35 protein-coding genes and 2 pseudogenes are annotated in these 41,650 nt (G+C 34.9%); 18 read left to right on the forward strand and 19 right to left on the reverse strand.

Annotated elements, in window-relative coordinates:
- Positions 1 to 38 precede the first annotated feature (38 nt).
- Both CN288_RS00720 and CN288_RS00725 read right to left on the reverse strand, forming a co-directional pair.
- The gene (locus CN288_RS00720) at positions 39 to 1,916 is read right to left on the reverse strand and encodes an ABC transporter ATP-binding protein (protein WP_098301687.1); all 1,878 of its coding nucleotides are present in this window, start codon (positions 1,914 to 1,916) and stop codon (positions 39 to 41) included.
- The gene (locus CN288_RS00725) at positions 1,913 to 4,159 is read right to left on the reverse strand and encodes an ABC transporter ATP-binding protein (RefSeq protein WP_098301688.1); all 2,247 of its coding nucleotides are present in this window, start codon (positions 4,157 to 4,159) and stop codon (positions 1,913 to 1,915) included. The genes CN288_RS00720 and CN288_RS00725 overlap by 4 nt, the downstream gene beginning before the upstream one ends.
- A 494-nt stretch (positions 4,160 to 4,653) precedes the next feature.
- On the opposite strand from CN288_RS00725, the gene CN288_RS00730 reads away from it, so the two are divergent.
- Both CN288_RS00730 and dnaB read left to right on the forward strand, forming a co-directional pair.
- Entirely contained in the window at positions 4,654 to 5,514 is an 861-nt protein-coding gene (locus CN288_RS00730) for a DnaD domain-containing protein (RefSeq protein WP_098301689.1), read from the forward strand.
- On the forward strand, positions 5,511 to 6,800 hold the full coding sequence (gene dnaB / locus CN288_RS00735; RefSeq protein WP_141527913.1) for a replicative DNA helicase: 1,290 nt from the start codon (positions 5,511 to 5,513) through the stop codon (positions 6,798 to 6,800). The genes CN288_RS00730 and dnaB overlap by 4 nt, the downstream gene beginning before the upstream one ends.
- A gap of 241 nt (positions 6,801 to 7,041) precedes the next feature.
- Here the strand turns inward: dnaB and CN288_RS29350 are convergent, their stop codons facing one another.
- Positions 7,042 to 7,164, reverse strand: coding sequence for a hypothetical protein (locus CN288_RS29350; RefSeq protein ID WP_255259939.1), 123 nt, complete (start codon positions 7,162 to 7,164; stop codon positions 7,042 to 7,044).
- Between the two features lie 150 nt (positions 7,165 to 7,314).
- On the opposite strand from CN288_RS29350, the gene CN288_RS00745 reads away from it, so the two are divergent.
- Positions 7,315 to 8,817 (forward strand): multicopper oxidase family protein, encoded by a 1,503-nt coding sequence (locus CN288_RS00745; RefSeq protein WP_098301692.1) that lies wholly within the window; start codon positions 7,315 to 7,317, stop codon positions 8,815 to 8,817.
- A 180-nt stretch (positions 8,818 to 8,997) separates the two neighbouring features.
- Here the strand turns inward: CN288_RS00745 and CN288_RS00750 are convergent, their stop codons facing one another.
- Positions 8,998 to 9,810: a hypothetical protein gene (locus CN288_RS00750; RefSeq protein ID WP_255259940.1), complete on the reverse strand. Its 813-nt coding sequence runs from the start codon at positions 9,808 to 9,810 to the stop codon at positions 8,998 to 9,000.
- A gap of 641 nt (positions 9,811 to 10,451) precedes the next feature.
- On the opposite strand from CN288_RS00750, the gene CN288_RS00755 reads away from it, so the two are divergent.
- The gene (locus tag CN288_RS00755; RefSeq protein WP_098301694.1) at positions 10,452 to 11,393 is read left to right on the forward strand and encodes a hypothetical protein; all 942 of its coding nucleotides are present in this window, start codon (positions 10,452 to 10,454) and stop codon (positions 11,391 to 11,393) included.
- Positions 11,394 to 11,623: 230 nt separating this feature from the next.
- On the opposite strand, the gene CN288_RS00760 is transcribed toward CN288_RS00755, so the two are convergent.
- From CN288_RS00760 to CN288_RS00800, 9 genes are all read right to left on the reverse strand, one after another.
- Positions 11,624 to 13,165 carry a hypothetical protein gene (locus CN288_RS00760; protein ID WP_098301695.1) on the reverse strand — a complete coding sequence of 514 codons (1,542 nt, stop codon included), beginning with the start codon at positions 13,163 to 13,165 and terminating at the stop codon, positions 11,624 to 11,626.
- 98 nt (positions 13,166 to 13,263) lie between these two features.
- Positions 13,264 to 14,313: a glycosyltransferase family 4 protein gene (locus tag CN288_RS00765; protein WP_098301696.1), complete on the reverse strand. Its 1,050-nt coding sequence runs from the start codon at positions 14,311 to 14,313 to the stop codon at positions 13,264 to 13,266.
- Between the two features lie 3 nt (positions 14,314 to 14,316).
- Positions 14,317 to 15,120, reverse strand: a complete 804-nt coding sequence (locus CN288_RS00770) for a glycosyltransferase family 2 protein (RefSeq protein ID WP_098301697.1) — start codon at positions 15,118 to 15,120, stop codon at positions 14,317 to 14,319.
- Entirely contained in the window at positions 15,098 to 16,318 is a 1,221-nt protein-coding gene (locus CN288_RS00775) for an O-antigen ligase family protein (RefSeq protein WP_098301698.1), read from the reverse strand. Before CN288_RS00775 ends, CN288_RS00770 begins: the two co-directional genes overlap by 23 nt.
- On the reverse strand, positions 16,299 to 17,771 hold the full coding sequence (locus tag CN288_RS00780) for an oligosaccharide flippase family protein (RefSeq protein ID WP_098301699.1): 1,473 nt from the start codon (positions 17,769 to 17,771) through the stop codon (positions 16,299 to 16,301). Before CN288_RS00780 ends, CN288_RS00775 begins: the two co-directional genes overlap by 20 nt.
- Positions 17,772 to 17,801: 30 nt before the next feature.
- Complete coding sequence (locus CN288_RS00785; RefSeq protein ID WP_098301700.1) at positions 17,802 to 18,746, reverse strand: NAD-dependent epimerase/dehydratase family protein; 945 nt, start codon at positions 18,744 to 18,746, stop codon at positions 17,802 to 17,804.
- A 22-nt stretch (positions 18,747 to 18,768) separates the two neighbouring features.
- A complete protein-coding gene (locus CN288_RS00790; RefSeq protein ID WP_098301701.1) occupies positions 18,769 to 19,407 on the reverse strand; it encodes a sugar transferase in 639 nt (212 codons plus the stop codon).
- Positions 19,408 to 19,421: 14 nt separating this feature from the next.
- Positions 19,422 to 20,042, reverse strand: a complete 621-nt coding sequence (locus CN288_RS00795; RefSeq protein WP_098301702.1) for a CpsD/CapB family tyrosine-protein kinase — start codon at positions 20,040 to 20,042, stop codon at positions 19,422 to 19,424.
- The gene (locus CN288_RS00800) at positions 20,032 to 20,778 is read right to left on the reverse strand and encodes a YveK family protein (protein WP_098301703.1); all 747 of its coding nucleotides are present in this window, start codon (positions 20,776 to 20,778) and stop codon (positions 20,032 to 20,034) included. The genes CN288_RS00795 and CN288_RS00800 overlap by 11 nt, the downstream gene beginning before the upstream one ends.
- Before the next feature lie 534 nt (positions 20,779 to 21,312).
- Between CN288_RS00800 and CN288_RS00805 the strand changes: the two genes are divergently transcribed.
- From CN288_RS00805 to CN288_RS00810, 3 genes and pseudogenes are all read left to right on the forward strand, one after another.
- Positions 21,313 to 22,542, forward strand: a complete 1,230-nt coding sequence (locus tag CN288_RS00805) for a helix-turn-helix domain-containing protein (protein ID WP_090691507.1) — start codon at positions 21,313 to 21,315, stop codon at positions 22,540 to 22,542.
- A gap of 446 nt (positions 22,543 to 22,988) precedes the next feature.
- Positions 22,989 to 23,186, forward strand: a pseudogene (locus CN288_RS30145) (transposase); the annotation flags it as partial.
- Between the two features lie 68 nt (positions 23,187 to 23,254).
- Entirely contained in the window at positions 23,255 to 24,406 is a 1,152-nt protein-coding gene (locus tag CN288_RS00810; protein ID WP_098301704.1) for an acyltransferase family protein, read from the forward strand.
- Positions 24,407 to 24,679: 273 nt separating this feature from the next.
- Here CN288_RS00810 and CN288_RS00815 read toward each other — a convergent pair whose 3' ends face one another.
- Both CN288_RS00815 and CN288_RS00820 read right to left on the reverse strand, forming a co-directional pair.
- A complete protein-coding gene (locus CN288_RS00815) occupies positions 24,680 to 25,711 on the reverse strand; it encodes a S66 family peptidase (protein WP_098301705.1) in 1,032 nt (343 codons plus the stop codon).
- A 140-nt stretch (positions 25,712 to 25,851) separates the two neighbouring features.
- The gene (locus CN288_RS00820; RefSeq protein WP_098301706.1) at positions 25,852 to 26,406 is read right to left on the reverse strand and encodes a hypothetical protein; all 555 of its coding nucleotides are present in this window, start codon (positions 26,404 to 26,406) and stop codon (positions 25,852 to 25,854) included.
- Between the two features lie 515 nt (positions 26,407 to 26,921).
- Between CN288_RS00820 and CN288_RS00825 the strand changes: the two genes are divergently transcribed.
- Positions 26,922 to 28,595: an alkaline phosphatase gene (locus CN288_RS00825; protein WP_098301707.1), complete on the forward strand. Its 1,674-nt coding sequence runs from the start codon at positions 26,922 to 26,924 to the stop codon at positions 28,593 to 28,595.
- 62 nt (positions 28,596 to 28,657) lie between these two features.
- On the opposite strand, the gene CN288_RS00830 is transcribed toward CN288_RS00825, so the two are convergent.
- A complete protein-coding gene (locus CN288_RS00830) occupies positions 28,658 to 29,962 on the reverse strand; it encodes a DUF5068 domain-containing protein (protein WP_098301708.1) in 1,305 nt (434 codons plus the stop codon).
- 438 nt (positions 29,963 to 30,400) lie between these two features.
- Here CN288_RS00830 and CN288_RS00835 point away from each other — a divergent pair, with 438 nt between their 5' ends.
- Together CN288_RS00835 and CN288_RS00840 are read left to right on the forward strand one after the other, a co-directional pair.
- Positions 30,401 to 31,450: a cell wall anchor protein gene (locus CN288_RS00835; protein ID WP_098301709.1), complete on the forward strand. Its 1,050-nt coding sequence runs from the start codon at positions 30,401 to 30,403 to the stop codon at positions 31,448 to 31,450.
- A pseudogene (locus CN288_RS00840) lies at positions 31,449 to 31,598 on the forward strand (SAM-dependent methyltransferase); the annotation flags it as partial. The gene CN288_RS00835 and the pseudogene CN288_RS00840, both read left to right, overlap by 2 nt.
- Positions 31,599 to 31,693: 95 nt before the next feature.
- Here CN288_RS00840 and CN288_RS00845 read toward each other — a convergent pair.
- Positions 31,694 to 32,224, reverse strand: coding sequence for a GNAT family N-acetyltransferase (locus CN288_RS00845; RefSeq protein ID WP_098301710.1), 531 nt, complete (start codon positions 32,222 to 32,224; stop codon positions 31,694 to 31,696).
- 197 nt (positions 32,225 to 32,421) lie between these two features.
- Between CN288_RS00845 and CN288_RS00850 the strand changes: the two genes are divergently transcribed.
- On the forward strand, positions 32,422 to 32,802 hold the full coding sequence (locus tag CN288_RS00850; protein WP_098301711.1) for a VOC family protein: 381 nt from the start codon (positions 32,422 to 32,424) through the stop codon (positions 32,800 to 32,802).
- A gap of 263 nt (positions 32,803 to 33,065) precedes the next feature.
- Here CN288_RS00850 and CN288_RS00855 read toward each other — a convergent pair whose 3' ends face one another.
- Positions 33,066 to 33,434, reverse strand: a complete 369-nt coding sequence (locus CN288_RS00855) for a hypothetical protein (protein ID WP_098301712.1) — start codon at positions 33,432 to 33,434, stop codon at positions 33,066 to 33,068.
- Positions 33,435 to 33,872: 438 nt separating this feature from the next.
- Between CN288_RS00855 and dhaK the strand changes: the two genes are divergently transcribed.
- The 3 genes from dhaK to CN288_RS00865 all read left to right on the forward strand — a co-directional run bounded on the left by dhaK (position 33,873) and on the right by CN288_RS00865 (position 36,179).
- Entirely contained in the window at positions 33,873 to 35,624 is a 1,752-nt protein-coding gene (gene dhaK, locus CN288_RS00860; protein WP_098301713.1) for a dihydroxyacetone kinase subunit DhaK, read from the forward strand.
- A 59-nt stretch (positions 35,625 to 35,683) separates the two neighbouring features.
- Positions 35,684 to 35,851 (forward strand): hypothetical protein, encoded by a 168-nt coding sequence (locus CN288_RS28570; RefSeq protein ID WP_176527639.1) that lies wholly within the window; start codon positions 35,684 to 35,686, stop codon positions 35,849 to 35,851.
- A 121-nt stretch (positions 35,852 to 35,972) separates the two neighbouring features.
- Positions 35,973 to 36,179, forward strand: a complete 207-nt coding sequence (locus CN288_RS00865) for a hypothetical protein (RefSeq protein ID WP_090691538.1) — start codon at positions 35,973 to 35,975, stop codon at positions 36,177 to 36,179.
- Positions 36,180 to 36,969: 790 nt separating this feature from the next.
- Here the strand turns inward: CN288_RS00865 and CN288_RS29355 are convergent.
- Complete coding sequence (locus CN288_RS29355; protein ID WP_081810959.1) at positions 36,970 to 37,173, reverse strand: hypothetical protein; 204 nt, start codon at positions 37,171 to 37,173, stop codon at positions 36,970 to 36,972.
- 483 nt (positions 37,174 to 37,656) lie between these two features.
- On the opposite strand from CN288_RS29355, the gene CN288_RS00875 reads away from it, so the two are divergent.
- From CN288_RS00875 to CN288_RS00890, 4 genes are all read left to right on the forward strand, one after another.
- On the forward strand, positions 37,657 to 37,908 hold the full coding sequence (locus CN288_RS00875; protein WP_098301714.1) for a hypothetical protein: 252 nt from the start codon (positions 37,657 to 37,659) through the stop codon (positions 37,906 to 37,908).
- Between the two features lie 311 nt (positions 37,909 to 38,219).
- Complete coding sequence (locus CN288_RS00880; protein WP_026590622.1) at positions 38,220 to 38,444, forward strand: hypothetical protein; 225 nt, start codon at positions 38,220 to 38,222, stop codon at positions 38,442 to 38,444.
- A 1,055-nt stretch (positions 38,445 to 39,499) separates the two neighbouring features.
- On the forward strand, positions 39,500 to 40,846 hold the full coding sequence (locus tag CN288_RS00885; RefSeq protein WP_098301715.1) for a SpaA isopeptide-forming pilin-related protein: 1,347 nt from the start codon (positions 39,500 to 39,502) through the stop codon (positions 40,844 to 40,846).
- Positions 40,847 to 41,437: 591 nt separating this feature from the next.
- A partial coding sequence (locus CN288_RS00890; RefSeq protein ID WP_098301716.1) for a hypothetical protein occupies positions 41,438 to 41,650 on the forward strand: 213 nt, incomplete at its 3' end.

Below are 41,650 nucleotides of genomic sequence, written 5' to 3' on the forward strand. Positions count from 1 at the left end.
TGGGGTTCACTTTAAAAAAGAGGAGTGTCCCATCAATCTCACGAAGCATCCGCACCTTCAAACTGACTATTATAAAGCGAAGCATAGAAACCATCAGCCTTCAATAACTCTTCATGATTACCTTGTTCTACAATATCCCCGTCTTTCATAACAAGGATTAAATCTGCATCACGTATTGTTGATAATCTATGAGCGATAATAAAGCTTGTTCTGCCTTCCATGAGGTTTTCCATGGCCTTTTGAATCAGTACTTCTGTACGGGTGTCAATGGAGCTTGTTGCTTCGTCGAGTATGAGTATTTTTGGATCCGCTAGAAGGGCGCGGGCAATTGTGAGTAGTTGCTTTTGTCCTTGGGATACGTTGCTTGCTTCTTCGTTTAGTTCCATATTGTATCTATTTGGTAATGTTTTTACGAAGCTGTGCACGTGCGCGGCTTTCGCTGCTTCGATTACTTCTTCGTCAGTTGCGTCTAGTCTACCGTAACGGATGTTTTCCATGATGGAGCCGTTAAATAGCCAAGTGTCTTGCAGTACCATACCAAACATGCTGCGCAGGTCTTCGCGCGTGAAGTCTTTTATGTCGTGACCGTCTATACAGATCGCACCGCTGTTTACGTCATAGAATCGCATTAATAGTTTGACGATTGTTGTTTTACCAGCCCCGGTTGGTCCGACGATTGCTACTTTTTGTCCAGGCTTAATGTTAGCTGAGAAGTTATTGATGATGATCTTATCTGGATTGTATCCAAATTGAACATCTTTGAAGGTAACTTCTCCGTTTACTTTTTGCAGCTTCACTGGATTTTCTGATTCTGGCATTTCCTCTTCTTCTTCTAAAAATTCGAAAACTCGTTCTGCAGCGGCAGCAGTGGATTGGAGTACGTTCGCGATTTGCGCTACTTGAGCGATTGGCTGCGTAAAGTTTCTTACATATTGTACAAAGGCTAGAATATCTCCAACTGCGATGGTTCTCTTTGCCGCGAGCCATCCGCCTAAAATCGAGACAGCGACGTAACCGATATTCCCGATAAACATCATAATCGGCATCATCATTCCAGATAAAAATTGAGACTTCCATGCGGAGTGGTAAAGGGTATCATTTACCTCTTCGAATTTTTTCACTTCTTCTTCTTCTTTGTTGAAGGCTTTTACAATATTGTGACCACTATAAATTTCTTCTACTTGCCCGTTTACGTGTCCTAAATATTCTTGCTGGGATTTGAAGTGTTTTTGTGATCGTTTTACGACTGCCATGATAAGTATCATGGATACTGGCAAGATTAAGAGCGCGACTAATGTCATTTGCCAGCTGATTGATAACATCATGATGAATACACCGATGATGGTAATAACGGATGTGATGATTTGCGACATACTTTGATTTAAAGTCTGGCTCACCGTATCTACGTCATTCGTAATTCTAGATAATACTTCCCCGTGCGTTGTTTTATCAAAGTAATTCAGCGGCATCCGGTTGATCTTTTCATCAATTTCTTTTCTGAAGTTATAAGATACCTTTTGTGCGACCCCTGAAATGATATATCCTTGGATAATGCCAAACGCAGTACTCGCTATATATAATCCAAGGAGCAGAAGGGCAATGTTTCCGATATAGGTAAAGTCAATGGCAGCACCGTGTACGCCTGTTACCTTGTCTACGAGTCCTTCGAAAAGTTTTGTTGTCGCTTTACCTAAAATCTTTGGACCGACGATTGCGAAGGCGGCACTACCGATTGCGAAAAGGATAACGATTAAGATTGATAATTTATAGGGCTTCAAGTATTGAAGGAGCTTATTCATCGTTCCCTTGAAATTTTTTGCCTTCTCAATCTTTCGCATGCCGCCGCCCATATGACCGCCGCCATGGCCACCACCAGGACCACCTTGTTTATTATGTTCTACTTTTTTCTCACTCATGATGACAACTCCTCTCTTGAAAGTTGCGATAAAGCAATTTGCTTATAAACTTCACAGTTTTCCATAAGCTCTTCATGAGTACCTGTTCCGACTATTTCTCCTTCATCAAGTACAATGATCTTATCTGCATTCATAATGGTACTGATTCTTTGGGCAACAAGTAAAAGAGTACTTCCTGCAATCTCATTGTTTAAAGCTCTGCGCAGCGCAGCATCTGTCTTAAAGTCAAGAGCTGAGAAACTATCATCAAATATGAAGATTTCCGATTTTTTTGTAAGAGCACGCGCAATAGAAAGTCTTTGTTTTTGACCGCCTGAAACGTTCGTACCACCTTGTGATATTTCTGTACGGAAGTTTTCAGGTTTCGCGTTAATAAACTCCATCGCCTGAGCGATTTCTGCCGCTTTTGTTAGTTCTTCTTCAGTTGCTTCTTTCTTACCGTATTTCAAATTACTTTCGATTGTACCGGAGAATAAAACTCCTTTTTGCGGTACGTAACCGATTTTTTCTCTTAATTCTTTCTGAGATACTTCTCTAATATCAGTGCCATCTATTAAGATTTGGCCGCTTGTGACATCGTAAAAGCGTGGAATTAAGTTGATTAATGTTGATTTACCACTACCTGTACTTCCGATGAAAGCTGTCGTTTCTCCAGGCTTTGCGGTAAAGGTAATATTAGAAAGCACATCTTCTTCTGCACCTGGATATTTAAAGCTAACATTTTTAAATTCAACGTAACCTTTCTTGTCTGAAGAGAAAGGTTTTGGTTCCTCTGCATCATGAATGGTAACGTCAGTGTCTAAAACTTCTGCGATACGTTGTGCAGATACAGAAGCACGTGGAACCATAATAGATACCATTGAAATCATTAAGAAGGCCATGATGATTTGCATTGTATATTGCATAAATGCCATCATATCACCAACTTGCATATTTCCCATATCCACTTGGTGTGATCCAACCCAAATAATCAGTACAGTAACGGCATTCATGATAAACATCATCATTGGCATCATAAATGACATTAAACGGCTTACAAATAAATTCGTTCTTGTTAAGTCTTGATTTCCTTTTTCAAATTTCTTTTCTTCATGCTTTTGATTATTAAAAGCACGAATCACGAGCATACCTGTTAAAGATTCACGAGTGATTAAGTTAATTTTATCTACTAACTTTTGGATACTCTTAAACTTAGGGATCGCGATGCTAAATAAACCAATGACTAAGCTTAAAATGGCGATAACTGCAACTGCGATAATCCATCCCATTGAAAGGTCTGTAGTAAGTACTTTAATAATGCCGCCTATGCCTAAAATCGGTGCATAGAATACAATGCGAAGCAGCATAACCATAAGGGTTTGCACTTGCTGGATATCATTTGTACTTCTTGTGATTAAAGAGGCAGTGGAAAACTTATCAAACTCCGCATTTGAGAAGTTTGTAACCTTCCGAAATACTTTCTTTCTAAGATCTCTGCCGAGTCCTGCAGCTACTTTTGCAGCAAGTAAACTCACGACAACGGTTGCGGCCATACTTACTAAGGATAGAAGCAGCATTTTCCCGCCAGAAGTAAGAATGAAATTGGATTGAAGCTTATCTGTATTGATGCCAATCTTTTTATACTCATTCTCAATGAATGAAACGGCTGACTGTGTTACCATGCTGCCTGGCATATTCTTAAACTTTTCATCTGCCTTTTCTTTCATTGTATTGATTTGATCTTGAGGCATTTTCGCAATGACTGCGAAAGGATCTGTATTTGGCGGAAGTTTCGCCGGTGTATTGTTATCACCTGGCGCAGCAGGAGTAAAAGCAGATGGGCCGCCTTTTTCAATTCCTTGTGTAATTAACATTGGTTTCCCAAAGATATCGTTCAGTTCGTTAATTGTATTGTTATCCTCTGTATGTAGCTTATAAAGGGGTTCTTTATCCAGCTGCGGATAATCTTTCAAATCATTTTTTAGCTCACTTTGAGAAAGATTGTTCTTATCTAAAAGCGCATAGTTGTTATCTACTTTTTTCTTCTCATTTTCATTCATAAAGAGCTTAAGTTTATCCATCTCACTCTTACGAATAACCTCAGGTACTGCGTTTTCTACACCTTTTTGCTGAATACCTACATTCACAATTTTAGACATGTAATCTGGCAGTGATAGGTCACATACGGCTTGTATGGATAATAGACATATAACTGCAATGATTGAGGCAGTAAAAGGTTTTAAATGTTTAATTATCTTTAACATTTAATTCATCTCTCCATTTTCCTTGTCTAATTTTTTTAGTTTTTACTTCGTCTCTGTACTTTATTCTTTGTATTCTCCGTAATGCATACTAGCCCCTTTTTACATACTTTCGACCACAGATTAAGTATCATTCTATAACTATATGTAAGTGTTCATTCTAAGAGTGATATTCTTATATGTTTTTTGAATCTTGGTTTAAATGTAAATGAAAAAACATAACTGTTGACCAAATATTATAAAATGGTGGTGCTGTTTTCATACGGATGTATAGCCCCTCAACAGCCCATTATAAACCTCTACTAAGCCCCTTACAAATAATAAAGCATTACAAAAACAAAATAAAAAAACTACTACAAGCATTACTTCGAAGAAATGTAGTCGTAGTCATTTTAAAAAAAATATAAAATAAACCCGCCAAAATTCCTCTCTCATCCCTATATACATGATGGAACTCAAAATTACATATGTTTCATTAAAGGATAGGAGGAATACACATGGCAGTATACCGTAATGTACAGGTGAATTTTTGGCAGGATGATTTTGTGCTCGATTTAACGCCGGAGGAGAGGTACTTTTACATATATTTGCTGACATGTTCAAAGACGACGCAGTGCGGGATGTATTCGCTGCCGAAGCGCTTGGCGGAGATGGAAACAGGTTATAACAGGGAGACCGTTGAGAAGTTACTGCAGCGCTTTGTTGATTATGGAAAGATATTGTACGATGCGGAAACGAAGGAGTTATATATTCTGAATTGGTTACGCTATAATCCGATTACGAATACAAACGTGGAGAAGTGCGTGTTACGTGAGTTGAAGACTGTGAAAAGCAAAGAGTTTGTCCGTATGTTTCTTCAAAGATGCTTGGAGGAAGAGTTACATATTCCGTTATTGCTAGAGCATTTCGGTATGCCGAGTGAATTGTCTGAGATTATCCCTAAAGAAACCTTTGCAAGCTGTGAAGCAGATGTGGAAGTAGCAGAAGCGGAACCAGGCAGCAGTGTATTTACGTTTTATGAACAACACTTCGGTAGTTTGTCGTCTTATGCAGCGGAGGAATTAAGTGAATGGATGGCTGATTTGTCGGAGGAGCTTGTATTAAAAGCACTTCAGATTTCTTATGAAAATAATAAGCGGACGATTGCTTATGTGAAGGGGATTTTGCGAGATTGGCACGGAAAGGGATATACGAAGGTTAGTGAAGTAGAAGAGGCGGCAGTGAAGTTTCGGAAGAAGGAGCCGACTGCCGTGTATGAAACTGAGAAGTTCCTTGAGGAGTGCGAGGAGTGGGAGAAAAATGTGCCGTCTGAAGAAGAGTTGCAGAAGTTTCTCAAGGAAGAGGGATGGCGTCCATGAGCATTCAAAATGTTGAGGCGGAACAGACGGTATTAGGGTCTTTACTTCTTGAAGGAGAACTGATTAAGGAGTGCCACTTGACTGAGCAGCACTTTTCTACGGCTGTGCACCGAGCTATATTCAAGTTGATTCGGGAAGTAGAGGAAGATATGCAGCCGCTTGATCTTGTTACGCTTGTTTCAAGAATGGATGCTGCTTTTTTGGCGCAAATTGGGGGGATGGAATACTTAGTTAATATGATTGAGGGTGTGCCTACTACTACCAACTTCTCTTATTATGAGGGGCTTGTTCGGAATGCTTGGAAAATGAACCAGGCGGGAAGCGTGGCACACAGCATGTGCGAACGGCTTCTTGCGGAGAAGGATGAGAAAGTAATTGGAGAGACGATTACGAGGCTTTGTGAACTGGAAGAGGTGGATTGCACACTCGATTTTGATTTGAAGGATACGTTAGTCGATCTTTATGAAGAGCTTCATCAAGATACAGAAGAACTTACTGGCATTGAGACTGGTTTTCCAGCTTTAAATAAGATGACGTGTGGCTTGCAGGAAGGGGATTTTGTTGTGATTGGGGCGCGGCCTTCGATGGGAAAGACGGCGTTCGCTTTAAATATTGCGCTTCATGCAGCAAAATCGGATGCGGCAGTTGGGTTGTTTTCCCTGGAGATGAGCGATAAGCAACTTTTGAAACGAATGGTTTCTTGTTTAGGTGAGGTATCTGGAAGACGGCTGAAAAACCCGAAGCATCGTTTTACGATAGAGGACTGGGGAAAAACGAGCCGCGCATTTGCGGAAATTGGGGATCTGCCGCTAGAGATTTATGATAAAGCAGGAGTCACAACGCAGGAGATTTGGGTGCAAGTGAGGAAGCTGAAACGAAAGCATGGGGATAAGAAATTGCTTGTTATTGTTGATTACTTGCAGCTTATTACAGGCGATTCGAAATATCGGGGAAATAGGTTTCAGGAAATGAGTGAAATTTCTCGTAAGCTGAAGCTGCTAGCGCGTGATTTAAATGTGTGCGTCGTAGCGCTTTCACAATTGTCTCGCGGGGTGGAGTCGCGTCATGATAAGCGCCCGCTACTTTCTGATTTAAGAGAGACAGGGCAGATTGAGCAGGATGCGGATGTGATTATGCTGATGTATCGGGAGGATTATTATGATAAGGAGACGGAGCATAAAGATATAACAGAAATTCAGATAGCGAAGCATCGGAATGGACCTGTTGGGATGCTGAATCTGCGGTTTCTGAAGGAATTTGGGAGGTTTGTGGAGAGGGAAGGTTAAAAAAAGACTAGTAAGTCCCCCGCCTAAAATGATATTGATTCTTTTTTCAGACAGTCTGGATAAGACTAAGGATCTGCTAATCGAAAATTTCTTCAAGCAGTAGGGAATAGAATCGAATTGAGGTCTACATTAGGAGTATAAAAAAAGGCACTTCGCCGAGTGTCTTTTTTCTTTCAGATTAAATAGTGGCGATGACTGCTCATACCAGTGTTACAAGAGATGTGTAGTTGCTTGCGTCTAATCATTCTTTTGTACCTGCACTGCTAAAGATGTATAAAATACTTGGAAAACTGATTGTTGGTAATGCAACTGAAATTGCATCAATAACATACGCAACAAAAGAAGAATGTATATATTCTTGCATAAAGCTTTTAAAAGAGAAGAAAATCAAATCCTTGATGAATATGAATACTCCCCCACTTATCAAAAGTTTTGTTAGACAAGTATACAAACAAAAAAATATTTGTTTAATAAAATATACTATACTCTATTAAATGAAAGGAGAGAAAAATGTTTGGGACTAAAAAAATTTGTAGATTCCCTTCCGATTCCTTCCATAATCAAACCAAAAGGAACATATAAAGGAAAGCCGCTTTATGATGTACGCATGATTGAAACACTACACAAGTTTCATAGAGATTTACCTAAAACGAAGGTATGGGGTTATAACGGGTTAGTACCTGGTCCAACATTTGATGTTGAAAAAAATCATCCTATATATGTGAGATGGACAAACGATTTACCTAAAAAACACTTTTTACCAGTTGATAAAACCGTTCACGGAGCCCATGATAATCCAGAAGTACGCACTGTTGTTCATCTACATGGAAGCCCAAGTGAACCAGATAGTGATGGTCATCCTGAAGCATGGTTTACGAGAAACTTTCAACAAACAGGCCCGAAATTCGTGAAAGAGATTTATTATTATACGAATCGAGAACGAGCAACTGCCCTTTGGTATCATGACCATGCAATTGGGATTACTCGTCTGAATGTGTATGCAGGTCTTGCAGGTCTTTACTTGATTCGCGATAAGGAAGAAAGATCACTTCCGCTTCCGAAGGGGAAATACGAGATACCGCTTATCGTTCAAGATAGATCCTTTAATCCAGACGGGTCCCTCTTTTATCCTGCTCAACCAGATAATCCATCCCCTAATTTACCATGTCCTTCTATTGTTCCTCTGTTTTTAGGAAATACAATTACAGTTAACGGGAAAGTATGGCCATTTTTAAAAGTAGAGCCCCGCAAATACAGATTTCGTTTATTAAACGCTTCTAATACTCGAACATATCAGTTCCAATTTAGTGACCTTAGTTCATTCTTTTTAATCGGAACTGATGGTGGTCTTCTTAAACGGCCAATTAGAGTACAAAGTTTGGATGTTTCACCTGCTGAACGTATGGACATCATTGTTGACTTCTCAGGTTTAGAGGGGAAGAAAGTAATATTACAAAATGGAAGTGATTTAGAAAATCCAACTGGCGAGGTAATGGAGTTCCAAGTAACTAAGCCGTTGTCTTGCCCTGATAAAAGCAAAATTCCATGTCTCTTAAGCAACATTGAATTTATCCCATTAAAGGAAGTTGAGGTAAGAAAAGTAAGACGGTTAACACTAAGTGACTCAGAAGATGAATTTGGGCGTCCTATGCTTTTATTAGATGATAAAGAATGGGACGATCCAGTAACAGAAACACCATTACTTGATTCTATTGAAATATGGGAGTTAGTGAATTTAACCGTTGGAATTCATCCTATCCATATACATCTTGTTAATTTTCGTGTCCTTGATCGCCACGATCTGAATGGGCAATTGTTAGATCCTCTCCCGGCCGATTTCGGTTTAAAAGACACCGTTCTAGTAGGGGGTGAACAAATCGTTCGAATTATAATGAAGTTTGAACCGTATTCTGGAGACTATGTATGGCATTGTCATCGTTTAGAGCATGAAGACCATGACATGATGAGACCATTAAAAATCATACCTTCCAATCCCAATAGGCACAAATTAAAATGATAGTTAAAATGAATTGAAAACGAACTTCCAATAATGCTGATGATATGAATGAAAAGTCCCTTCATTTCTGAAAGGGACTTTTCGGGGTTTTGGGATACTTATTATTTTTGCACATCTACGACTGTTTTTTACCAGTTTAATACTCTTTTCTATAGTCTAAAACATTTTTTATCTTATGAATTATTGTGCCTTAAATTCAATCACTTGATCTTGATTGATTGTTTTTCCATCTAAAAGGCCTTTTGCTGTTATATAAATAATTGTTTTTTTGGAGTCTTCAAGTTGACCAATTGCATACGTTGCGGTGAAGCTACCTGTGCTTAGTTTCCACTGCTCACCATTCCATCTGCCAGTTATTTTTTGAGCATCGGAAGCTTCGACTTTACCATCGTAATTTAGTGTACCAAACTCTGTTTTTAATGTATTGCTAGCAAAATCAATTTGAAGTTTGTTTAATAATTTGATTGGAGAGCTAGCTTGAATCTCGTATACATTGTTATTGATCTTTTTGAAGTGAATTTTTCCTTCTTGTCCTTTAACAAGTTTCATATATTGATCTGATGATAGGAACAATTCATATTCTTCCTGTGTAATTCCCATATTTTCATGATATGCTAATCTTTCTCCAGGCTGTGCTGCTTTTATATACTCCATGTACCATGTATAGTTTTTTTGAAGACTCGCTTTCATTTTTTTATTAATTTCCTCAAGTTTTTGCTTCATATCTTCTTGTACTTGTATTGTCATAATATCAGCAGGTGTTTCTGATTTTACTAATAATGGTGTGATGAAATCTTTTGTACTCTGATTGGTAGGTGATAAAACTTCTTCATCTTTTTTCGGATTCGTATCCTGTTTATCCTCATTTTTTGTAGATTTTGTTTCTTCTTCTGCCGCGGTCTTTTTTGAATCAGCTGGTTTACTTTCAGTAGAATTATTACATCCAGCTAATAACAAGAACGTTGTAAGTGTCCCTAGTATGATTTTTTTCATTAAAAATTCCCCCGTATTATTTTCGTAAAAACAAACAATACCATAATTATACATTGGAAATCTTACCATAACAATTTGCTGTTTTTGAAAGCATGTTACATTCTTCAATTTTTAGTTATTCGTATTGATTGTTTGCATATTACTACAGGTAATTCAAAGTATAGAGGAAACAGGTTTCAAGAAATGGGTGAAACCTCTCGTGAATGGAAGCATATATGGTGAACGAGTTGGTCCGCCATGCTCAGATTATTGCATTTACAAGAGAAAGTGATCGGTTGAGATATGTGTTTTCTTCTGATACTTTGGACGTAAATCTTTAAGGAAAAGAAAATGGTAAGCCTATACACCTTTTGCTTGCAAAAAAGATTCATCTGCAAGAAAATAAAAGAGGTAAGGGTTATAAATAATGGTATAAAACCCAATTATTATCTTTTTAGTTAAAAATCCCTTGTAAATAAGGTTTAAATATTACTGTATAAAAAGGTGGGTTTTTATACTTCCTGCTTAGGTGAGATCATATCAGTTCATAGAGAATGTATGGCGGTCTTTTAATCTCGTTTCATGACTGTGTTAATACTTGAGGCTATTGACGATAACAGTAGAGTATTCATATATAACGAACCAAAGAAAGGAAACTAAATATGGGGATGAGTACGATGAAAAAAATAATTGGTTTAATCTTCTTAGGTATAGTGCTAATTGTTTTTGTTATTTACTATCAGAATCATTCTAATTCAGATCGAAAAGAGAAAATATATGTTGAGGATTTTAAAGGAACAAGTGATTCTGATAAAATTCAATCAGCTATTAATAAAGCAAAGGATAGTAAAATAAAGACGGTTTTGCTTGATGACAAAAAGTATAAGATTACTTCACCTATCGTTGTGAAGCAAGGTGTTAAGTTATTATTCGGGTATGGAACACAGTTTATTGTGAATGGTAACTTCAGGGTAATTGAACTTGAGAGGAATGCTTCAATGGAAGGGGCCTATATTGCCATTGATGATGCGAATTTTAATTCGGAAGTGATCTATTTAGATGGTAAACATAAATATTATAACACTTGGAACAAAACACATATAAAGGATATAAATATTATCAATTGGTCTGAAACGAACAAGGGTACAGGGATATCGTTATACGCTGGTGGAAAAGAGCATGAGATTTCTTTTGTTAACTTCGAAAACGTTAAGGTAGTAGGAATGAAGAATGGAGTAAAGTTAAAAGTGGATAAACCGAATTCTGGATATGCGTGGATCAATGCTAATCGGTTTCTGAATTTTTCTTTAGAGGATTGTGTAAACATGATTTACATGGATAGTCATTCAACGATACCGAATGAGGCTAGTGGGAATCAATTTACCAATTTACAGATACAACCTTCAAGTAAAACAAAAAGTGTCTTGAAGGTGAGCGGACAACATAATGAGTTTCATGGGATGTTGTGGGATTTGAACCAAATCAATCATGGAAACACGATTGTTGAGCTTACTGATAAGAGTGTGGATACGACTATTGATATTTCTTCTGTGCCTATGAGCAGAATCTCCGATAGTGGACAAGCAAATAAAGTGAAACAGTAACTGTAAGGTTCTCTCAATCGGACGTGGCTTTCTTAGGAGAAGCCCCTAGATTCATGTAGAGAAGGGGACAATTATTACGTATAAGTTGAAATTGATCTTCTAGGGGCATGATGATGCAGTTTGAATTGTTGGAGTATTTTGTTTTTTTGTTTAGTTAACATTTGAAGATATCAAAGGGGAGCATATGACATCTACTAATGGAAGTAAATGGATCTTAATTTGTATGATTTTCATAGTTTAGATGTGCTAATTTGCCCTTGATCATTTATACTCAATCTCCATTTTGTTCCATTTGGGGAAGTTAACGTCACAGCATTTCCTTTTTGAAATTCTAAATCTCCATATAAAGTACCACCAGTAGTTGGTAACCATGAGGAGCCATGTTGCAGAGATGACCTTGCGAATATTCGATTTATCCGAAAGCGTTTGTGATCTTGTGTATATCCGCTTAGTGTGAACTTAACTTTATACAATATAGTTGACCTTACTTCTGAAAGCACAGTATTTCCGGCATTAAACGGAAGATCTTTAGCAACCTGCCATGGGCCATTTAGGCTCTGTTGATATTCAATTAAAATGCGACTTGGGCTTTCATTCCATCCAAAATAGATACCAATACAATTCAGCATGTTAATAGGCTGCTTAGAAAAATCTAACTCGATTACAATTGGCTGCGTACTCGGAACATCCACGTAATTTACACTTTGCTCATCAAGCAAGTTAAAACAATTATTAATATGTCCTCCGTAGGGGGCTTTTCCAGAAAGTTGGCGCACTGCGTAACGGACATTTGCATTTACTAATATATCATCTTGATTCCCAACTAGCTGGGCTTTTCCTAATGCTAGAGGAGGGTATACAGGAAGCGATTCTTCATGTGGCGTGGTATACCGATTGTATAGGCCACGATCGATAATCGATGTGGAAACTTGATTTGAGAATAGGTAGTTATGATGAGAAGTGGAAGAGAATTCGATAACGAGGGGAGCGGCATCCATACGAAAGACGTCCCATATGATTCCTTCAAATATATTATAGGCACCTGAACAGCGGATTACTTTTTTTGTTTGTTTCCGGCATTGAACTTGGATTCCCGTAAAGGTGTTTCCTGAAATTTCGTAAGGTAATTCACCATTTCCTATAATCTCGATACCATACTGACAACCATCTATAAAAATAGAATGGAAGGAGTTTGCATTAATCCAACAAGGATTGTTTATATCCTCAAGCTTTTCTGTTTTTAAATAGATAGCCGTATTAAAGTTTGTGATTTGGATGGAGTATGCTTTAAAGAAGCTTATGAAATCCCATGCCTTTTTACAGGATAAATGAATTGCAATACCTTGATAAGTTGTTGTACGATTTATAATATTAATATTTGATATAGAAGTATGATTATGAATTTCTATTTGATTGGCACCAGAAAGAAAAAGAACGGATGAGTTAAAGCTATTATCCACGATTTCAATCGAACCACCAGAGATTGAAGTGTTTTTTTGAAGCTCAAACACTTGGAAATTCCCTTTAACGATTAATGTTATAGTCGGGTCCATTTCAAGATGTACATTGGACTTCATAACAATAGGGGAGGAGATCGTATACTGTTTCTTCCCGGTAATAACAACTTTAGAATAATTGTTGGCCACGCAATAGTTAATGGCTTCTTGAATAGCTTGGGAATTATCGAGTAAATCTGGACTGGCACCAAAACAATCAATATTAACAACATTTTGATTTTGGCAGTCTTCAGTAAAATTAAGAGGCTCTGTCAACTTATAACACTCCTTATATGTGAGATATTATATAATATGCATGTTTGAAAAAATGCATATATATAAAAGAAAAAACAAACGAGATTATCGTTTGTTTTTTAATATTGATAGGTTTCAAGTGTAGAATGAATCATATTTGAGAGGGAAAAGGCTTCTTCTACTTTTTCTCTTGCCGCTTTTCCTAAACATTTTCTTAGGTTTTGATTGTCATGAAGTAACTGGATTTTCTTTGCGAATTCTTTTTCAGAATGATGAGAAACGAGAATTCCAGTTTCATCATCTATGATAGCTTCTTTGATACCACCAACATCTACAGAAATAATAGGTGTTCCAGAAGCCATTGCTTCAATGACTACCATTGGAAACACTTCTCTTAGAGACGTTAGAAGCAGTAAGTCCATACTGCAAATAAATTCATATGGATTAGATGTATTACCTAAAAGCTTCACTTTATGATTTAACTTGAAATCATGAATCATTTTTTCAATAAAGTCCCGTTCAGGTCCATCCCCAGCAATATAAAACATTACGTTACGTACATATTTTAACTCATTTGCAATTTTTAAAAAAAGTTCATGGTTTTTCTCTTTTGATAACCGGGCTAAAATCCCGATATTGAGGGTTTCTTTAGGTTGTATTTGTTGAAATGAAAAATGCTTTACATCAACACCATTGTAAATTGTTCGAATAAGGTCCTTTCTTATACCCAATTGCAGTAAGCTGTCTTTCTCGAAGTTACTCACTGCGATAATTTGATGAACATGTTGATTTAACACTTTTTTTAATAGCGCGGGAAACTTTTTTTCAAGTATTGTAACATTATGTTTTGTATAAATGAGCTTCATTCTTTTTTTCGTGATTTTTTTAATTGCGATAGAATACAGTAACATTCTGAAACTATTTGCATGGATAACATCAATGTTCAATTTCATTACTTGTTTACTTAATGTATAGAGGTTAGCAGGATGATTTTTTAAACTTAAAGGAATAAAATGATGCTTATTATGAATTTGATGATACAACTCACCTGTGGCAGCTGCTGAATAAAACGTCATGTTTTCACCTTTGAGATGGTTTTCTAGTTTGCAAAAATACATCTCAGCGCCGCCCGTTATGAGTTTATCGGTTAATAGTAGAATATTGTTCATTTTTTATTTCCCTCCACTGGTCATAGAAGGAGGTCGGTCTCCTCTGTTTTTTTTGTATGCATGATAAGCATATTGACTAAAATAAAAGTTGGTTTTGACAAAGTTTAACTTTTCTTGGTTTCGTAAGAGTTTCCAATATCGGTAGGCAGCTTTTAATTTATTCCTTGAAGTAGAGTTACTTACAATACGATATTTAGATAAACTCTTTTGTAAGCCATATGCTTGATATCCTAGCCGTAATAATACTAACCATAGGGCAGTATCTTCAGGCTGGATAACAGGCATTTCAATTTGTTTAAATTGATGCCTATCTAACATCACGGTTAAACAGCCAATCGTCGTATTTCCCAGCAGATATTTATAATCTACAACTTTCGGTGCATGAACTTGAATATTCATTGCATTTCCTTGTTCGTCAATTAAAGAATAAGAGGTAAAAGAAAAAGCAAGATTATCTTTTTGCATAAAAGCGACTTGTTCTTCTAGTTTGGTAGGTAACCAGAGGTCATCGCTGTCTAAAAAGGCAATATAATCTCCTTGAGCTTCTTTTAATGCTATATTTCTAGCTCTAGCAGCACCAACATTTTTAGTTAAAGTAATCAGTTTAATTCGCGGGTCTTTTTCTATATATTGTTTGATGACGTGAACGGAGTCATCTTTCGACTTATCATCAACGATAATCATTTCCCAGTTAGCATATGATTGGGCCTGAACGGATTCAATGGTTTCTTTTATAAAAGGGGAGCTGTTATACGAGGGGGTTATCACAGAAACCAATGATTCACTATCTTTTTTCGTGTATATCATAAAAACCAGCCTCTTTTCTTTCATATACAGAAATATATTTTAAAGCAATTGCTAAAAAGGAGAAAAGCGCTTCATTAATCATGAGAGAAAGGGATACCATCTGCAATAAAAAAGCAAAAAGTGTAAGAATAATAAAAGGTTTTTCAATATGTAATTTAGTCTTAAAGAGCTTGATAATGAACAGTAATAAAAAAGAAAAGTAAAACAGAAAACCAATAATTCCAGCCTCTACTAAGATTTCTAGATATGTATTATGAACATATAGTTTTTCATTATGTTCAAATGCGTAATAATCCGAAAAATTAAAGGTACCGATTCCCAAAAGGGGATGAGACATAAAATAGGTAATGGCCTGTTTCCATAATTCAAATCGACCACTTCCTTTATCAGAAGAAAAGTCATTGATACGACTGGAAATAATCTGATTCAAATCGATTTGAATAAAAGAGCTTGCGGCGTACATTACAACTAGGCATAACAGGGCAACAAGTATCATTTTCACCTTTTTTTGAAAATCCGCTAATATTATATACAAAATGATAACGAGTATTAGGGCAACAATACCGCCTCGAGAAAAAGTAAGGAGGTTAGTAATTATACATAAGATAAATCCAAAGGAGTTTTTAAATCCTTTTAAGTGTGTTAAATAATACGAAAAAAACAATGTATTATAAAAAATGAAGATGTTTGGGTCATCAAGTAGTCCAATTAGCCTTGGATAATCTCTATCTAATAATAATCCGTAAGAAGTAATCTCAACGCCTGTTGGGGATCCACCGGTTATTTGTAGTCCAATTATGTATAGTAATAAACTAATCACGTTAAATAGCATCCCGACATTTGCAATGGAAGTTTCAATAGAATGAATGGAAGCTTGCTCCAGCATATACCTCATGATGAAATAGCAGATAAGGACAAGGATTACTCCTAGAATGACGCGAATACTTGCTTCTGGATACTGTGAAAAAGCACCGCTTAGACAATAGATAAAATAAAATAAAAGCAATAAAATTTCATAATGATAAAGGGGACGAAAGTAAAAGTCTCGAAAATAAATACAGAAAAAAACGGCTAGAAAAATCATGTAAATTTTTAATGAAAAACCGATGGATACATTATATTTACTAAGTGTAATAAAAAATAACAAAAGAAAGACTTCTAAAGTAGAAGTATTTCTTTTAATTTGTAATCTTTCCATTCCCTCGTTGTCTCCCGTCTTTTAAATGGTTGATATTCTGTTGTTTTTTCTTTCTTATAAAGCCTTTAATCAAGTCCCGAGTAGCTTGATCAAATAGTAAAACCATCGTAGACATTAAGATCATGGTAGAAAACATGGCGATAAAAGGAAACTTATATAATAAGTAGTGTAATAGGATAAAGCTTATTGAAAAGTAGGATCCGTATGGAATAACGACTTTGGTTAATACGGTTCTTCTAATTGGATTGGCTAATACATAACCAATAAATGATACGATTTCCATCGCTAAAGCAGAAAAAGCTGCCCCCGCTATTGCATAAGTAACACTGAGATAATAAAAAGACAGTAAGCCAATAGAGATGGTTATAAACTGAACAATCGTACGGCGATTTTGCAGTCCTCTTGTTGTGAGCCCGTCAGCAATGGCGATGTTAAATCCTTGTAAGACAATAATAAAGGATAATATTTTTAAAGGTTCAACTGCAGATTCCCATTTATCTCCAAATAAAATCGTTATCAGATAGGGGGATAAATAGAATAAAGCTATTGTCATACACATTCCAATTAAGGACATAAATTTCATTTGCAGGATATTTAATTCTGTATGTTTCTTTATTTCCCCATGACTATAATGTTTAAATAACAGTGGGAAGAATGCACCTGCAATAACCCCTGGTATTTGATAGAGAGCTGAGGGGATTCGGTAAGCTACTGCAAAGAGACCCACAAGCCCTAAAGGAAGTGTTTTTTCTAATACTAATGGACCTAGTTGAGGGGTTAATATAATAAATAACCCACTAATTAAGAACGGGCTAATATTCATCAATAATTCTTTTTGAAAAGGGACTTGCCATTTGAATTCCACGTTTTTTCTGAGTAAATGCAGGGAGTAAAGGCCTCCAGCTAAATAAGAAAAACCATATAAAAAAGCTGTTACATGTATATCCACTTGTAAGGTTATACACAAAATGGTTAATGTGACTAATACAATGGCCGAGAAGATTCTTATGGATGCAATAAATTGCATTCTTTCAGATAATTGAAAGTAGGTTATGCCTATACTTTGCAGCACTAGGCCGATGATTAAAGGAATCATTAAACTATACATCATATAAAGAATTTGTTGTTCATGATAGAAGACATGGATACCGAAAGAAAAAATAATAAATGTGAAAAGTAAACATATGACGCGAACTTTTATATAAGAAAAGAATGTAGCGCTTGGGTTTTCTTTTTTTGCTCCTTCTCGAAGGAACGTATTACTGACTCCTAAATCTGTAAAAAAATGCATGACCATGGAAAGAGCTAGTGCTACACTAAATATTCCATAGTTCTTTGAGTTAAAGTAATTTGCTAATAGTATGAGTGTACCTGCATTTAAAACATTAGCTAAAATCGTGCTGTAAAGTAAGTGGAATATATTTTTAATAATTGAGTTTGTTTTCTTATTCACTTATTTCTCTCCCAATTCACAACTGTAAAGTCACTTAAATACAGATGTAGGTTCTTTTTGCTTCAGGTAATAATCATATGTATTCGCAAGACCTTTTTCCAATGCATATACAGGTTGCCAGCCTAATTGTTGAATGCTCTTTTTATTGCAGAGCAAACTTTCTTTGACGTCACCGTCTTTTGCAGGTTGGTAAATGGGGGGAATATTTTGTTTCCCAATCGATTGAATCATCGAGAATACTTCATTGATACTTGTACAAGTTGCTGATGATATATTGAAAGTACCACTTCCATTGTAGTTCAATGCCTTAAGATTGGCGCTTGCTACATCGTCTACATAGATAAAATCTCTCGTTTGTAAACCATCCCCATAAATAATAGATTGCTCCTGTTTAATGAAATGATTTATGAAGATTGAAATCACTCCGCCTTCACCGCTTGCGGTTTGCCTTGGACCATAGACATTACTGTAACGAAGAATGACATAGTCTATATCATATAATTCTTTTGCGAGTTTTAAATAATCCTCAGCTGTTTTTTTGGAGACGCCATAAGGTGATAAGGGGCGAGAAGGATGTGAGACTGAAATAGGCATGACTTTAGAATTTCCATATACAGCCGCTGAAGAAGCAAATATGATTTTTTTAACACGATATTTTTGAGAGAGTTTTATGACATTTGTTGACCCTATTATATTGATTCGTGCATCATTTGTTATATTTGAAATGGAGTTTTGTACACTAATTTGCGCAGCTTGGTGAACTACAAAGTCAGGTTGAAACGCCTCCATCGCTTTTTCTAATGATCTTTCATCTTCTACATTATCAAAGAAAGCTATACCTTTCGAATGGAGATTATTTACGGATCCGGTGGATAAGTTATCATACACAGCCACTTCATAATTATTATGAATTAATTTTTCTACAATATGGGATCCGATAAATCCGAAGCCCCCCGTTACTAGCACTTTCTTCATTTTTTATTCTTCCCTTCAATAGTTATCTAGCCCCATTTCCAGTAAATACAATGGCCAATGTTCGACATAAAATCTTGATTTCCATAGCGAATGATCTGTGCTGGATATAGTATAAATCGAATGCTAATTTTTCTTCGGGAGTTAGATCATATCCACCATTCACTTGCGCCAATCCTGTTATTCCAGGCGTTACAAGTAACCGATGTTTAAAATTAGGCAATGACTTATCAAACTTTTTATAGAAATATTCTCTTTCAGGTCTAGGGCCAATGAGCGACATATCTCCTTTTAACACGTTAATAACTTGAGGGATTTCATCAATTCTAGTTTTTCTTATAAAGTTACCTATTTTTGTAACCCTAGGATCCTCTTTACTTGCCCATTGAGGACCATTTTTTTCGGCATCTAAAAACATGGAGCGTAACTTTATTAACTTGAAATCTTTTCCGTTTTTCCCCAGGCGCTGTTGATAAAAGAAGGGAGAACCAGTTGATTCGATTGGGATAAGGATGCAAAAAAGAACTAAAATGGGTGATAAAAGGAACAGCATGAAAAGCGAAAAAACAAAATCTATAAGTCGTTTAACAAGAAGGTAGGATGAAGTTGATAGAGGCGTTACTTGTAGTTCTACCTGTCTATCAATCTTTATTTTTGGGTCCAAAAGTTACTCCCCCTTTATGAAATAATGACTGTACCGATTATTTCATGTTTGCTATGTTCTAGTTGTTTTTTTACATTCGCAATTTTATCTAACTTATCACGGCCTTCCTGTATCATTAAAACAGTGCCATCACAATGTTTTGTGAGGATTTGTGCATCTGGTGTGTTTAAGAAATCGGATGTGTGAAACAGGATGATATCAAAATGCTCTTTCCACTCCTCAATTAGGATTGGGAAGGTCTCTAATGTTAACAATGTCACTGGCTCATAAAGATCCTCGCCTGTAGGTAAACAAGATAGATAATCCGTTATTTTTATTGGAGTATCCTTATTTTTCTCTCTTAAGAGTAAGTTGGTTAGGCCAAATGAATGATCAATATGAAACACATGATGTAAAGAAGGTTGACGCAGATTTGCATCCACTACCAGCACTCGTTTTCGTTGTTCTGAAAAAGCAAGGGCCAAATAAGCAGTAGCATGGGTTATATTTTTTGTTTGTGCAAGAGAAGTAATCATTAATATTGACTTTTCCTTTTGAAGGTTCGGTTCAATATGGTTACATATGCTATAAAATCGTTCTTTGATGGTGATATCGTCTGGATTAAAGAAATATTTCCTCTTAAATTTAATAGCCATTATGTTCACCTCGTTTCATAGAAGGTAAGCTCTTATAAGCTGTTTTTTGCTTGTTGTTTCTTTTTTTTGTATGTAAGTGCACTCTTCCTAATAACGGGAGACCAAGGTGTTCGAGCTCTCGACTGTTGTAAGTTGAATTATCAAAGTGTTCTCGTAGAATTGCTAAACCAATTCCGGCAAAAAAGCTGATTATGATTGAAATGGCTATAATGAATTTTGGTTTTGGAAAAAGTAGTTCAGCTTCTTCCATTACCTCGGAAGCATTAAGAATATTAAGTCGGTTTACATTTGCATAGTCTTTAAATTTAGATATGGATTGTTTTGCGACAGATTGTGCAATTTTTTTAGCTAATTGTGGATCAGAGTCTTTCACTGAAATCGTAATAATCTGTGAATCATTTCTATTAGTAACGGAAACCTGTTTCAGCAAATCATAGCTTGAACGAGTTAGGTGTAACTCTTCTTTTACGCCTATCATGATATATGGGCTTTTTATAATATCCATATATGAAAGAGCTAGCTGTCTGTTATCTTGTACCTTATTTACTGGATTTTCCTCTTTTTCTACACCTAAAGATCCAGCAAGTACTTGGGTGGAGTACTGGTAAATCGGTTTCATAAGGTACATGGATGAAATAATAATGAACCCGCTTGTACAAATTGTCGTAAGTATAATGATTAAGAGTCGCCTTTTTAAAATTTGTATAAACTCTTTTATCTTTACTTTTTCATTCATCTCGTTCACCACTTTTTCAATTTAATAGTAGAGTTTTGGCGTGATTTTCCGAATAGGAATTATCACCCTTGATTTAGAAAAAATCCTTATAACATTTATACTGGGGTGGAAAAATTATAAACCTAGCATCTGAACAGAATGCTTCTTCCTAAATTTTTACTATGTAGGGAATAGCCACATCATCATTAAGTTAAGAGTGCCAGGAGAGTATATGTGAGTATGTTTTTTGAAATGTCTATGACTACAAGAAAGATGTGCATAACAAATATATGAATGGAACGGATATTTAAATGAAGAAGTTGATCATTGTGTGATTGTTCTTATAAATCTAAATAATAAGTGTTTTTTCTGAAAATTTATGGTAATATTTTGATGTTAATTGTATTTTATTGAAAATAATAGAATTTTTAGGTATATTTAACTCTTCATAAATCTATTTATAAATCCACAAATGTATTACATAAATGTATGAATTAAAATGTTTGGTTTTTTATATGGAGCTTTATAATCTTATCTAGTTAAAAGGAGACTATAATGAATCATTCTATGGATATACAATATTTGTGTGATATTTTATATAAAACATTTCAAGTATCTATTCAATTTTTATCTGCAGATGAAAAAATCTTATATAAATCTACTTCTAATGATATTTGCAGTCCTTTTTATTCTTCTAGGGAAGAACAACTGAGTGAGCTTTTTCAAGAAAATGATCTCTATAATTTTCCGCTTATGAGGGGAAACAGTTATCTGGAAAATTTCGTTTTCATTCGCATAGTAGATTATGAATCTATAAAAGGAACCTTTTTTATTGGACCTTCTACATATCCCAAAGTATCAGAGAACATGGCCATTAGACTTATGGATGAATTTGGCGAAAATGCTAGAATCCAAGATGGAATTGAATACTATCATTCCGTACCTGTGATAAAAAAAATAACTTTAATTGATATAGGGATTTTATTGCATTACATGATTTTTAAAGAAAAGTTAGATGTAGGTGCTGTTTGGAGAGAAAATAAATTATTAGAGAAAACCGCCTATGAAATTGCGAATCCTGACTTATATATTTCAGCCCGCCGTCAAAATAATCCTGATCATTACGATATATTATTGGAACGGAATTTTTTCACATGCATTAAAGAAGGGGACAAAGAAAAATTAATAAAATATGCATATGCATTCCCGCAAGAAGATGCTGTAATTTCATCAAAAAGAAATCAGCTAAGAAATCAAAAAAATAATGGGATAATGGCCATTACTTTAGCTACTCGTTATGCAATAGAGGGGAATCTTCCGCCAGAAATTGCTTTTTCGCTTAGTTCTCTCTATATGGGAACCATTGAACAACTAGATAATATGTATTCCGTCAATAGATTAATTGAGGACGCTTTATGTGCTTTTGCTGATCGTGTTAAAGAATATAGCGTTCAAAGCTATTCGAATACAATTACTACATGTTTAAATCATATTAGCAAAAACATTTACCATGAAATAACTCTCAATAATCTCGCTACGCTGCTTGATATTAATCCTACTTATTTATCTAAATTGTTTAAAAAAGAAGTAGGAATTCCTTTAAGTGAATATATTCAAAGGGAACGAGTAGAAGAAGCAAAAAAACTATTAACATTAACTACATATCCATTATCAGATATTTGTGCTTGGCTTAACTTTTATGATCAAAGTTATTTCACAAGAGTTTTTAAAAAAATATGTAACATGACTCCTAAGCAATATCGTGAAAAGTATACCGTGATATAGGTTCGATATCTTAACAGTTAGGTGAGATATGTGTAATACTTGGTCACATATAAATGCATCGATTCAATTTACCCCAGTATTTATGAGTAATAATATTCTTACCTCAAAAAATTTCTCTGTTTACCTTTTTAGCTTGGATGAAATGAATGTTCGAAATAAAAAAGAATCCCACGGGATTCTTTTTTTTACTTTATTTTCCTATTAAAAAATAATCATTTCGTATTTTCATTTTTTACCAACGCGTGTTATATTTGGTAGCATAAAATATTTTGTGTAAATACATCTGTCTTATGAATAGGGGAAATATAGGAGATTTTTAAGTTTGCGACTAAACAAATTAAGAGAGGAGTACCTCCCTTGATGAATGAAGGTGTACTACAGATGAACTTATATAAGCAGCTAGGAAAAAGTATCACAATTTCTTTCGCGTGAGTAGGAAGACATAGCGAATAATCGATATAAAATATGGAGAAATGTAAGCTTTATCTGTTCCTTGTAATCGAAACGGAGCCTTCCAAACGCAATCATTCGCTCCATATCATCGTAGAAATGGATGGCTAGTATTCGTATGTATCAAAGGGAAATAAGTATATATAGAACGCATTTTAAAACTTTATTATTCTCCTACAACTGTAAGTAACATGATAATTTTGTAAACAAAAAGATTGAAGTCAACTTGTATTTTAATAAAAACCTTTTTAGTAGGTGTAATATGATGAAAAGATATGAGGAGTTTGACTCTCTAAGAGGATTAGCAGCACTTCTTGTAATGATCGGGCATCATATGATGCTATTGCCTGCGTACGAAAATTATCGATATGAGTTAAATAGTCCCTTCATAGTTTATTTATTCAAGGAAACTCCTTTACGTCTTTTTTTTAGTAGCGGCAACGAATCTGTTATTCTCTTTTTTGTATTGAGTGGTTTTGTTTTGTATTTATCTATTCATAATGAGAAATTTCATTATGATACATACATAATAAAACGGATTTGCCGAATTTATATACCATATGTAGTAGCAATCAGCGTTGCTATTATTACTAAAATGCTTTTTATTCGTAATGATATGCCATATATTAGTGATTGGTTTAGTAAATCATGGACCACTACAGATACGCTAACTTTATTATTACAACATTTTGTTTTTATCGGTGAGTATAACACGGACGCATATAACAATGTTATATGGTCTCTTGTTCATGAAATGAGAATTTCGCTTGTATTTCCATTTCTGACTTTCTTTTTTATACGCAAAAGGCTCAGATATTCCTTATTGTGGTTTATTGTTTTAAGTTTTTCTTCGACTATAGGTTTGTATTTCTTTGATCCTAGTGGAAGCATAACTAGTGTTTTTTTAAGTTTTCACTACATCACTCTTTTTTTTCTGGGAGCTCTATTAGCCAAGTATCGTTCTTTGATTTTTCATTACGCCTTCAATATGAAAAAAGTGGTGAAAGTTGCATTGCTACTGATTGCGATTATTTGTTTTATGTATGAAGGAATGATTGGTGAAGTAGATTTTTTGAACAATTATATATTGAGGGACTACGTTGTCTCATTTGGGGTTTGTATAGTAATGATTATGAGTGTCGCTTCATGGACATTTAGTGCGTTATTAAGAAGAAAAGTATTTGTTTTTCTTGGAAAGATTTCTTATAGCCTTTATTTATATCATCTTATTTCTTTATTCTCAGTTATGCATTTATTTTATGATAAACTACCTACCATATTAATAGTGTTTCTTTCCTTTTCTCTTTCTTTTTTACTATCTTCATTGGGGTATCTATTTATTGAAAAACCTTGCATAAACCTTGGGCGGCATTTAACTAGGGAAGGTGAAGAAAAATATAGTCGTTCTTTATAAGATTCTTCAGTAAAATGTTTCTTATGTTTATCCCGCTATTTTTGGGCAGTAATACCACCTCAAAATTCAGCGAAAGTATTGCACAGTTCCAGTGGCTTCGCTTCTTCCTGTGAGGTAAAAAACACCTCTACGTCAGAAGTTCTATCCCCCTCACATTCTGGACGAGCTACTTTAAGAAGTTAGGTAGGGGGATGAACTGCCTGTAAAAGCTCGATTGGTCGTGCTAATAATCAGTGGGGGATGAAGAAAACTCCCACTGATTCAAGTTTCACCTTATTGCACGCCACTTTCTAAAATCGAGAATTTCTTTTTCTCACAATCTATTTCTGCCACCACGCCATAAGGTAAAATAAACTTAGGTTCGGTATGACCAAAGTTTAAGTTATAAAGAATCGGTAAATCTTCTAAACCATATTCTTTCATAACTGTTACAATTTCATGTTTATATTCTTCATAATATTTCTCGTCTTTCGGTTTGCCGAAAATGATTCCATTTGTGTTTTGTAAAATGCCTTGCGCCGCATAATTTCGTAACCAATATCTGATATAAGTTGGATCTGGTTTGTCTTCAGATGTTTCAAAGAACAGAATGATGTTTTCCCAATATTTTTTCTCAGGCCAAAGCTCTGTTCCTTTTGCGAACTCCAGTACCTCTATACAACCTCCGATTAAACGGCCTTGTACGATACCCGAGCCTTGAAGTAGTTCATATCCAGTATTTTGCTGCATGGTACGTCGTTTATTTTTGTTCGATTCAATCCATAGTAATCGTTCACTCGTCCATTCTGTAGCCGGCTCAATTTCACCAATCATTTCATTTGAAAAGAGCGTTCGATTTACCATTTCAATTGTATATGGATGCATTTCGACGTTCTCAGCAAAATCAGTCAAAATAGCTGGACCGTAAAAAGAAGAAATACCAGCTTTATGACAAAATAAATGTGGAATAGTCACATCAGAGTACCCCATAAAAACTTTTGGATTTTCACGTATGACATCAAAATCAATATAAGGAAGTAAGCGAATGCTATCTTGTCCGCCAATATTCGCAAAGATCCCTTTAATGCTTTTATCTTGAAATGCTGTCATGATATCTATCGCACGGGCCTCTGGATTCTCATAAATATAATCAGAGCCTTTCAAACTATTTGGCATAGGCACAACCACAAGACCAAACACTTCTTCTAATCTTTTTACCCCTTGTTCATAACGCCATCTTAGTTCAGGATCGCCTGCGCCTCCCCAAGAAGGACTAATTGTTGCAACGCGATCACCTGGTTGTAATCTTTCTGGTTTTCTTAACACCGTAACTCCCACCCTTATATCATTCGATTCACTATATGATTCGCATAGCTGGAAAATATAGCATATGACTTTTTTCTACATCATCAAGAAATTCCCTGCCATTCTGCTATAGAGGGGAATTCAATTGTTTGTCTTTTTTCCTATTTTTCACCTGGATTGTGGAACGGAAAAATATTATGTAATTCAAGTAACAGTCGCCCTGTCCGTTCTACATTCATTGGATTTCCGTTATGTGGTGAACATTCTTCTAGTCTCCAAGAGGGTAGCTCTTCTCCTTCATTTGGTAAATCATAATCTCCGCCGCCTGCATCTGATAGACGATATAAAATTTCATTCATAGCGGACCTAGCTATCCAGTACGCAAATAATCCAATCTTTTCAGGTGGGATGCCTGCTTGCACCATTTCTTTTATAATCAAGTTGTTTGTATCGGGTGTTGCTTGTTCATTCGCACGCTGAATCGAGTTTTGAACCCAGCTTTCATGATTATATAAATACATATCCAATATTTCTTGGAATGGCCTTAAAAAACGAAAGCTGGCAAGAATAGCTTCTTTACCTTCTATCTCATCTTTAGCCCAATGTTCAGGGTACTGTACACCGAATTCCTTTAATATTTCGGTTACATTTTCTTTCGTTGGTTCTTTTTTAAAGTCCTCTAAAAGGGGGATTAAATTATCTTTCATATAATCCATATGTTTTCTCCTTTGTCTGTATTTTCTGGTAATGCTGCATTCATTATAATATTTAAAATTAAGATTCGGTTAAAAGAGTAACAGTAATTCCTGTAAAAACTTTTGCAAATACTTGGCTGCCAAGGGAACGAGTTATCCCGCTATTTTAGGACAGTAACATTCCCACCTCAAAATTCAGCGAAAGCGATGTCTAGCTCTAGCGGCTAGAATCTCCGGTCGTTTCGCCCCCTCGGACGAGGCAAAAAGCGCCTCTCTGCCCTTGGCTTCAACGTCCTGTGATTCTGAGCGAGCCGCTTCCGCTTTTCTAAAGAAGTTAGGTGGGAGATGAACTGTCCGTAAAAGCCCGATTGGTGAGGGCTAATAATCAGTGGGGGATGGAGAAAATCCCCACTGATTCAAGTTTCACTTTATTGTTAGCTTCGTGACAATAGGGTACTACTAAATAAGAAGAAACAGCTTGTTTACATACGAATGTTAGAGTGGGGATGCCGAAAACAACCTATGGAGGGACAACAATGACTAATTTTCGGAAAAAGATGATGGGGCCAACATTAGCGGGAACGATAGTGCTAGGTTTATTAGGTGCAGGAAGCATGATGAATGATAACGAGGTAAAAGCTGAGGTGAAAAAAGCAAGGCAGCAACCCAAAAACGTAATTATGATGGTTATGGATGGGACAAGCTCTTCAGCAACAACATTGGCCCGATGGTATAAAGGTGCACCTCTTGCGCTAGATCAAATTGTATCAGGAGGGGTTCGTACTTATTCGGCGGAATCAGCTATTACGGAATCAGCGCCGGCAGCAACAGCTTTAGCGACAGGAAATAAATCAAATTCGAGCTATGTGGGCGTATTACCTTCTGTTGTGAATTCACCTGGCTTAGAACCAATCAAAGAAGAAGAAAGGTTTCGTCCAGTTGCCAACGTCTTAGAAGGCGCAGAACGTTCAGGCCGCGCAACAGGAATTATTGCTACATCAGAAATTCAGCATGCCACTCCGGCTGCTTTCTCTGCTCATCATGCGAACCGCAAAGATTTTGAAGTACTTGGTGAACAACAGGTTTATCAAAATATGGAAATTGTATTAGGCGGAGGAAAGGCAGCGCTGCAACCTGTGAGAAACAATGGAATCCGTAAAGACAACGAAGATTTAATAAAAGTGATCCAAGACAAAGGGTACGACTTTGTGGAAACGAAGGATGCCTTATTAAACTCTAAATCCGATAAAATTTGGGGCTCTTTCTCAAATACTGCACTTGCGTTTGATATGGATCGTGAAGCAACCAATCCCAAGCAGCCAACACTTTCCCAGATGACGGGGAAAGCAATTCAAACATTATCAAAAGATAAAGATGGATTCTTCTTATTTGTAGAAGGCAGTAAGCCCGATTGGGCAGCGCATGTCAATGACCCAATCGGGATGATTAGCGATATATTAGCATTTGATGCTGCAGTTGCAGAAGCGTTAAAGTTTGCAAAAAAAGATGGGAACACGATGGTCATTGCTGTAACGGACCATGGTAACAGTGGTATTTCCATCGGTAACAAAAATACCACAAAAGGATATGATACCACACCGGTATCTGCCTACATTGCTCCACTGAAAAAGGCAAAAATGACACTTGAAGGTGCTACAAATAAACTAAAAGATGATTTATCTAATGTAAAAGAGATAGCTGCACTTTATGGTTTAGGAGATTTAACTCATGATGAAAAAGCAAAGTTAAAAGCTGCACAAAAGAAAACGGATGTAGGTCCAATACTTACTAAGTTATTGGCCAACCGTGCGAACATTGGTTTTACAACGGGGGGGCATACGGGTGAAGATGTATTCTTATACTCTTACGGCCTTGGGAAGCCATATGGTTTCGTCCAAAATACAGATATTGCGAAGGTAATGGCCGAAGCAATGGGCTTTCACTTAGAAGAGTTAACAAACAAATTATTTTTAGATGCTGAATCAGCCTTTAAACAAATTGGTGCAACTGTAAAAATCGATAAAACAGATGTAGTAAACCCGGTGCTCGTAGTAAAACACAATAAAGGGAAAGCTCAATTGTTTGTTAATAAGAATATAATCCGTATCGATGGAAGAGCTTATGAGTTAGGAAGTATCGTTGTAGAGAGTAATGGGAAATTTTATATACCTGAAAAGGCAGTTCATCTATTTACAAAGCATTCTCGGTGAATTCTTTATAAATAGAATTAGCCGGGGGAGGAAACAACCTCACCCCGGCTTTTATTGTGGCTTTATTTCGGTAATGTGAATTTCACTTGTTTCCCTTTTGAAATATCTTTTGCGTCTTTATTTCTCATAGGTCCTAATTCGATCTCGAAGCTTTTGTCTTTCCAAATCTTTTCATACTGCTCCTGATCTAAGGTGAAAACCTGTAATAACTCGCCAGATGTTCCGGCTTTAATCAAATCATTATATTTATAATTCAGCAACATGCCTTCGCTTAGCGTATACTGCGCACCATCATTCACTCTTAGTGTAGAACTTAATGAAGACAACCCAATATCTTCAGGCTCTTTGTTATCGAGTTTAAATTTGACTGTCATTAAAACAATGCCATTTTTGAAATTTTTAAATCGAGGAGCTTCAACGGAATTTGGCGTAAATTTAGTGAATTGGTATCCCTCTAATGTAACATTGGTATTACCTAATTGTTCACTTTTATTAATGTTTGATTTCTCACTTAGCATTGTTTTCTCGCCCATGTTATCAACAGTTACTTTATCTTGATAAAAAGCTTTATCTGCTGTAGTCTTTTCACTACCTTGTTGATTTAAACTTAACGCAAATTTCCCCGGACTTCCGATTGGAGCATCAAATTTTCCTTTATTAGCCTGCGCTTCAGGAACCATTACTGATACCGTTGATAGCCCTAAAATTTTTGTTAAATCATCTTTACTAAATGGGTAAGCAACATAACCAGAAACGCTTTTCCCTGCTTCTACTAAATAATTATTCTTTGGAGACAATTTCTCAGTTAATTGTTCTTCTGCTGGAATTAAATCTTTATAGTTACTGTAATCCTTTGTAGCGCCTGTAAATGTTATGTTTAAAGTTGGCATATAATAAGCATCTTTATTTGAACCGTTCTTTACAGTATAGTGTGCAAGAATAACCCCACCATTTGTCTGCCTGTTAAAAGGAATATCAAAATTGGTATGAAAATCATTCAATTCAACTAATGTGTAGTTATCAAGTGACACGGAAACATCTTGTAATTTATGTAATTGCGGTTCCTTGTTTTCATAAAGAACTTTCGTTTTACCTTGTGTTTCTTTCTCCATATAGGAGATAAGCTTTGAATAATCACTTGCGTTAGCTGCCGTATCCTTCGTGTTTGTATCTTTAGATTCTTTCTCTTTTGATGTATCCGTTTTTTCTTCTTTCTTTTCTTTTTGTGTATCTTTTTTCTCTTCTTTATTTTCTTTTGTCACATTCTCTTTTTGTTCATTATTTGCTTTATCACTTTGACCACAGCCAGTTATCATAAGGGCTGCAACCATCATGACAGAAAATAAAGACATTAATTTTTTTGACATTTTTCTTCCCCCTGTTTTTTCCCTTTTAAACGTTTAATCTAGGCAATCAAATAATTGAATGTAACCCTTCCTAATCGCTTCTATGTTTTATTATAGAAAAAAGATTTACCGTTTACCAGCTTTTTCTATTTCTCTATAATGTTTAAAGAAAAATGATGTATGAGGTCCAGTTGTAATTCCCAAATCTCAATAAAAGCGGAACTGAAATGAAAGGACATAATGTAGAAAGAGAAATTAACAATTTAGGCAGTTAATTTTGGGAATAAGTTTGATGCAAAAAGGCAATATACAAAAAGCTTCTCGTGTATTTTATATATCATCCTACTATTCTAGTTTCATTTATAAACATTTGGTATAATTATACTGATATTATTAAATTTTTATATATTAAGATTTGAACGTAAAAACTTATTGCTCATGAAAGAAGAGAGGTACAAAATGATGAGTACGAAAAAAACAGTAGCGATATCCACACTAGCTTTAGCGATGATAACAGGAGCTGATACCATTAATGCTCAAGTTCCTGATACCATCAAAATACATGATTCTATCAAGCAACATGCAGAAGAGAAGTTATCCGAATTAAAGCAAGCGAAACAACAAGCAGAAGAGAGAGTATCTGAATTAAAACAGACGCAGCAAAATGTGGAAGAGAAAGTATCTGAAGCGAAACAACAAGCAGAAGAGAGAGTATCTGAGTTAAAACAGGCGAAGCAAGATGCAGAAGAGAAGGTATCTGAATTAAAACAGTCGAGGCAACATGTAGAAGAGAGAGTATCTGAATTAAAACAGACGAAGCAAGATGCAGAAGAGAAGGTATCTGAATTAAAACAGTCCGGGCAACATGTGGAAGAGAGAGTATCTGAATTAAAGCAGGTCAAACAAAACGCAGAAGAGAAATTAACTGAATTAAAACAGTCGGGGCAAAATGCAGAAGAGAAGTTATCTGAATTAAAGCAGTCGGGGCAAAATGCAGAAGAGAAATTAACTGAATTAAAACAGTCGGGGCAAAATGCAGAAGAGAAATTATCTGAGTTAAAACAGATTAAGCAAAATATAGAAAATAAATTAACTGAATTAGCACATACGAAGCAAACGATAGAAGAAAAAATATCTGAGTTAAAACAGATCAAGCAAACGATAGAAAATAAATTGATTGAATTAACAGGTACGAAGCAAAATGTAGAAAAGAAAGTAACTGAATTGAGACAGACGCAGCAAAATATAGAAAATAAATTAATTGAATTAACAGGTACGAAGCAAAATGTAGAAAAGAAAGTAACTGAATTGAAACAGACGAAGCAAAATGTAGAAAAGAAAGTATCTGAATTAGAACAGACTAACAAGGCTCTTCAAATGAAAAACGATAACAGGGAACTTCCTAACGCTGGAGGTACAGAATTCAATACAATGCCTCTAGGGGTGTTATCAATCTTAGGTGGAATGATATTAATCGTACGAAATAGAATGAAAAAGGCATTTGATTGATTATTACGAAACACCCGAAGAACTCATATTCCTATTTAAACACACACCGATCCCACCAAGATTTGATGGAGAAATTCATTATAATAAAACGGGAAAAGGAATCCGTACAAATTCAAACCGTTTTATGATAATAGCTAATAATGCTTAATCCTTGTTACATGAACAGGGGATTTAGGAAAAGCCGTTCTCCATCATTTATAGGAGAACGGCTTTTTTTGCGTGGTACCTGTGATTAGGATTTCACTAAACGAATTTATACATAAGAATATCATCTACATATTCATTATCATTCATTTTAAATTCTTTCATTTTACGGCCTTCCTCAATGAACCCCATCTTTTTGTACAAAGATATTGCGCTATGATTTGTTGAGAAAACTCCTAAACTTACTTTCTCGATGAAAGGATTTTTCTCTGCCCAGTCTAATAAAGCTTGGAGTAGCATTTTTCCAATTCCTCTTCCTCTGTAATTTTTACTAATCATTATTCCAAAGGAACCTGTATGAGACAATCGCTTTTTATTCTCGTTCATAAATACAATCCAACCAACAACTTCACCAGCTTTTTCAGCTACAATTAATGTTTCTCTTTCATTCTCCAATACGCTTTGCACCCATTCTCTTTGCTCGGATGATGTTTTTTTAAACTCTTCTGGTAATGAAATAAGAAAGTGACCTTCGGAAACAATTGATTTCTGTATGTCTAAAGTTGCTTCTGCATCTTCTATTTTTCCAGTACGAATCATGTAACTAGCAGTATCTTTTGAAATTAGCAAGGATATTCCTCCCTTATAAAATATTTTGATAATATTCTATCTTCCCTTCATAATCTCCTACCTAAACGAAAAAGCTTCATTCTTTTTAGAAGGAAGTTTTCAGTTATTGTCGTATCTATTAAGTTGTCGCTAGGGTATCAGAAACTTTGGCGATGGAAAAGGTTAGACATTTATTTGTATAGAGGAGTGGAAAGTCTATGATTCATAAAGTCGGTCAAATTATGTTGTATGTAAATAACCAAGATGAGGCAGTGAGTTTTTGGACAGAAAAAGTAGGATTTCGTGTAGTTTCTGAAGAAGATAACGGTCAAGGAATGCGATGGATTGAAATTGCTCCGGCAAAGGGTGCAGAAACAAGCATTATTTTGCACAATAAGGAATTCGTTGCGAAAATGTCACCGGGATTAAATCTTGGTGCACCTTCTTTAATGTTTTTCACGGAAAATCTCGATGCATTCCGTGGCGACCTAGTAAATAAAAATATCACAGTCGGAGAAATTGTAAATATGCCTTCCGGTAGAGTGTTTAACTTTGCGGATCATGAAGAGAATTACTTTGCTGTGATGGAGAAAAAATAAGTGATCAGGAACAGAGGTTAAAAAGGAATTCGAATGTTTCATAGAAGATAATTTGAATGAAATATTAATTTTCTCAATACAAATTATGTTGAAGTGTAGTAGAATGTAATTGGATGAGAATCCAAATGCAATTATATTATTAAAATTAAAGTGGTTATCAAGTCGGGGAAAAAGCACTCATAAGAGTGCTTTTTCTCTTTATATCATATGAAAATAAGCATCTTGAAATGAATACTTTAAAGCTAAGTATTCTCCGTACTTAGCTAATCCGACGAGTCCCCACCATCGAATGAATCATTATGGCTTGCTGAATCTGAGCCATGGCTGTCATTTCCTAAATCATGATCGATATTTGAATCTTCATGGGCACTTTTCATAGCTGCAACAACAAAAGATGTTGTCATTACCGCATTCATCCACTCTGCTTCAGCATCTTTGGTAGTGATTTCTGAATCTTTATATTGCCCTGTGTCTTTTGCCGGAGAATGTACTTTTCGTTCTTTTTCAATAGAACGACGATGATTCGTTTTCTTCCTAGAAAGCTTCATGAATACTGATAAAATTAAACATATGATGGATATGATGATGATAAACAAAATGGAGTATAAAGCTAAATTCACTATATCTGTCATATTTATACCTTCTTTCCTATCTTAAGTGATCATTCATGTTCTAAACAAAATATCATCTTAAATATTTCGATATCTATGTCATCACCGCTTATTTACTATGTAAAGTTAAACAATAACAAAAAATTCGTCACGATGAAACACCAAATATATAAACAAACAGGAATGAAATCGATTTTGAACATAATACAAAAAGCCTCAGATGTATTTATAGGTCCACATTTGAGGCTAATCCTATCTACTAATGAAGTCGATGTCTTTAGACAAATCGTTCATTTTGTCCGTTTACTATAAAACGCTTTCATCTTACTATAGTTAGTGAGAATATGCTTTCAAATATATCATAATTCAGAAGGGCATGTGTCATGTCAGTTAGGTGGAAGTGTGGATACGAATAGGCATATAAAGAATGTAACAAAACGTGTAGAGGAGAAATAAGAAATGAAAAAAATTATAAATCAACCTGAAACTCTCGTTATGGAGATGTGCAATGGAATGGTTATGGCTCATCCAGAACTGGAGTTGCTAAAGAAGTACAAGGTAATTAAGAAGAAAGAAATGAACGAAAATAAGGTCACTTTAATTAGTGGTGGCGGTAGTGGACACGAACCAGCGCATGCGGGGTTAGTCGGAAAAGGAATGCTAGATGCGGCAGTATGCGGAGATGTGTTTGCGTCTCCTTCACAAATTCAAGTATATCAAGCGATTAAAGCAACAGCTAGCAAAAAAGGTACGCTTCTTATTATTAAGAATTACAGTGGAGATATCATGAATTTTAAAAATGGTGCTCACTTAGCTACTGAAGACGGCATTCAAGTTGAATATGTCCGTGTAGATGATGATATCGCAGTAGAAGATAGTCTGTATACAGTAGGGCGCCGCGGCGTTGCGGGGGTTTTGTTAGTACACAAAATAGCTGGTGCCGCAGCGGAAGAAGGTATGGATTTAATGCAGGTGAAAGCTGTAGCAGAAAAAGCAGCGGCGAATGTTCGTACAATTGGTCTCGCATTAACTTCTTGTACGGTTCCTGCCAGTGGATCGCCTACTTTTAAACTGGGTGAAGATGAGATGGAATATGGTGTTGGTATTCATGGAGAGCCAGGTAGAAAACGTGAAAAAATTGCGACTGCAGACGAACTAGCTTTACGCATGACAAATGACCTTGTGAAGGATTTAGGGCTAGAAGACGATACTGAAATTGCTGTTTTAGTAAATGGTTTCGGCGGTACACCGCTTCAAGAACTGTATCTATTTAACAATGCCGTTACGAGAGAGTTAAGTAAAAGAAATATAAGAATTAATAGAACGTTTGTCGGCAATTACATGACAAGTATTGATATGGCTGGGGTTTCTCTAACTGTAATGAAACTAGATGATGAGCTGAAAACATTACTATCGAAAGAATGTAATACACCTGCGTTTAAGGTAGATGGGCCAATTGAGAGTGTGGAATACATTGATATTAACAGCGATGTAGAAGAGAAGCCAGTTTTCTTTGAGATGGAAACAGCGGAAGAACACGCTATTATCAAGGATGAGGTACTTACATTAAATAATATGGTTTATCTTGTAGATAAAATGAGCGAGGTTATTATTAAGAACGAAGTACCATTCTGCGAATTAGATACGCATGCAGGCGATGGTGACTTTGGAATGAGTGTCGCGAAAGGATTTAAACAATTAAAGCGTGAATGGAGCTCGATTTTAGATCAAGAATATTTAAATATTGGGATTTTCCTTGATGCGTGCTCTATGGTGATTATGGAACATTGCGGAGGAGCTTCTGGTCCCATTTGGGGCGGGGCTTTCCGTGCTGCAGGTAAGGCGATTGAAGGAAAAGTGGAATTAACAGTTGCAGAGTTTGCCGAAATGCTGGAGGCTGCACTTAAAGGGATACAGTCTATTGGTGAGCGATCTTTCGGAAGGGGAGCAGAGGTAGGAGATAAAACGCTTGTGGATGCGCTTGTACCTTGTGTAAACGCTTGGTCAGAAAGTGCTGCAGCTGGTACAGACTTTAAGACTGCTTTTGAAAAAGGAGCAGAGGCTGCTGTTAAAGGAGCAGAATATACAAAAGAAATCGTTGCTCGAATGGGCCGCGCTGGTACGGTTGGTGAAAGAAGCTTAGGTTATCCAGATGCAGGTGCTTATGCACTAGGGGTTATCTTTACAGAGCTTTCTCGTAGTTTAAAATAATGGTAGTTTGGTGTTTCTGGATACTGGAAATTCCGCGGTGTGTAGATGAATAGAGGGAAATGAGAAAGAAGCAACGTTCAATACACGTTGCTTCTTTTTCACTTTTTTTGCATGCAAGAGCAAAAGGTGTTTCGCCGTGGTATTTAATTTTCAAATTCGCTCCAGGTGCGGGAGTACAAAATTGGATGCCTAATTGGGAAAATAATGATCCTATAAATCAAGTATGAAAAGCTCTTGGTAAACAAGCTTCATATAAACAATTTGGCAATAGAATAGGCATAAACTTTTATAATTTAGAAATAATATCAGGGTCCGTAGTAATTACTAAATGAAAGAGGAGAGATCAATATGCCTACTAATAAATCAAATAATCCAAAAGAAAGCTTAGCACTTCAAAAAAATAAAAATATGGATGGATTGATTAATGCGGAAGATGCAAGTGAAGAGATTCAAGCTGCAATAGAGCCAAAGGTAAGTATGCAAGAAGGAGATAGAGTTTCAATATATTGGGGTGATGAATGGAATATAGAAGAAGGAGAAAAGAGAAAAAAATAATATAACATGTTTTTTAAATAAGGATCAAGGGTGAAAAAAGCTAATTTCAAACAACAAGAAAAGGTTTATTCAGTGGCTTTTCTTGTTGTTATTCTAAAGATCTCGCTTTTTATCCCGCATGAACTGTCTGTAAAAGTACGATTGGTGAGGGCTAATAATCAGTGGGGATGAAGAAGACCCCTACTGATTAAAGTTTCACTTTATATATTGTATTTAAATAAAATGTCGAATTTGTAAGAAATTTGAGATTTTTTGTTGATTTATATTATTTTTCATGTTAAACTCATAACAACAAAGAAAGAGTAAACAAAAACCCTTAGCGAATAAATTTTCTGAATTTTTAGTCTTATCGATCAGTTTACTCCATTTGATTTACATGTTTGAGTATTGTTTTTCCACTCTTTCTTTGTTATACCCTATAAAAGAAAGCAACTTGTTTTTATCCAAGTTGTTTTCTTTACAAAAGTTACTATAGTTTACAGGGGGGGATTTTCAACAGCTAATAGATTGGACATTTCATGTAGAGTTTACATTACAATGGCGTGGAGCCAGAAAGGGGCGAAAACCAAGAAATTTGAATGTCAGTTTTTTAATTTTAGAAAAGGAAGAATAGAAATATAGTGGACATACAATTAAAATAAGGGAATGCAGTATAGATCAGTCTATAGGCATTCCCTTTCTAATATCCTGCAATATAAAAGTTATCCCAAATTTCCACTTATGTTTTCAGGTGAAACGAATCCCCAATGATATTTGTAATGACTCCCTTTTTCCGCATATGTATTCGCTCCTAATCTGTTGACGTTTTATAGTTTTTCTTGATGATATCTCGCATGTCTCTGACAAAGAATAGAAGGAACATTATACCTATGATACCACTAATCCAAAAATATGTATTTCCGGCTGTGAATTTATTATAGAAGGTATAGGCATTCCAAATAATAAGGATTACTGAACATATAGTAGAGATTACTAATGAACCTAAACTTCTCATAATTGTCACCTCGATTCAAAATGTTATAATTTTTATATAATTATACATTTAAATAAAAGAATTTATAAGGAGATCAGGTTACATTAGTTAGGATAATTGTTAGAAAAATATGCTTAACGTTGTAAAAGCGCAGAATCCTGACGCTCCCATGCCCATCAACTTAAGAATTTAGAATTACCCCAAACGAAAAAATATGTATCATAACATATATGTTTTTTACCTGTATTTATGAATAACTTTAGATACTTACATAATAAGCATCCAAATAGGATGCTTTTATTATGAGCTAAACATGCACTTACAACTGAGTTTATTTTAATGCGTAAAGACGGTACTACAGCTGGTTTATGGAAACTAGGAAGATTCTTTGTCTTCGCCCATCCTCTTTAGAGTTGTCGCTTTGGTGAGAGCTTTTTGTTCATTTCAATAAAAGGATATTTATGGTTTTTGTTGAATGAATAGATTGGGAGAGGTGGAGAAATTATGCAATATGGAGAAATGTTGAAAGAATTAGCGGTAGGGGGAATATATATCGAAAAACAAATTTCTAATTTGTTATGCAATAATAGAAAAGAATTAACTATTTTATGCGATTCTGTAACAGAATTCGGTGAATCTGAAACAGAAAGATTTCAAGTGATAGGTAAATATGAAATGTATGTTCATAAAAATCAAGGTTACTCTTATCATGCACCATCAAAAAAGACAATGGTTTATGTTATAGAAAGGATTTAAAAGCATCCAAAACGGGTGTTTTTTTCTTTGTTATATAGAAATTATACATTAAACTAGTAAAACATTGAATGAGACGGGCATATATTAAAATTATGACACAATGCATTCATTTTTTATAATCGTATTGGGGGAGCACATTGTAGTGCTCTTTTTTATTGAACCAAATGGACATTTGAAGAGATAGTACTTACACTTCCTTCTCTTAAAATATCCTTAAATGTATCTAAATTTAAGGGTATAAAAAAATAAAATGGTATAATTTTCTAAAACAGACTAAATAAAGTTAATTTTAGAAAAGGGGTAGAGGAAAAATGTTTCAGAAATTTAAATTTTATATAATCAGCATTGTGGTCAGCTCGATATTAGGGGGAATTATCTTAGGTGCTAATTTCTTGTTCCAAAACATATACGGATTAATTGCAGGTAAAGGATTTTATTTTAATATGTGGCCTTCTGTTATTATATTTTGCATAGTGTTTATTTCTAGTTTTGCATATATGTTGAGGCAGGGACCAGATATACTTATTAATGATTAATTCTATAGTTACTTCGTTAGGCGCTACCGAGATCGGTTTAGCGTCTTATTTTTTGTTAAGGGGTGATAAAAAGGTAACAAAACAAACGAACACAATGAACGAAAATAGAGATAGTTAACAAATGTCTGTTTTTATAGTTTATAGGTGGGGATAAATATACTTTCAGTTTGTATGTATAAATTATTGTTGAATATAGATATATGTTTCTCTTTAAGAATGCTCATTCTTCTCGATTGATCTATGCATATATTTTTTATAATTTATTATCATATCGATGTTGATTTTATGTGAAATGAAAGATTGGGATTTTTTAGGAATAAAAAATACAATTAATTGTTTTGTTTAATAAATTCACATAATTCTCAAAATTTAAATCTTTGATTGTTAATATTTGTTATATAATGAAATTGTCAAATCAGTCATTAAATAGTGTCCTTTATGTTTCTGTTGAAACAGTTTGATTGTCCCGTGTATTAACCTTTTAAGTTACAACGCACATGCGTATATATGATTTTCGGTCTATCCATGAATGTATATAAATAGCTAAAAGAATGATAAAGGATTAAAATTATTTTACTTTTGTTTATTGATTCTTGTAAAAGAATCAATAAACAAAATATCATAACATAAAAAAAGAATTGCAAGCCACGTATTCTCTGAATATAATGAATATAAAATGTAACTGAATCTTTCGAAAACAAAGATGGGTGCTTTGTGAAGGTAAATTGTATAGAAAAAACATACATTTAATAGATGGATTGTTAAATTTATTTATATTTAAATACATATATTTAAATTCTGAAAATTGATTTTTCGAATTAGTTTTTAATAGTATAGAATAATATTTACGCCCGTACATTTAGTTAAGTAAGTAGTGCTTTTAACAAATATTGTAAATCTAATTAAACGATAAAGATTATAAGAAAATATTAAATTATAACACAAGCATTATTTATACCTATAAATATCTGAAAAATCAAACTAATATTCTTTTACAGCAAATACAATCAGCATGTAAGGTTTTTCCTAAAAATTTGATGAATGGTGGGAATGAAATGAAACGCAGGATATTAACAAAATGGTTTGGAATTATAAGTTTAATCATTATACTGCTAGGGGTTTCTATTCCGCAAGCAGCAGCCGAGGTAATACATCAAGAAAAGTTTCAAATGAACTGGAATTATATTAAATTCAAAGGTAATAAAGTAAAGATAAAGTCAGACTTACTAAGAACGTCATCAAAAGATGTTGCATATTGTTTATCACCTGATCTGGATTCACCTAATGGAGATGATCTTTCTGAAATTGGAAAAGAAAGTGATTTAGTATATCGTGTCTTACTTTATGGATACCCTCAAAAAACGCCGGCTGAATTAGGGGTTTCTACAAAAGAGGAAGCCTACTATGCAACTCAACTAGCTATCTGGATTGTATCTAAAAAAATTGAATTTGCCGATTCAAAGCCAGAAAACCAACAGGTATATAACCTTGTAAAACATTTGGTAGAAAAGGCTTCTAAAGGTACTGAAGTTCAGGAAATATATTTGAACGTAATACCTACTGGAAAACAAACTGTAGAGCAAAATGGGGAATTTTTTGAAACAAATTTATATACAGTTCAATCAAATTCATTATCTGGAGTATACTCAGTTCAAATGGAGGGCGCACCAGAAGGAGTTAAAATTATAAATGAGCAAGGTGAAAAAAAGAATGAATTCTCTATAGAGGAAAAATTTAAAGTGATGATTCCCAAAAACGCAACAAGTGGAAATTTCAAGATAAGAGTAAATGCAAAATTGCAGAGCTTACAAGCAGTTACCTTTGATGGCCAAAAAAGGGTTCAGAATACAACAGCTTTATTACCAAGAATGAGTGAAAAAAGCAGTACAGATATAGTAGTAAGATGGGGGTTTTTAGGGTCGTTAAAAATTATGAAGGTAGGAGAAAATAGAGAAGCTTTAAAAGGGGCAGTGTTTGAGGTTGTAAGTGAACATGGGGATTTTAGACAAGAAATCACTACAACTGAGAATGGGATTGCTACATTAAATAAACTTCCTACTGGTACATATGTTGTAAAAGAAATTCAGGCTCCAGAGGGTTATGTACTTGATCCTACAATAAAAAAAATGGAAGTAAAAACTGGCGAGATAGCAGAAATAGAAATAAAGAATCAAAAAATAACAAGTGGCCTGGAAATTAAAGAAGTGCATGCTACATATGGAAGTACTAAACAATCTTATGATATACAAAGTAAAGAGCACACAATGGAAAGTGATATTGCAAGTAAGGAAAAGCATCACCTGCCATCAACAGGAACGAAGTTTCCAACTGTCCCGTTTGTAGGACTAGGATTTGTTATTTTAGGAATCTATATATTGAAAATAGGGAAAAATCATAGTTAAAAACTATAAACAATAAGGATTTTGTTACCAATGCTTAAAGTTAAATATGTTAAGAAATGTTTTGTGAAAAAATGTAGATTATAACAATACCTATAAATGAAAACGCTTGCAATAAATGTAATTATGAAAAAACTATATGATATACCTAAGGGCATACAAGAAATAGTCTAAAATCTTACTCAAATAATAAGAAGAAAAAGGGTTCTAGTACAAATATATGAAGAAGAGTACAGATAGGAGTAGCGCCCCATCGCTATCAAGCTAACAAAATAAAATACCCCCTAAAATGAAAAAATTCGCTATTCTTTCTGTAGAATCATAGGAAAGGATGGCGTTTTTGTATGTCTATTTCTGTATTGAATAAATAATGCTACGCAGATTATTGCTATAAATAATAGTATTAAAATATTTCTTTTTTTTTGATTTATACATTTTTTTCTCTTGAAAAGTTTTATAATTAATAATAATAAGTTATTTTTTTAAAGGAGAAAATTATGGAAAGCCTATCAAGCCAATTTATGATGATGGGATCAAAATATTAGAAATAGGAATGAATCATCAAATTTTTAGTGAAAAGGAAGAATATATAATATGGTTTTAGGAGTTTCGTATTTTGATATTTTTTGCATTGTAATTATTGTCTCATTTTTTTTCACTTTTTGGAGATTGAATGTCTGGTATAACAAGAAATATAATGTTCCTAAGGTTTTTCAATGGTTTCCGAGAAGATGGGGAAAAAGAAAAGTTTCAGAGCATTTATCGCAACTAAATAAAAAGTTAGAAGCTGAAGGAAAAGGTATTTGG

The sequence above is a fragment of the Bacillus sp. AFS023182 genome (assembly GCF_002560575.1).
Lineage (GTDB): Bacteria > Bacillota > Bacilli > Bacillales > Bacillaceae_G > Bacillus_A > Bacillus_A arachidis.

What these genes read in the sequence shown, in the direction of transcription:
- CN288_RS00720 (WP_098301687.1), bottom strand. Translation starts at nt 1,916, where the DNA reads ATGAGTGAGAAAAAAGTAGAACATAATAAACAAGGTGGTCCTGGTGGT.
- CN288_RS00880 (WP_026590622.1), top strand. Translation starts at nt 38,220, where the DNA reads ATGTTTCAGAAATTTAAATTTTATATAATCAGCATTGTGGTCAGCTCG.
- CN288_RS00855 (WP_098301712.1), bottom strand. Translation starts at nt 33,434, where the DNA reads ATGACAGATATAGTGAATTTAGCTTTATACTCCATTTTGTTTATCATC.
- CN288_RS00805 (WP_090691507.1), top strand. Translation starts at nt 21,313, where the DNA reads ATGAATCATTCTATGGATATACAATATTTGTGTGATATTTTATATAAA.
- CN288_RS29355 (WP_081810959.1), bottom strand. Translation starts at nt 37,173, where the DNA reads ATGAGAAGTTTAGGTTCATTAGTAATCTCTACTATATGTTCAGTAATC.
- CN288_RS00820 (WP_098301706.1), bottom strand. Translation starts at nt 26,406, where the DNA reads ATGGATTATATGAAAGATAATTTAATCCCCCTTTTAGAGGACTTTAAA.
- CN288_RS00765 (WP_098301696.1), bottom strand. Translation starts at nt 14,313, where the DNA reads ATGAACAATATTCTACTATTAACCGATAAACTCATAACGGGCGGCGCT.
- dnaB (WP_141527913.1), top strand. Translation starts at nt 5,511, where the DNA reads ATGAGCATTCAAAATGTTGAGGCGGAACAGACGGTATTAGGGTCTTTA.
- CN288_RS00775 (WP_098301698.1), bottom strand. Translation starts at nt 16,318, where the DNA reads ATGGAAAGATTACAAATTAAAAGAAATACTTCTACTTTAGAAGTCTTT.
- dhaK (WP_098301713.1), top strand. Translation starts at nt 33,873, where the DNA reads ATGAAAAAAATTATAAATCAACCTGAAACTCTCGTTATGGAGATGTGC.
- CN288_RS00730 (WP_098301689.1), top strand. Translation starts at nt 4,654, where the DNA reads ATGGCAGTATACCGTAATGTACAGGTGAATTTTTGGCAGGATGATTTT.
- CN288_RS00785 (WP_098301700.1), bottom strand. Translation starts at nt 18,746, where the DNA reads ATGAAGAAAGTGCTAGTAACGGGGGGCTTCGGATTTATCGGATCCCAT.
- CN288_RS00755 (WP_098301694.1), top strand. Translation starts at nt 10,452, where the DNA reads ATGGGGATGAGTACGATGAAAAAAATAATTGGTTTAATCTTCTTAGGT.
- CN288_RS29350 (WP_255259939.1), bottom strand. Translation starts at nt 7,164, where the DNA reads ATGCAAGAATATATACATTCTTCTTTTGTTGCGTATGTTATTGATGCA.
- CN288_RS00770 (WP_098301697.1), bottom strand. Translation starts at nt 15,120, where the DNA reads ATGATATACACGAAAAAAGATAGTGAATCATTGGTTTCTGTGATAACC.
- CN288_RS00825 (WP_098301707.1), top strand. Translation starts at nt 26,922, where the DNA reads ATGACTAATTTTCGGAAAAAGATGATGGGGCCAACATTAGCGGGAACG.
- CN288_RS00865 (WP_090691538.1), top strand. Translation starts at nt 35,973, where the DNA reads ATGCCTACTAATAAATCAAATAATCCAAAAGAAAGCTTAGCACTTCAA.
- CN288_RS00835 (WP_098301709.1), top strand. Translation starts at nt 30,401, where the DNA reads ATGATGAGTACGAAAAAAACAGTAGCGATATCCACACTAGCTTTAGCG.
- CN288_RS00885 (WP_098301715.1), top strand. Translation starts at nt 39,500, where the DNA reads ATGAAACGCAGGATATTAACAAAATGGTTTGGAATTATAAGTTTAATC.
- CN288_RS28570 (WP_176527639.1), top strand. Translation starts at nt 35,684, where the DNA reads ATGAGAAAGAAGCAACGTTCAATACACGTTGCTTCTTTTTCACTTTTT.
- CN288_RS00830 (WP_098301708.1), bottom strand. Translation starts at nt 29,962, where the DNA reads ATGTCAAAAAAATTAATGTCTTTATTTTCTGTCATGATGGTTGCAGCC.
- CN288_RS00750 (WP_255259940.1), bottom strand. Translation starts at nt 9,810, where the DNA reads ATGAAAAAAATCATACTAGGGACACTTACAACGTTCTTGTTATTAGCT.
- CN288_RS00875 (WP_098301714.1), top strand. Translation starts at nt 37,657, where the DNA reads ATGCAATATGGAGAAATGTTGAAAGAATTAGCGGTAGGGGGAATATAT.
- CN288_RS00725 (WP_098301688.1), bottom strand. Translation starts at nt 4,159, where the DNA reads ATGTTAAAGATAATTAAACATTTAAAACCTTTTACTGCCTCAATCATT.
- CN288_RS00800 (WP_098301703.1), bottom strand. Translation starts at nt 20,778, where the DNA reads ATGAATGAAAAAGTAAAGATAAAAGAGTTTATACAAATTTTAAAAAGG.
- CN288_RS00850 (WP_098301711.1), top strand. Translation starts at nt 32,422, where the DNA reads ATGATTCATAAAGTCGGTCAAATTATGTTGTATGTAAATAACCAAGAT.
- CN288_RS00810 (WP_098301704.1), top strand. Translation starts at nt 23,255, where the DNA reads ATGATGAAAAGATATGAGGAGTTTGACTCTCTAAGAGGATTAGCAGCA.
- CN288_RS00795 (WP_098301702.1), bottom strand. Translation starts at nt 20,042, where the DNA reads ATGGCTATTAAATTTAAGAGGAAATATTTCTTTAATCCAGACGATATC.